We start from the raw sequence: 46,031 nt of genomic DNA, 5'->3' as shown, positions 1-46,031 counted from the left end.
GCGCTTCACTTCATTTGCCGTGATCAGCTTATGGCGGGACTTCCACCCGCAGGAATGCGCCCATGCTGGGCGCACACAAAAAAAGCCCCGCGATTGCGGGGCTTCTTCGTTGCGGCGACCGGTACGGCGGCGAACCGCCGCACACGATCAGGTACCGCCGCTCGGCGTGTTGGCCGCCGTCAGGCGCTCGCCGCCGCCGGCATCGAGCCAGTTGCGCAGGCGCGACGCGTCGGCGAAGCGCGAATACTTGCCGAACGAATCGAGCAGCACCATCACCATCGGCCGGCCGTGGATCGTCGCCTGCATCACGAGGCATTCGCCCGCTTCGTTGATGAAGCCCGTCTTCTGCAGGCCGATATCCCACGAACCGTTGCCGCGGATCAGCGCGTTGGTGCTGTTGTAGACCAGGTTGCGCTTGCCCGTGTACACCTCGTAGGTGCGATCGGTCGAGAACTGGCGGATCATCGGGTACTGGTACGCCGCATTGACCATCTTCACGAGGTCGCGTGCGCTCGACACGTTCGAGCTCGACAGGCCGGTCGAATTCTCGAAGTGCGTATCGGTCATGCCGAGCGACTTCGCCTTCGCGTTCATCGCCGCGATGAACGCCGGACGGCCGCCCGGGTAGTAACGCGACAGCGCGGCAGCCGCGCGGTTTTCCGACGCCATCAGCGCGATGTGCAGCATGTCCTCGCGCGACAGCACCGAGCCGACCGACAGGCGCGAGCCCGTGCCCTTCTCGTAGTCGCGGTCTTCGTCGGTGACTTCGAGCTGGTCGGTCATCGGCGCCTTCGAGTCGAGCACGACCATGGCCGTCATCAGCTTCGAGATCGACGCGATCGGCACGACCGCGTGCGAATTCTTGTCGAACAGCGGCTCGCCGGAATTCTGGTCGACGACGTACGCGACGCTCGAGCGCAGCGCGAGCGCATCGGGCGTGTCGTGCAGGCCGAATGCCTGGCCGACCGTCGGCCGGCGCGGCTGGAACGCGACCTTGCGCACCGCGCCGCGATGGCCGCCATGCAGGCTATTCGCTGCGAGCGTCACGCGCTTTCGCGACGCTTTCGCGCGCGGCGCATCGGCCTCGGCGACCTTCGCGGATTTGTCGGAGCTCGCCTTGGCCGACTTCTTCTTCGCGGACGAAGCAGGAGCGACGGCTTTTTTCTTGGCGGCTTGGGTCTTCGCAGTGGCGGCGAAGGCGTCGGCAGGCAGGACGGACGCGGTGGTCGCCAGCAACGCGACTGCGACCGACACAGCCGTGCCGAGCGTCATGCTCTGCAACAATCTGCGCGGTGAAAACGATTCGGCTTTCATTGGGGTCTGGACAAAGCGGGCGGGAGGTTTCCGCAAGTGTAGTTAAAGCTGAAAAAAAGAGCAATATTAGGCACTTACCGATCGTCTTTAAACCGGAATGTAAGAGTCGGCCCACCTCCGGCCAATCGACCCTTCCGCTCCCATCGAAAAAAACCATGGGATGCGCTGCCCGACAGCGCCCGTCTCCCGATTACCACGCGGTTAATTGAGATAACGTCACTTCGGAGGCGATTTAAAGCGGGGAAACTACGTATCCGGTGCTCGGCGTGCCAAGGGCGCCGGTCTCGACCGTGGCGGCGGCACGTCGCCACGGCACGCGCATCGAAACGGCGCGCTTTTCGACAGGAACAGAAGGATAACGTTCCATGGGCCTGTCAGGTTTACCTGCGCGTGATCATGGTGCGGCGCGCTTGCCCCATCGCCGTGCGCACCATGTGGGAACGCGCCTGAAACCGATTCCGAACGGACGCGATAACTCGTTGTTTTATCGATAATTTGTCGCGATTGTGCAACGCACAAAAAAGACTTGACATCCGTTTTCTCTGCCCTAAAATAGGCCTCATTGCTGCGTTGCACAAAGCACGCATCGCCGACGTTCCCCAGTGTAGTGCCCTTTATTCTGCGATCGACGCGATCGCTTTTCAGGAGCCTGACATGTCCTTGCTGACCCCCGAGCAAATCGCCGCCGCCCAAAAAGCCAACCTCGAAAGCCTGTTCGGTCTGACGACCAAGGCGTTCGAAGGCGTCGAGAAGCTGATCGAACTCAACCTGCAGGTCGTGAAGTCGACGCTGGCCGAGGGCCAGGAGAACGCACAGCGTCTGCTGTCGGTGAAGGACGCGCAGGAACTGATCGCGCTGCAAGCGAGCCTGTCGCAGCCGGTCGCGGAAAAGGTGCTGTCGTACGGCCGTCACCTGTACGAAATCGCATCGTCGACGCAAGCCGAGTTCGCGAAGGTCGCCGAAGCGCAATTCGAAGAGCAGAACAAGAAGGTCCAGGCGCTCGTCGACAACGTCGCGAAGAACGCCCCGGCCGGTTCGGAAACGGCTGTCGCCGCGCTGAAGTCGGCACTGAACGCCGCGAACACCACGTACGAAACGGTTCAGAAGGCCACGAAGCAAGCGGTCGAAATCGCTGAAACGAACTTCAACGCCGCTGCTGCCGTCGCAACGAAGGCTGCCACCGCCGCTGCCGCACGTCGTTCGAGCAAGCCGGCCGCGTAAGCGTCCCCTGCTCCTGAAAGAGCCGCGCCCAGCGCGGCTTTTTCGTTTCCGGCGCAAAAGCGCGCGCGGGTGCAATGGCCCGCCCCGATCGAGTCTGTCGCGCGCGGCGCAAAAGAAAAACGCCGCCGCCCGGTTTGCCCGGGCAGCGGCGTTTTTTCGTGGCGGCACCCGGGGCGCCGTGCCGATCGCGTTACTTCTTGCGCTGCGGCGGCAGGTCCGTGCAGACGCCTTCGTACAGCTCGGCGGCCATGCCGACCGATTCGCCAAGCGTCGGATGCGGATGGATCGTCTTGCCGATGTCTTCCGCGTCCGCGCCCATCTCGACGGCGAGGCACACTTCGCTGATCAGGTCGCCCGCATTCAGGCCGACGATGCCGCCGCCGATCACGCGATGGGTTTCCTCGTCGAAGATCAGCTTCGTGAAGCCTTCGTCGCGGCCGTTCGCGATCGCGCGGCCCGAAGCGGCCCACGGGAACACGGCCTTGCCGTACTTGATGCCCTCGGCCTTGCACTGGTCTTCGGTCTTGCCGGCCCACGCCACTTCCGGATCGGTGTAGGCCACCGACGGGATCTGCAGTGCGTCGAAGTACGCCTTTTCGCCATGCGCGGCTTCCGCGGCGACGTGGCCTTCGTGCACGGCCTTGTGCGCGAGCATCGGCTGGCCGACGATATCGCCGATCGCAAAGATGTGCGGCACGTTCGTGCGCATCTGCTTGTCGACTTCGATGAAGCCGCGATCCGTGACCGCGACGCCGGCCTTGTCGGCACCGATCTTCTTGCCGTTCGGGCTGCGGCCCACCGCGACGAGCACGAGATCGTAGCGCTGCGCTTCCGCCGGCGCCTTCTCGCCCTCGAACTTCACATAGATGCCGTCTTCCTTCGCTTCCGCGCCGACCGTCTTGGTCTTCAGCATCACGTTGCCGAAGCGCTTCGCGTTGTACTTTTCCCAGACCTTCACGAGATCGCGGTCGGCGCCCATCATCAGGCCGTCCATCATTTCGACGACGTCGATCTCGGCGCCGAGCGTCGAGTACACCGTGGCCATTTCGAGGCCGATGATGCCGCCGCCGATCACGAGCATGCGCTTGGGCAACTGACGCAGTTCGAGGGCGCCGGTCGAATCGACGACGCGCGGGTCTTCCGGCATGAACGGCAGCTTCACGGCCTGCGAGCCCGCGGCGATGATCGCCTGCTTGAACTTGACGACCTTCTTGCCGTTGTCGCCCTGCACTTCCATGTGGAACGGATCGACGAACGCGCCGACGCCCGTCACCACTTCGACCTTGCGTGCCTTCGCCATGCCGGCGAGACCCGTCGTCAGCTTCTTGACGACGCCGCCCTTGAAGTCGCGCAGCTTGTCGAGATCGACCTGCGGCTTGCCGAACGTGATGCCGTGCGACGCGAGCGCCGCGGCTTCCTCGACGACGAGCGACGTATGCAGCAGCGCCTTCGACGGAATGCAGCCGACGTTCAGGCACACGCCGCCGAGCGTCGAGTAGCGTTCGACCAGCACCGTCTTCATGCCGAGATCGGCAGCGCGGAACGCGGCCGAGTAACCGCCGGGGCCGGCGCCGAGCACGAGCATGTCGCACTCGATGTCGGCGCCGCCGCTGTAGCTGCCGGCTTGCGGCGCGGGTGCCGGAGCGGCTGCGGCGGGCGCCGGTGCAGCCGCTGCGGGCTTCGGCGCTTCGGGCGCTTTCGCGGGTGCGGCTGCGCCTGCCGATGCTTCGACGATGGCGATGACGGTGCCTTGCGAGACTTTCTCGCCGGCCTTGACCTTGACTTCCTTGACGGTGCCGGCGACGTCGCTGGGCACTTCCATGGAGGCTTTATCGGATTCGAGCGTGATGAGCGTTTGCTCTTTTTCGATCACGTCGCCGGGCTTCACGTTGACTTCGATGACATCGACGCCGCTGAAATCGCCGATATCCGGAACCTTGACTTCGATGAGACTCATGACTGTCCCCTTCTTGATTAGCTGCAGAGAGAGAGGGAGGGACTGGCGGAAAGACGGAACCTGACTACATGCGGCCTGACGAGAGAACGCAACGTTGGGCAGGACCGCCTTTGCCGTCCGCCCAAGGACGCGCCTTTCTTTTGGTTACTTTTCTTTGGAAGACAAAGAAAAGTGACCGCCGCCCCGCGCAGGGGCGACGCTAGCAGACCGTTGGCAAAACAGGTTCAACGACAAGGGCGTGAAGAATCGACACAAAACCACGCCCCCGCGAGCCCCTCATCTCATCAAAGAATGATGCGACGGAAATCCCCGAGCAACGCCCCGAGATACGCATTGAACCGCGCGGCTTCGGCGCCATCGATCACGCGATGGTCATACGACAGCGACAGCGGCAGCATGAGCCGCGGCACGAACTGCTTGCCGTCCCACACCGGCTTCATCTGGCCGCGCGACAACCCGAGGATCGCCACTTCCGGCGCGTTGATGATCGGTGTGAAGTTCGTCCCGCCGATCCCGCCGAGCGACGAGATCGAGAAGCAGCCGCCCTGCATCTGGTCCGGCTTCAGCTTGCCTTCGCGCGCGGCCTTCGACAGGTCGCTCATTTCCTTCGCGATGTCGACGAGGCCCTTCTTGTCCGCATCGCGGATCACCGGCACGACGAGACCGTTCGGCGTATCGGCCGCGAAACCGATATGGAAGTACTGCTTGAACACGAGGTTGTCGCCGTCGAGGCTCGCGTTGAAGGTCGGGAATTTCTTCAACGCGGCGACGACCGCCTTGATCACGAACGCGAGCATCGTGAATTTCACGCCCGCCTTTTCGTGTTCCTTGTTCAGCTGGACACGCAGCGCTTCGAGCTCGGTGATGTCCGCTTCGTCGTTGTTCGTGACGTGCGGGATCATCACCCAGTTGCGATGCAGGTTCGCGCCCGAGATCTTCTTGATGCGCGACAGCGGCTTCGCCTCGAACGGGCCGAACTTCGCGAAGTCGACCTTCGGCCACGGCAGCAGGTTCAGTTCGCCGCTGCCTGCCGGCGCGGCTGCCGCGGCCGGTGCCGCGCGCTGGCCCGTCATCACGCCCTTCACGAAGCCCGTGACGTCTTCCTTCGTAATGCGGCCCTTCGGACCCGAACCCTGCACGCGCGAAACGTCGACGCCGAGTTCACGCGCGAACTTGCGGACCGACGGCGATGCGTGGCTGGCGCGGTATTCGCCCGACGGCGCGGCGGCCGATGCCGCGGCGGCCGGTGCCGCGGCAGCCGGCGCAGCCTTCGCGGGCGCCGGTGCAGCGGCGGGCGCCGGCGCGGCCGCGGCCGGAGCCGGTGCGCTGGCCTGCGGTGCAGCGGCAGCCGGTGCGCCGGCGGCTTCGAGCAGCACGATCAGCGTGCCTTCCGACACCGAATCGCCCACCTTCACCTTGATGTCCTTCACGACACCGGCAGCCGGGCTCGGCACGTCCATCGTCGCCTTGTCCGACTCGAGCGTGACGAGCGACTGTTCCTTCTCGACCGTGTCGCCGACCTTCACGCCGATTTCGATCACCGGCACGTCCTTGTAATCGCCGATATCCGGCACCTTCACTTCGAGCGTACCGCCGGATGCGGCCGGTGCGGCAGCGGGCGCCGCGGCCGGTGCCGGCGCCGGCGCTGCTGCCGGAGCCGAAGCCGGCGCAGCCGCGCCGTTCGCCTGGGCGGCTGCGCCGCCTTCGAGCAGGACGATCAGCGAGCCTTCCGACACGGAATCTCCGACCTTGACCTTGATTTCCTTCACGACGCCGCCTACCGGGCTCGGCACGTCCATCGTCGCCTTGTCCGACTCGAGCGTGACGAGCGACTGCTCCGGCTCGACCGTATCGCCGACCTTCACGCCGATCTCGATGACCGGCACGTCCTTGTAATCGCCGATATCCGGCACCTTCACTTCGATCGCTTGACTCATCTGTTTCTGTCTCCATGGCCGCGCGCGCTCCTCGCGGGAGCGACGCGCGGCATCACACGGCGTGTGCGTTAAACGGTCATCGGGTTGGGCTTGGACGGATCGAGGTTGTACTTGGCGATCGCGTCCGCGACCACCTTGCGCTCGATCGTGCCTTCGTCGGCCAGCGCGTTGAGCGCGGCGACAGTGACCCAGTGACGGTCGACCTCGAAGAAGTGACGCAGTTTCTCGCGGGTGTCCGAACGGCCGAAGCCGTCGGTGCCCAGCACGACGAAGCGACGATCGATCTGGCCGCGGATCTGGTCGACCAGCGCACGGACGTAGTCGGTCGATGCGATGACCGGGCCCTGTGTGTCCTTCAGGCACTTCTGCACGTGCGACAGGCGACGCTCCTCGGTCGGATGGAGCAGGTTCCAGCGCTCGACGTCGTGGCCTTCGCGCGCGAGTTCGGTGAAGCTCGGCACGCTCCACAGGTCGGCGGCGACGCCCCAGTCGTTCTTCAGCAGGTCGGCAGCGGCGATCACTTCGTTGAAGATCGTGCCCGCGCCGAGCAGTTGGACGCGCGGCGCCTTCTTGTCGGCGTCGGCCTTCTTGAACGCGTACATGCCCTTGATGATGTCGGCCGCCACGTGCTCGCCCTGCGGAATCGCCGGGTGCTCGTAGTTCTCGTTCATCACCGTGATGTAGTAGTACACGTCTTCCTGGTCCTGCACCATGCGGCGCAGGCCGTCCTGGATGATCACCGCGAGTTCGTAGCCGAACGTCGGGTCGTAGCTCACGCAGTTCGGCACCGATGCCGCCCACAGCAGCGAGTGACCGTCTTCGTGCTGCAGGCCTTCGCCGTTCAGCGTCGTACGGCCCGCCGTGCCGCCCAGCAGGAAACCGCGCGAACGCATGTCGCCCGCGGCCCAGGCGAGGTCGCCGATCCGCTGGAAGCCGAACATCGAGTAGAAGATGTAGAACGGCACCATGATCTCGCCGTGCGTCGAATACGACGTCGCCGCCGCGATCCAGTCGCACATGCCGCCCGCTTCGTTGATGCCCTCCTGCAGGATCTGGCCGGTCTGCGATTCCTTGTAGAACATCAGCTGGTCGGAATCTTCCGGCACGTACTTCTGCCCTTCCTGGTTCCAGATACCGATCTGGCGGAACAGGCCTTCCATGCCGAACGTACGCGATTCGTCCGGGACGATCGGCACGACGCGCTTGCCGAGCGCCTTGTCCTTCAGCAGGATGTTCAGGATCCGCACGAACGCCATCGTCGTCGAGATCTCGCGGCCTTCGCCCGTACCCTTCAACAGCGGCTCGAACGCGTCGAGCGCCGGCACCGGCAGCGACGTCGCCTTCTCGCGGCGGTGCGGCAGGTAGCCGCCGAGGTCCATGCGCTTCTGGCGCATGTATTCGAGTTCCTTCGAGCCTTCCTCGAATTTCAGGTACGGCACGTCGGCGATCTGCTCGTCGGTGATCGGCAGGCGGAACTGGTCACGGAACTTCTTCAGTTGCTCGACCGGCAGCTTCTTCTGCTGGTGCGTGATGTTCATCGCCTGGCCCGACTCGCCCATCCCGTAGCCCTTGATGGTCTTCGCGAGGATGACGGTCGGCGCGCCCTTCGTGTTCGTGGCTTCGTGGAACGCCGCGTAGATCTTGTGCGGATCGTGGCCGCCGCGGTTCAGCGCCCAGATGTCGTCGTCCGACCAGTCGGCGACGAGCGCCTTCAGTTCAGGCGTGTTGAAGAAGTGCTCGCGAACGTACGCGCCCGACTCCGACTTGTACGTCTGGTATTCGCCGTCGACGCATTCCATCATCCGGCGCATCAGCGCGCCCGTCTTGTCGCGCGCGAACAGCGCATCCCAGCGGCTGCCCCAGATGACCTTGATCACGTTCCAGCCGGCGCCGCGGAATTCCGATTCGAGTTCCTGGATGATCTTGCCGTTGCCGCGCACCGGGCCGTCGAGACGCTGCAGGTTGCAGTTGATCACGAACACGAGGTTGTCGAGCTTCTCGCGGCTCGCCATGCCGATCGCGCCGAGCGATTCCGGTTCGTCCGTCTCGCCGTCGCCAAGGAACGCCCAGACCTTGCGGCCTTCCGTCTTCGCGATGCCGCGCGACTCCAGGTACTTCATGAAGCGCGCCTGGTAGATCGCCATGATCGGGCCGAGACCCATCGACACGGTCGGGAACTGCCAGAAGTCCGGCATCAGCCACGGGTGCGGATACGACGAAATGCCCTTGCCGTCGACTTCCTGGCGGAAGTTGTCGAGCTGCTCTTCCGACAGGCGGCCGAGCAGGAACGCGCGCGAGTATACGCCCGGCGACGAGTGGCCCTGCACGAACACGAGATCGCCGCCGTGCTGGTCGGACGCCGCGTGCCAGAAGTGGTTGTAGCCGACGTCATAGAGCGTCGCGGCCGACGCGAACGACGCGATGTGGCCGCCGACGTTCGTGTCCTTGCCTGCGCGCAGCACCATCGCCAGCGCGTTCCAGCGCGTGTACGAACGGATGCGGTGCTCGATGTCCTGATCGCCCGGAATCTTCGCCTGGGCTTCGAGCGGAATCGTGTTGATGTACGGGGTATTGGCGGAGAACGGCAGGTGCTCGCCGTGCATGCGGGCGAATTCGATCTGCTTTTCGATCAGGTAATGCGCACGGCCGGTGCCCACGGAGGAGATCACGCCATCGAGCGACTCGAGCCACTCGACGGTTTCTTGCGGGTCGTCGTCACGTTCGGCGGCGACATACTTCATCACTTCGTTCGGTACAGCGGACATTCTCGTCTCCTGGGTCCTGGAATGTGAGGATCGCTCTCGTGCAGACGACGCGACGCGACCGGCTGCGGGCAAGCTCCGACGGATTGTAATGAGCGCGGACGGGCCTGCGCAACAAAATTTTCGAATTATGAGATCTTTTCTCGTCATGCGAAATATTGCTGCGCTGCACCCATATTTCGGGGCTCCGCGGCCCGTCTCGTCGGAACAAAACCGTTTCCGTTCAACATATCCGGTACAGGTTTTCCATGTATTGCGCTGCGCTACAATCCTGCCATGTTGACCGATCGGCTTTTCGCACGCTCGGCGCGACCGCCGGGCCCGCCGGCGGAGTCGCAGCCGTCCCGTTGGCACCACGGACCGTGGTGGTCCAACTCCTATTTGCTGACGCCGCTGCTGTCGATTCTGGTGTTCCTCGTCGTGATGAGCCTCATCCTGTGGAGCCTCAACCGGCGCGAACAGCAGCAGCAGGAAGACACCCTGTTTCGTAACGTCGCGTGGGCCCAGCAGCAGATCCGCCTGTCGATGACGGGCGCGCAGGAACAGCTGCAGGCGCTGTCGCGCGACCTCGCATCCGGCCGCCTCGACCAGAACGCGTTCCAGATGGCCGTCGCGGACGTGATGCAGACGCATCCGGAAATCCTCTACCTGAACTGGTACACGGCGCCCGGCGTGCAGCGCTGGCCGACCGTGCATCCGCCGCTGCTCGGCCAGCGGCTCGCGAAGCCCGGCGACGCGCAGATGCAGGACGCCGTGCGCGGCGCGTACGACGAGGCGCGCAACACGCGCCGCCAGGCCTATTCGCCGCTGATCTACGACGACTTCGGCAACGGCTTCATCACGTTGCAGACACCGGTGATGCGCGGCGACCGCGAATATCTCGGCTCGATCGCCGCGGTGTTCTCGGTCGAGGGCATCCTGAAGCACGACATCCCGCAGGAACTGTCGTCGAAGTACAAGATCTCGATCACCGACTCGAACAACCGCGAACTGTCGTCCACGTCGACACGCCCGCGCCTGCCGCGCGACTCGCACTACGATCTCCCGCTCGACCCGCCCGGCCAGGGGCTGACGGTGCGCGTGTACGCGTTCCCGCAGCTCACGAACCTGACCAACAACACGCTCGTGTGGCTGGTCGCCGGCCTGTCGTGCTTCGTGCTGTGGAGCCTCTGGAGCCTGTGGAAGCACACGCGCCAGCGCTTCGAGGCGCAGCAGGCGCTGTACGCGGAAGCATTCTTCCGCCGCGCGATGGAGAACTCGGTGCTGATCGGCATGCGCGTGCTCGACATGCACGGCCGTATCACGCACGTGAACCCCGCGTTCTGCCGGATGACGGGCTGGGACGAAACCGATCTCGTCGGCAAGGTTGCGCCGTTCCCGTACTGGCCGCGCGACGCCTACCCGGAAATGCAGCGCCAACTCGACATGACGCTGCGCGGCAAGGCGCCGAGTTCGGGCTTCGAGCTGCGCGTGCGCCGCAAGAACGGCACGCTGTTCCATGCGCGCCTGTACGTATCGCCGCTGATCGACAGTTCGGGCCGCCAGACCGGCTGGATGTCGTCGATGACGGACATCACCGAGCCGAAGCGTGCGCGAGAAGAGCTGGCCGCCGCGCACGAACGCTTCACGACGGTGCTCGAAAGCCTCGACGCCGCGGTGTCGGTGCTCGCCGCCGACGAAGCCGAGCTGCTGTTCGCGAACCGCTACTACCGCCACCTGTTCGGCATTCGCCCGGACGGCCACCTCGAATTGTCCGGCGGCGGCTTCGACCGCGCGCAGGCGTCGTCCGACTCGATCGACATGGTCGACGCGTTCGCGGGCCTGCCGGCCGCCGCGCTGACCAGCAGCACGGCCGATGCGCAGGAGGTGTACGTCGAGAGCATCCAGAAGTGGTTCGAAGTGCGTCGCCAGTACATCCAGTGGGTGGACGGCCACCTCGCGCAGATGCAGATCGCGACCGACATCACGACCCGCAAGAAGGCGCAGGAACTCGCGCACCAGCAGGAAGAAAAGCTGCAGTTCACGAGCCGATTGATGACGATGGGTGAAATGGCGTCGTCCATTGCTCATGAATTGAATCAGCCGCTCGCCGCGATCAACAACTACTGCTCGGGCACGCTCGCGCTCGTGAAGAGTGGCCGCGGCACGCCCGAGACGCTGCAGCCCGCGCTGGAAAAGACCGCGCAGCAGGCGCTGCGCGCGGGGATGATCGTCAAGCGGATCCGCGAATTCGTGAAGCGCAGCGAGCCGAAGCGCCAGCCGGCGCGGGTCGCGGACATCGTCGCCGACGCGGTCGGGCTCGCCGAAATCGAGGCCAGAAAGCGCAGGATCCGGATCGTCACGGAAATCCTCGCAAGAATGCCTATTATTTATGTCGACCCCGTGCTGATCGAACAGGTGCTGATGAACCTGATGAAGAACGCAGCCGAGGCGATGGCCGACGTGAAGCCGGCGTCGGCGGACGGCGTGATCCGCGTCGTCGCCGACATCGATGCGGGCTTCGTCGACATCCGCGTGATCGACCAGGGCCCGGGCGTCGACGAAGCGACGGCCGAGCGCCTGTTCGAACCGTTTTACAGCACCAAGTCCGATGGCATGGGCATGGGGCTGAACATCTGCCGTTCGATCATCGAATCGCATCGGGGGCGTCTGTGGGTGGTCAACAACGTCGAGCCGGACGGCCGCATTTCCGGCGCGACGTTCCACTGCAGCCTGCCCATTGGGGAACCCGCTGATCTCGGCCAAGGGGGGCGCGAGGCATCGGCATCACATACCGTTACGGGAGAACTATGAATAGCCCTGTCACCACCACTCAGGAAACCGTCTTTGTCGTCGACGACGACGAGGCCGTACGGGACTCGCTGCGCTGGCTGCTGGAGGCGAACGGCTATCGCGTTCAATGCTTCTCGAGCGCCGAGCAGTTCCTCGATGCGTACCAGCCGGCGCAGCAGGCCGGCCAGATCGCGTGCCTGATCCTCGACGTGCGGATGTCGGGCATGAGCGGCCTCGAATTGCAGGAACGCCTGATCGCCGACAACGCCGCGCTGCCGATCATCTTCGTCACCGGTCACGGCGACGTGCCGATGGCCGTGTCGACGATGAAAAAGGGCGCGATGGACTTTATCGAGAAACCGTTCGACGAAGCCGAGCTGCGCAAGCTCGTCGAGCGGATGCTCGACAAGGCCCGAAGCGAAAGCAAGAGCGTCCAGGAGCAGCGTGCCGCGAGCGAACGCCTGTCGAAGCTGACCGCGCGCGAGCAGCAGGTGCTCGAGCGGATCATCGCGGGCCGCCTGAACAAGCAGATCGCCGACGACCTCGGCATCAGCATCAAGACGGTCGAGGCGCACCGCGCGAACATCATGGAAAAGCTCAACGTCAACACGGTGGCCGACCTGCTGCGCCTCGCGCTATCGAAGAAACAGGCCTGAGCGCGTTCCCCGGCCGCGGCGGCGCCGCCCGCCCGGCCCGCAACCGGTGTTTGCCGCCCCGCGCGATGCGGCCCACTCGCGCGGCGGCGGCCGTTCCTCCCGGCGCATGCGCGCCGCGGCCATGACGCTTCCCGTTGATTCGCTGTCGGACGGCAGCAGGCGAACGGTATAATTACGTGCTTTGCTACGGCGCTTCGGGCGCCGTACGCCCGCATTCCAACTTCCCGGCAGAACCCACCACCATGACAGCCCTCCTCATCGACGGCAACGCCCTTTCGAAGACCCTGCGCGCTCAGGCCGCCGAACGCGCCGCCGCGCTGACCGCCCGCGGCCACCAGCCCGGTCTCGCGGTGATCCTCGTCGGCGCCAACCCGGCGAGCGAAGTCTACGTGCGCAACAAGATCAAGGCATGCGAGGACAACGGCTTCTTCTCGCTGAAGGATGCGTACCCGGCCACGCTGTCGGAAGCCGACCTGCTCGCGCGCATCGACGAGCTGAACCGTGACCCGAAGATCCACGGCATCCTGGTCCAGCTGCCGCTGCCCGCGCATATCGACAGCCACAAGGTGATCGAGGCGATCGCGCCGGAGAAGGACGTCGACGGCTTTCACGTCGCGAACGCCGGTGCGCTGATGACCGGCAAGCCGCTGTTCCGCCCGTGCACGCCGTACGGCGTGATGAAGATGTTCGAAGCGCACGGCATTGCGCTGCAAGGCGCGAACGCGGTCGTGATCGGCCGCTCGAACATCGTCGGCAAGCCGATGGCGATGATGCTGCTCGACGCCGGCGCGACCGTGACGATCTGCCACAGCAAGACGCGCGACCTCGCCGCGCATACGCGCCAGGCCGACATCGTGGTCGCCGCGGTCGGCAAGCGCAACATCCTGACCGCCGACATGGTGAAGCCGGGCGCGACGGTGATCGACGTCGGCATGAACCGCGACGACGCGGGCAAGCTGTGCGGCGACGTCGATTTCGCGGGCGTGAAGGAAGTCGCCGGCTACATCACGCCGGTGCCGGGCGGCGTCGGCCCGATGACCATCACGATGCTGCTGATCAACACGCTCGAATCCGCCGAACGCGCCGCTGCCGCCGCAGCCTGACGCTCCACTCGCCCAGCCGGCGCGCGATTCCGTGCGCCGGCGCCTCGCCAGCCGCAGTCGCGCGGCTGCCTCGCGCCAGCCGGCATGCCCGACGCCGCGCATCCGACCCTGCGTCAATCGCGTCGTTAGAAACTAACGATTGGAAAGCGCGCGATGCGCCCCAATAATGTCGGTATCGGGCGCGCTCGCGCCCAGCCGCCGTTACCCTTTTCATCCCGGTTCATCCGGCAACAGACAGGGAGTCTTATGTCCGCCAGCGCCAATACCAATCCGCTCCTCGACTTCTCCGGCCTGCCCCGTTTCGGCGAGATCCGCCCGGAGCACGTGACGCCCGCGCTCGACACGCTGCTCGACGCCGCCAGCCGCGCGGTCGAAGCGGCGAGCGCGAGCGAGACGCCGTCGACCTGGGCAGCCGTCGTCGAGACGGTCGAGCAGGCCACGGAGCCGCTCGGCCGCGCATGGGGCATCGTCGGCCACCTGAACGCGGTCGCCGACACGCCCGAACTGCGGGCTGCCTACGGTGAAAACCTGCCGCGCGTGACCGAGTTCTGGTCGAGCGTCGGCCAGAATCTCGCGCTGTACGAAAAGTACAAGGCGATCGCCGCGAGCGCCGAGTACGCGACGCTGTCCGCCGAGCGCAAGAAGATCCTCGACAATGCGCTGCGCGACTTCCGCCTGTCGGGCGCCGAGCTGCCCGAGGACCAGAAGCCCCGCTTCGCGGAACTGCAGGAACAGCAGGCCGCGCTGTCGAAGGCATTCTCCGATCACGTGCTCGACGCGACCAACGCGTACGCATACTTCGCGAAGGACGAAGCCGAGCTGGCCGGCCTGCCCGGCGACGCGATCGAGGCCGCCCGCGAAGCCGCACAGAAGGACGGCAAGGAAGGCTGGAAATTCACGCTGCACTTCCCGTCGTATTTCCCGGTGCTGCAGTACGCCGACGATCGCGCGCTGCGCGAGACGCTCTACCGCGCCTATGCGACCCGCGCGTCGGAACTCGGGCCGCAGTACGGCGACGGCAAGGCCGAATGGGACAACACGGCGATCGTCGCCGACGCGCTGAAGCTGCGCCGCGAAGAGGCGCAGATGCTCGGCTATCGCAACTTCGCCGAAGTTTCGCTTGCGCCGAAGATGGCCGAATCGCCGCAGCAGGTGATCGCGTTCCTCGAGGATCTCGCGGCGCGCGCACGTCCGCACGCGGAGAAAGACTGGGACGAGCTGCGCACGTTCGCCGCGAAGGAACTCGGCCTCGCCGAACTCGCGCCTTGGGACGTCGCGTACGCGGCCGAAAAGCTCCGCCAGCAGCGCTATGCGTTCTCGGAAAACGAGGTCAAGCAGTACTTCCCGGAACCGGCCGCGCTGAAGGGCCTGTTCACCGTCACCGAAACGCTGTTCGGCGTACGGATCAAGCCGGACGACGCGCCGGTATGGCACAAGGACGTGCGCTTCTTCCGCGTCGAGAATCGCGACGGCTCGCTCGTCGCGCAGTTCTATCTCGACCTGTACGCGCGCGAAGGCAAGCGCGGCGGCGCGTGGATGGACGACGCCCGTTCGCGCGCGAAGCGCGGCAGCGACGTGCAGACGCCCGTCGCGTACCTGACCTGCAACTTCTCCGCGCCGGTCGGCGGCAAGCCCGCGTGCTTCACGCACGACGAAGTCATCACGCTGTTCCATGAATTCGGCCACGGGCTGCACCACATGCTCACGCGCGTCGACGAACTCGGCGTGTCGGGCATCAACGGCGTCGAGTGGGATGCGGTCGAACTGCCGTCGCAGTTCATGGAGAACTTCTGCTGGGAATGGGACGTGCTGTCGTCGATGTCGTCGCACGTCGATACGGGCGCCGCGCTGCCGCGCGAGCTGTTCGACAAGATGATCGCCGCGAAGAACTTCCAGAGCGGGCTCGGCACGCTGCGCCAGATCGTGTTCTCGATGTTCGACATGCTGCTGCACGTCGATTTCGATCCGGCCGGCGCGACCGGCGTGACCGCGTTCGCGCGCGAGATCAACGAGCGCTACCACGTGATCCCGCAGGCCGCGTTCTCGCGCTGGCCCAACACGTTCAGCCACATCTTCGCGGGCGGCTACGCGGCCGGCTACTACAGCTACAAGTGGGCCGAAGTGCTGTCGGCCGATGCGTACGCGGCGTTCGAGGAAGCGGCCGCCGCCAGCGGCAGCGTGCTCGACGCGGCAACCGGCACGCGCTATCGCCGCGAAATCCTCGAGGTCGGCGGCAGCCGTCCTGCGATGGAGTCGTTCAAGGCGTTCCGCGGCCGCGAGCCGCAGATCGACGCGCTGCTGCGCCACAACGGGATGGCCGCGCCCGCGCACTGAGCGCGCCGCCCGGCCGCGCCGGCAGCATCGACAGGCACCGCTTCGGCGGTGCCTTTTTTCATTGCGTGGGCGAGGTGTCGTCGAACAGCAGGAATTGCCCGTGGCGCTCGGCCGTGTCCTCGTCGATACGCACGCCGACGCCGAGCAGCCGCACCGGCTGCGCGCGCCGCAACAACCCCTTCGCGAGCAGCGTGACGGCCGTCTCGGCATTCGTCGCGTCGGCCACGCACTCGACCGTCGTGCGCTGGAAATCGGCGAAGCGAATCTTCACGTACAGCTTGCGGATCGAGCGCGCGGCGCCCGCGCGATCGATCCGCGCGTCGAGTTGCACGACGAGGCGACGGATTTCGTCCGCGCATTGCTCGAGCGTCGTCAGGTCGGTCACGTAGGTCGTCTCGACGCTGACCGACTTGCGCTCCTGATCGGCCTGCACGGGCCGCTCGTCGATCCCGCGCGACAGTTCGTACAGCCGCCGCCCGAACGCGCCGAACTCGCGGTGCAGGTCGATCAACGACCAGTCGCGCAACTGCGCGCAAGTCTGGATGCCGAGCCGGTCGAGCCGCGTGGCCGTCACCTTGCCGACGCCGTGCAGTTTGCGCACCGGCAGCGCCGCGACGAACGCGTCGATCTCGTGCGGCCGCACGACGAACAGCCCGTCGGGCTTGTTCCAGTCGGATGCGATCTTCGCGATGAACTTGTTCGGCGCGACGCCCGCCGATACGGTCACGCCGACCGTGTCGCGCACGCGCTCGCGGATCTCGCGCGCAATCAGCGTCGCACTGCCCTGGCAACGTTCCGACCCGCTGACGTCGAGGTACGCCTCGTCGAGCGACAGCGGCTCGACGTCCGGCGTGTAGTCGCGATAGATCGCCATGATCTGCCGCGATGCCGCACGGTACTTGTCCATCGCGGACGGCAGGATCAGCAGGTCCGGGCACTTGCGCATCGCCAGTGCCGACGACATCGCCGAATGCACGCCGTAGCGCCGCGCCTCGTAGTTGCACGTCGCGATCACGCCGCGCTGGTCGGGCCGGCCGCCGACCGCGAGCGGCCGGTTGCGCAGCGACGGGTCGTCGCGCATCTCGACCGACGCGTAGAAGCAGTCGCAATCGCAGTGAATGATCTTGCGCGCGCGCGGCAGCGTGTCGCCCGGCGGCGCGTGCGGATCGGCTGGCGAAATGATGGTCGGGTTCACGGTGCCGATACTGTACAAAAACACAGTGCCGGTTTCAACTGCTGCGTACGTCCACGGCCGGCAGCGCCGTACCGGCCCGATTTGCGCGGATCGTACCGGCCGGGCTCCGGCAGCGGCGCCTATACTCGTCTGCCGCGACACACGAAACGCAAAGGTGACGGATGAAGACGATCGGACTGATCGGCGGCATGAGCTGGGAATCGTCGGCCGAGTACTACCGGATGATCAACCGGCACTCGAAGGCATTGCACGGCGGGCATCACAACGCGAAAAGCGTGCTGGTCACGGTCGACTTCGCCGAAATCGAAGCGCTGCAGCGCACGCACGACTGGGCCGCGCTCGGCGAACGAATGGCCGATGCCGCGCGGCAGCTCGAAGCGGCCGGTGCCGATCTCGTCGTCCTCACGACCAATACGATGCATCGCGTGCACGACGCGATCGAAGCCGCGGTGAAGCTGCCGTTCCTGCACATCGTCGATCCGACCGGTGCCGCGCTGCGCGACGCGGGCGTCGAGCGCGTCGCCCTGCTCGGCACGCGCTACACGATGGAGTTGCCGTTCTACGCGGAGCGGCTGCGCGGGAAGTTCGGGCTCGACGTGCTGGTGCCGGACGAACGCGGGCGCGACGACGTGCACCGGATCATCTACGACGAGCTGTGCCACGGCGTCGTCGCGGCGCCATCGCGCGCGACGTATGTGTCGATCATCGACGGACTGGCCACGCGCGGCGCACAGGCCGTGATCCTCGGCTGCACGGAAATCACGCTGCTGATCGGCGCGGACGATTCGCCGCTGCCGGTATTCGATACGACCGCGCTGCATGCGAAGGCGGCCGTCGAGTGGGCGGCGCGCTGAACGACGCGCGCCGTCGCGTATCGACATCGCCGCCGGGTGGCATCGCCGCATTGTTCCGCGCGTCGGGATTCACTCTCCCGGGGCGCACGTCGCCGCCCGCCCGACTCCGTGCTCTCGCCCATCCCCCGGGCCCGGCAGGGGCGCCCCGCAAACCACGCGACGCGGTTCACGCGGGCGCGCCGACACAACGGGTTATTCATTGGTAATAAAGTGACCGCAAATTGGTACGCGAGCAGCGGCGCCGCAATCGACGCTGCTCGTCGCGGTCTCTTTTCCACCAACGGGAAACAGGAACATGAACAGACTCAGCACCGTGTTCGGCGCACTGCTCGCCGTGTCGGCCACGCTCAACGCGCACGCCGACCCCAACATCACCGCATCGGCGGCCACCACGCCCAGTGACGGCTTCGATCGCATGACGTGGAACCTCACGCCCGAAGTCGTGCCGACCCAGGTCAACGCGAGTTACTACTGGGCCAACCAGTTATCGTCGCAACATGGCGGGCACGCGATCTACACCGGCATCCAGCCACGCACCCTCAGCACCAACGTGGTGATCTTCAGCGCGTTCGGCACCGGCACGGCGCCGCTGTCGGCGAATTGCCGCGGCGGCGCCGACGGCGGCTCCGGAACGTCGTGCTCGATCGCGTATCCGTGGAAAACGGGCCACGCCTATCGGCTGCAGATCACCGTGACGCAGGCCAATCGCAGCGACGGGCGCTCGACCGTCGACGGTTTCATCACGGACGTCGCAACCGGCGCCACGACGCCGACCGGCAGCATTGCGGTGCCCGCCGACTGGGGCGGCCTGTCGAATTCGGCTTACCTGTTCGACGAGTACTTTCCGTTCAACGCCGCGCCGAAGGACCCGCTGCAGCGGCCATGCGTGCCGTATGCGCGCTACATGACGTCGCTGCCGCATTTCTATCTGAAGGATGTGGACTATCCGACGACCGAGCGGTCGATGCGGCTGAATACGGGCAAGGACAAGTGCGCGGTGCTGTCGGGCACGCCGAACGCAAGAGCCACGCTGGTCAACACGACGACCTATCTGATCGAGAACGGCTTCCTGCCCGGGAGCCCTGGCGCGCCGAAATAACGGGCGGGCGCGGAAAACAAAAAACCCGGCACGGAGCCGGGTTCTTGTCGACGAAGTGCGCATCGGTCAATTGCGCTGCACATCGTCTGGTGTGCTTGGTTGCGGGGACAGGATTTGAACCTGTGACCTTCGGGTTATGAGCCCGACGAGCTGCCAGACTGCTCCACCCCGCGTCAGAGAAATAAATTATAGGGTGAGGAAGTACTCACGTCAATACTTTTGTCACAATTTCTGCATCCATCGCCCGGGCGCCGATGCGGGATACGTACTCGACGCTGCATGACGCGCGCGTTCGCACCCCATGCTCGCGGTAAGATGGCGGCCTTCGCATTCACGCGGCACACCCCCTCCCGTTCATGAAAATCGCCACCTGGAACGTCAATTCGCTCAATGTCCGCAAACAGCATGTGCTCGACTGGCTCGTGCAAAGCGGAGCCGACGTGCTGTGCCTGCAGGAACTGAAGCTGCCGGACGAGAAATTCCCGCGCGCCGATCTCGAGGCAGCCGGCTACCGTAGCTGGTTCACGGGCCAGAAGACCTACAACGGCGTCGCGATCCTCGTGCGCGACACGCTCGCCGTCGACGAATCGGACGTCGTGCGCAACATCCCGGGCTTCGACGATCCGCAGCAGCGCGTGATCGCCGCGACGGTCGACGGCGTGCGCATCGTGTCCGCCTACTTCCCGAACGGCCAGGCGCTCGACTCCGACAAGTTCGTCTACAAGATGCAGTGGCTCGACGCGCTGCAGGCGTGGCTGCGCACCGAGCTGCAGCGCTACCCGAAGCTCGCGCTGCTCGGCGACTACAACATCGCACCGGAAGACCGCGACGTGCACGATCCCGCGAAATGGGAAGGCCAGAACCTCGTGTCGCCGCAGGAGCGCGCACACTTCGCGCAGCTGATCGAACTCGGCTTCGTCGATGCGTTCCGCCGCTTCGAGCAGCCCGAGAAAACCTTCACGTGGTGGGACTACCGGATGATGGCGTTCCGCCGCAACGCGGGGCTGCGCATCGACCACATCCTGCTGTCGCCGGCGCTCGCGGCGACCTGCGCATCGTGCGAAGTCGATCGCACGCCGCGCACGTGGGAACAGCCGTCCGATCACACGCCCGTCGTCGCGATCGTCGGCTGATCGCGCAAGCGCCGCGCGATCAGCGCCGCGCGGGCGCCGGCCCGAGATGGGCCCACAGGAAGCCGAATTCGGCTGCGTCGGCTTCCGCGCGCTCGAGATCGTCGGCGCTGCCGTGGCCGCCGTCGGTGTTCTCCCAGTACCACACCCGCTCGTGACCGAGCGCCTGCATACGCGCGGCCATCTTGCGCGCATGCGCGGGATGCACGCGATCGTCGCGGGTCGACGTCGTCAGCAACAACGGCGGATACACGACGCCTTCGCGCACGCGGTGATACGGCGAATACGCGGCCAGCGCCGCGCCTTCGCGCGGATCGTCGGGGTCGCCGTATTCGTCGAGCCAGGCGGCGCCCGCGTGCAGCTTCGGATAGCGCTGCATGTCGAGCAGCGGTACGCGGCACAGCACCGCGCCGAACAGCTCGGGCCGCTGCATCATGCACGCGGCGACCAGCAGCCCGCCGTTGCTGCCGCCCTCGATCCCGAGTTGCGCGGCGGTCGTCACGCCGGTCGCGGCCAGATCCTCGGCGACCGCGATGAAATCGTCGAACGAACGCTGCCGGTGTTCGCGCTGCGCGTCGACGTGCCAACGCGGCCCGAATTCGCCGCCGCCGCGAATGTGCGCGAACGCCATCACGCCGCCGCGTTCGAGCCAGCCGATGCCGAATGCATCGCTGTAGCCCGGCAGATTCGGGATCGCAAAGCCACCATAGCCGGACAGCAGGCACGGCCGCGCGACGCGCGCCCCGCCTTCCGGCACGTCAAGCGCATCGCGCGGCCCGATCAGCGTGTACGGCACCGCCGTGCCGTCGCGCGAACGCGCGCTCGCGCGGCGTACGACGAGCCCGGCCGCGTCGAACTGCACCGGCGGCCGGTCGAGCAGCACGCGGCGCGACGGCGCATCGTCAGCGCGATCGGCAAGATCGGCCAGCCAGCATTCGGGCGGATCGAGATACGTGTCGACATCGACGTACACCTCGTCGTTCAGCGTCGATTCGACGGGCTCGATATCGATCTGTGCATCGCCCGGCCAGTCGAACGGCCGCGCATCCCACGTCCACGCACCGTCGTCGGCCTGCCGCGGCTGCCACAGCATCGTGCAGTTGTGCACGTCGTCGAGCCAGCTCGCGATCAGCGTCGTGCGCGTGTGCGTCCACGTACAGGCGGACGTCGTCGGCCGCGGCGCGAACAGCGTCGTGAATTCGCGCGCGCCGGCGAGGAACGCCTGCTCGCGGATCGCGAGCAGCGAGCCGCCCGCGTGGCGCACGCCGTCGCAATCCCAGTCGAGGCGCGGCTCCAGCACGAGCCAGCCTTCCCAGAACCCGACCTCGACGTGCGTCGGCACGTCGTAGCGCACCCATTCGCCGGCGTCGGTCAGCCGGTATGCGTGCGCGTCGAAGAAATCGACGCTGCGCCACGCGACGTGACGGCGGTCGATCGGGTCGTACCATGCGCCCGCACTGATGTCGTCCGGCTCGCCGCGGAACACGACGGGCGCGTCGGCGAGCGGCGTGCCGCGCACCCAGCGCCGCACTTCATACGGATAACCGGCCGCGGTCGCATGTGCTTCGCCGCGATCCCAGCTCACGTAGACGGTGTCGCGATCGATCCAGCCGACCGTGTGATGGCCCGGCGCGTCGATCGTGAAGCCGCCGTCGACGAAACGGCGCTCGACGAGGTCGAATTCGCGCACGACGACCGCGTCGGCGCCGCCCGGCGACAGCGACAGCAGCACGCGATCGCCGTCCGGATACAGGATCGCCTCCTGCTCGAACACCCACGACTCGCCCTCTTCGGCGCCGAGCGCGTCGACGTCGAGCAGCGTTTCCCAGGCTGGCTGGCCGGCCCGCCAGTCGGCCCAGCGCGTGCGGCGCCACAGTCCCTTCGGATGGAGATCGTCCTGCCACAGGTCGTACGCCCAGTCGCGCCAGCGGGTCGGAATCACCGGGCGTTCGCGCGGCAGATACGCTTTCGCGAGACGCGCGGTCAGCGCCCGATACGCATCGTCGTCGCGCAGCGCGGCGTGCGTGCGCGCATTCTGCTCGTCGACCCACGTGCGAGCGCGCTTGCTGTCGAGCGCTTCGAGGAAACGGAACGGGTCGGCCCCGGCGGGCCAGCGGAAGGAATCGGACATGGTGGATCGGCGGAATGGCAAGCTGCGAGCAAACCGCGATTATGTCCGATCGCGGCATGCGCGGGCCCGCGCATGCCGCGAATCGTGCTCGGTCAGGGCTCCAGATGGAGTTCCTGGATCTTGCGCGTGATCGTGTTGCGGCCGATGCCGAGCCGCTCCGCGGCCTCGACCTTGCGGCCGCGCGTGAAGTCGAGCGCCTCGCGGATCACGGCCGCCTCGAAGCGACGCGCGAGCTCGTCCATCACGTCGGCAGAGTTCTCGCGCAACAACCGCGCGACTTCGGTGCGCAGCCCGTGCTCCCACATTGGGTAGCCGGCCGGCGCGCTGCCGTTCGCCGCACTCGCGACGGGCGCGGCGGCGGGCGGCGCTGCACCGATCGCGGCAGGCGCTGCCGCGTGGCCACCGCTGCCGTGTACGTCCGCGCCGTCGCCCGACGCGACGACCGGCGCCCCGGCCGGCACGAGGTCGGGCGGCAGGTCCTTGATCTCGACCGTCTGCGCGGGCGCCATCACGGTCAGCCAGTTCGCCAGATTCTCGAGCTGGCGCACATTGCCGGGAAACGGCAGCGACGTGAGATACGCGAGCGCATCGTCGGACACGCGCTTCGGCTCGACGCCGAGATCGCGTGCGCTCTTCTGCAGGAAGTGGCGCGTGAGCAGCGCGATGTCCTCGCTGCGTTCGCGCAGCGGCGGCAGGCGCAGCCGGATCACGTTGAGCCGGTGGTAAAGGTCCTCGCGGAACAGCCCCTGCCGCACGCGCGACTCGAGATTCTGGTGCGTCGCGGCGATCACGCGCACGTTCGCGCGCAGCGGGTTGTGCCCGCCGACCCGATAGAACTGCCCGTCCGACAGCACGCGCAACAGGCGCGTCTGCAGGTCGAACGGCATGTCGCCGATTTCGTCGAGGAACAGCGTGCCGTTCTCGGCCTGCTCGAAGCGGCCCTGCCGCGTCGTCTGCGCGCCGGTGAACGCGCCGCGCTCATGGCCGAACAGCTCGGATTCGAGCAGATCCTTCGGAATCGCCGCCGTGTTCAGCGCGATGAACGGCCCGTTCGCGCGCGGGCTGTGACGGTGCAGCGCCCGTGCGACGAGCTCCTTGCCGGTGCCCGACTCGCCGGTGATCAGCACGGTCGCGGCCGAATGCGACAGCCGGCCGATCGCACGGAACATGTCCTGCATCGCGGGCGCCTGGCCGAGCATCTCGGGCGCGTCGGCCACGCGCTCGTCCTGCGGCGCGCCGCCGCGCAGGCTTTCTTCCACCGCGCGGCGGATCAGCTCGACCGCCTTGTCGACGTCGAACGGCTTCGCGAGGTATTCGAACGCGCCGCCCTGGAACGCCGCGACGGCGCTGTCGAGATCGGAGAACGCCGTCATGATGATGACGGGCAGGCCCGGCAGCCGCTCGTGCATCGCCTGCAACAACTCGAGGCCCGAGCCGCCCGGCATCCGGATGTCGGACACCAGTACCTGCGGCGTCTCGTGGTCGAGCGCGGCCAGCGCGTCGCGCACGTTCGCGAAGCTCTTCGTCGCGAAGCTGTCCCGGGCGAGTGCCTTTTCAAGCACCCAGCGGATCGATTGGTCGTCGTCTACTATCCAGATCGGCTTCATAGGTCGGTCAGGTATGGGGAAATCCGGTGAATCGCACTGTCGCCGCTCAATGGTCGAGCGGCAGCAGAATCTGAAATTCGGTACGTCCGGGCCGGCTTTCGACCTCGATCATCCCGTCGTGCTGCTGCACGAACGTCTGCGCGAGCGTGAGGCCGAGGCCGCTGCCGTCGTCGCGTCCGGACACGAGCGGGTAGAAGATCCGGTCGCGGATCTCTTCCGGAATGCCGGGCCCGTTGTCGATCACGTGCAAGTCCAGTGCCAGCCGGTACAGGCGCTTGGCGATCGTCACCTTGCGCGCGATGCGCGTGCGCAGCTCGATCTTCGCGTCGCCCTGCGCGATCCGTTCGCGCAGCGCCTGCGCGGCGTTGCGCACGATGTTCAGCAGCGCCTGGATCAACTGCTCCTTGTCGCCGCGCAGGTCCGGCACGCTCACGTCGTAATCGCGCTCGATCGTGAGCCCGCGCGGGAATTCCGCGAGCATCACCGCGCGTACGCGTTCGCACACTTCATGAATGTTCACGTCGCCGACGATATGCGGATGCCGGTGCGGCTCCAGCAACCGGTCGACGAGCGTCTGCAGGCGGTCGGACTCCTTGATGATCACCTGCGTGTATTCGCGCAACTCGCCGCGCTCGCGCTCGCCCAGTTCGAATTCGAGCAGCTGGGCTGCGCCGCGAATGCCGCCGAGCGGGTTCTTGATCTCGTGCGCGAGGTTGCGGATCAGTTGCTTGTTGACCGCCGTCAGGTCGTGGATGCGCTCTTCCCGATCGGTGCGCGACTGCCGTTCGTTCTCGAACAGCTCGACGAGCACGAAATCGGGTGCGGTCTCGAGGAAGCCGACGATCGCGTGCACATGCAGCGGCTCACGGCCGGGCCGGTCGAGCACGGTATCGAGGTGCGTCGCGTGAAAGCGTTCCTGGCCGATCGCGGTGATCGTCGATGCAAGCTCGTTCGCGTTCGGGAAAATTTCGCCCCATGGCCGCTGCGCGAGCTGCCGCCGCGAGATGTCGAGCATCGCCTCCGCGGACGGGTTCGCGAACGCGATCCGCAGCGTCTTGCGGTCGAGCACGATCACGACCGTCGGCAGCGCTTCGAGCCCCGCCAGCAGACCCGAGCGCGAGAGCCGCTCGTCGTCCGTCAGTCGTTCGGGCTGGCCCGTTTTCGCCTTGATCAGATTCTTCAGAACCATCTGCGTGCTTGTCGCGCCTCACCGGGCAGAAAATGAAAATCGTCGGAACAAAAAAGGGACGGCCGGACGCCGTCCCCTTTCAGACTCCGCCGCTCCCGCCGCACACCGCGCGACGGGAACGAACCGGCATGACGGCGCCGAATCGAAGCGCCATCGCCGATTAGAGCGAGTAGTACATCTCGAACTCGATCGGGTGCGTCGTCATGCGGAACTTCGCCAGCTCCTGCTCCTTCAGCCCGAGGTACGCGTCGATCATGCCGTCCGTGAACACGCCGCCGCGCGTCAGGAACTCGCGATCCTTGTCGAGCGCCTCGAGTGCCTGGTCGAGACCCGCGCACACGGTCGGGATCTTTGCATCCTCTTCCGGCGGCAGGTCGTACAGGTTCTTGTCCGCTGCTTCGCCCGGATGGATCTTGTTCTGGATCCCGTCGAGGCCGGCCATCATCAGCGCCGAGAACAACAGGTACGGGTTCGCCATCGGGTCCGGGAAGCGCGTTTCGATACGGCGGCCCTTCGGGTTCGACACGTGCGGAATGCGGATCGATGCCGACCGGTTGCGTGCCGAGTACGCGAGCTTGACCGGCGCTTCGAAGTGCGGGACCAGACGCTTGTACGAGTTCGTCGTCGGGTTCGTGATCGCGTTCAGCGCGCGAGCGTGCTTGATGATGCCGCCGATGTAGAACAGCGCCAGTTCCGACAGGCCGGCATAGCCGTTGCCCGCGAACAGGTTCTGACCGTCCTTCCAGATCGACTGGTGAACGTGCATGCCCGAACCGTTGTCGCCGACGACCGGCTTCGGCATGAACGTCGCCGTCTTGCCGTACGAGTGTGCGACGTTATGGATGATGTACTTCGACCATTGCGTCCAGTCCGCGCGTTGCACGAGCGTCGAGAACTTCGTGCCGATTTCGTTCTGGCCCTGGCCCGCCACTTCGTGGTGGTGCACTTCGACCGGGATGCCGAGCTGTTCGAGCAGCAGGCACATTTCCGAGCGCATGTCCTGGAACGTGTCGACCGGCGCGACCGGGAAGTAGCCGCCCTTCGTGCCCGGACGGTGGCCCGTGTTGCCGCCTTCGAATTCCTTGCCTGCCGACCACGGCGCTTCTTCCGAGTTGATCTTCACGAAGCAGCCCGACATGTCCGTGTTCCACTGGACCGAGTCGAAAATGAAGAATTCCGGCTCCGGACCGAAGTAGGCCGTGTCGCCGATGCCCGTGCTCTTCAGGTAGGCTTCCGCGCGCTTCGCGAGCGAACGCGGGTCGCGCTCGTAGCCCTTGCCGTCGGCCGGCTCGACCACGTCGCAGGTCAGCACCAGCGTCGATTCTTCATAGAACGGGTCGATGAACGCAGCGCTCGGATCCGGCATGAGCAGCATGTCCGACGCCTCGATACCCTTCCAGCCCGCGATCGACGAACCGTCGAATGCATGACCGCTTTCGAACTTGTCTTCGTCAAACGCCGAAACCGGCACCGACACGTGCTGTTCCTTGCCGCGCGTATCCGTGAAGCGGAAATCGACGAACTTGACGTCCTCGTCCTTCACGAGCTGCATGACGTCGGCGACGGTTTTACTCATAACCTCTTCTCCTGATTGAACAATTCCGGCGGACTGGGAACCGCCTCGTTTATCGAGCTGACCGGGGTCTTGCTTTGGCGCAGCGCGCCCCGATTCGACCGAATTCTATATAGCACCTTCCGTGCCAACCATCGCAAAACCGACGCGGATCGCGCCGGCCCGCGCCGCAGCGGGGCTCGCCTGCGCAATTGCAGGGCCCGGGGCCGCACCGACGCCGACCGGATTGCACCCATACGGTGCAATCTCCGGGGTGCGGCGGCGCGACCGAGTTATTCTGGTGCATGCGCGCAATTCTGCACCTTTTTGGTGAACCCGTGGCCCGTGCATGCGCCGCAGGCCGCGCGGACGTCCGTACCGCCCCACCGCGCTAGAATGCTCGTTTGACCGATACGGAGACTCCCTGCCATGAGTACGCTGGACCAGCTTTACGCGAAGGCCGACGAACGCCGCGCACAAAGCGCGCTCAACTACGCCGGCGCGCTGCTGCCGGTCGAGGCATTCGAACTGCTGCAGCTCGACCCGTCTGCGCGCCTCGTCGACGTGCGCACGCGCGCCGAGCTCGACTGGATCGGCCGCCCGCTCGTCGGCGACGGCCAGTACCTGCACATCGAATGGACGCGCTACCCGGGCGGCGTGCCGAACGCCGAATTCGTCAACGAACTGAAGGCGGCCCTGCCGGCCGATACGCCGATCCTGTTCCTGTGCCGCAGCGCCGCGCGCTCGAAGCTCGCCGCGGTCGCGGCCGCGCAGGCCGGCTACACGAAGGCGTTCGACCTGCTCGAAGGCTTCGAGGGCGCGAAGGACGCCGAAGGCCACCGCAAGACCGTCGACGGCTGGTGCTTCCGCAAACTGCCGTGGATCGGCGCCTGACGGCGCGCCCGCCGGTTGCGACAGCCTCATCGTCGAGCCAGGGGATGACATGCCGATGACGGGCCGCGTTGCGCGGCCCGTTGCTTTTGGTACGGCAGGTACGGCAGCGTGGCAGGCCGCTCAGGCACGCGGCGCATCGGGCTCGACGACGTCGCCGCCGAGCAGGTGCACGCCTTCGCGCAGCTTCACGAACGCGGCCGCGACCGCTTCCGGCTCGCCCTTCACGCCGAGATCGATGTGACGGCGCGCGTAGATGCCGCCGCGCTCCGCGTCGCCGACGCTCGGCAGGCTGAACACGCGCACGCCCGGGAAATCGCGCTCGATCTTCTCCATCAGCGGCGTGAGCGTCGATTCCGGCAGCTCGAACACGTACAGCGAGCGCTCGGCATGCGGCGTCGCGTGATGCAGATGCGCATACTGCGTATCGAGCACCCATTCGATCATCGGCCACGCCATCACCGGGAAGCCCGGCACGAAATGGAGATGGCCGACCGAGAAGCCGGGAATCCGGTTGTAGCCGTTCGGGATGATCGTCGCGCCGGCCGGGAACACGCCCATGTTGAAACGGTGCTGGTTCTCCGGCGACTCGAAATCGACCGGTGCGGCCGGATCGGCGTGCATCTCGCGGATCCGCTCCGTAATCAGCGCCTTCGCTTCCGGATGCAGTTCGAGCGGCACGCCGAGCGCGGCCGCCGCGCACTGGCGCGTGTGGTCGTCCGGCGTCGCGCCGATCCCGCCCGTCGAGAACACGATGTCGCCCGACGCGATCGCGCGCGCGAGCGTCGCCGTGATGCGCGCCGGATCGTCGCCGACGTATTCGGCCCAGTCGAGCGCGAGACCGCGCGCGCCGAGCAGCTCGATGACCTTCGCCAGATGCTTGTCCTGTCGGCGGCCCGACAGGATTTCGTCGCCGATGATGATGATGCCGATGCTCATGCCTGCCCCATGTCGATTGCGGTGGCGCGCGCACTCGCGCGCAAGTCTTCCAGCGCGCGCAGGCAGTAGTGCCCGAACCACAGCGCCGAGAAGACGAGGATGAAAGCGTAAACCCAGATCATGGCGGCCGCGACGAACGGGAACAGCACCATCATCCAGACCGACGACACCCACACGAAGGTCGGCACGGTGCCGAGCAGCCCGGTCGCGACGCCGATGCCGATCAGCGGCCAGCGGTGCCGGCGCACGAGCGCGCGACGCTCGTCGCGGCTCGCGTGCAGCGCGAGCGCATCGTAGGTCATCACGCGATACGTGAGCCAGCCCCAGATCACCGGCGGCAGCAGCGCGAAGAACGGCGGAATCAGCCACAGCGGGATCGTGACGACGAGCAGCACGACGCCGACGAGCGCCGCGCCGAGCGAATTGAACACGCTGCCGAGGAAGGTGCCGCCCCGCTTCGGCTCGAGCGCCGCGAACTGCCGGTTCGACAGGTGCTTGATCACGACCGGCATCGAGATCGTCGCGATCAGCAGCAGCACGGTCAGCACGATCAGCGGAATGGCGAGCGACACGACCACGAACGGCGCGACGACCGCATGCAGCTGCGACATGCCGATCGCATCGAACGCGCGATACAGCGCGGCCGTCAGCACGAAGCCGTCGAGTGCACCGCGCGCGAGGTCCAGCAATGTCTGCCACGAGAACCACAGCACGGCGCCCCACAGCAGCGCCGACACAACGAACGGCATCAGGGTGAGCCACAGCATGCGCGGATGCAGCGCGCTGACGAGCGCCCGGACGAAGGAACGCAGCAAATCGTTCATGCGAGCCTATGGAGTCTGGATTGACGGAGAAAAACGGGGAAAGGATAAACCACGCGGCCCGCATGCGCCAAAGCGCATGCGGGCCGCGTGCAAGCGTCGTTCGACGGGAAAGCGGACGGATCGGGATCAGGCCGACGCCGCGCCGCGCTTCGCGGGGAACAGGCGCCGGAAGATCCGCACGAACGCGAGGCCGTGCTGCGACCAGAAGCCGTCGCCATAGGACACGCCCTCGATCTGCTCGCGGATGCCGGTCGGCTCGACCGTGCGGTTCCACGACGCGGTGCCGAACATCATGTCCCACCACGGAAACAGCACGCCGAAGTTGCAGCCGTACTTGGTGCCTTCGTGGCCGTAACCGACCGCATGGTGCCGGCGGTGGAAGATCGGGCTGACGAGCAGGCGCTCGCCGATGCGGCCGTACGACAGCCGCGCATTCGTATGCTGGATGCTCTGCAGGAAGTTGGTGACCGCGGTCAGCACGACGAACTGCGACGGCGTCACGCCGATCACGAGCGCGATCGCCGCGAAAAAGCACGACTGGAGCACGTCGTCGAGCAGGTGGTTGCGGTCGTCGCACCACAGCGACATCTGCCGCTGGCTGTGATGGACCGCGTGCAGCTCCCACCAGATGCCGAACTTGTGCTGCCAGCGGTGATACCAGTAGCCGGCGAAGTCGAGCACGACGAGATAGATCGCGAACGCGACGATCGGCTGCGAAGTCACGCCCGGCCACAGATAGTCGAGGTTGACGTTCGCGACGCCATGCAGGCGCAGCCACGCCCGGAAGCTGTCGAACACCGGCTGCAGCGCGAAGAAGAAGAACAGCGTGTAGATGCCGAGCTTCGAGATCGCCGTGTAGATCACGTCGACCCGCACCGCGCGTCGGTTCGTCCAGCGCTCGACCGGCAGCAGCGCCTCGAGCGGGCGCAGCAGCGCGAACATCAGCACCATCTGCAGCGCGCCGATGATCACCCAGTACAGCGCGTCGTAGGTGTCCTCGTCATAGTCCATCAGGTTGAACTTGAAGAGGAGCGGCTGCACGACATCGACGTACAGCCAGGTCTGGATGTCCGACACGAACGCATCGATCAGGTGCAGCATCGTTCGCCTCCGCCCGTCACGCGCCGTTTGCCGCCTTCCACGGCGCGCGGTCGTAGAAGTAGATGCCGTGCGGCGAGCGGCCGACGGCAATCGTCTGCACCAGCTTGCGCGAGGCCAGATCGATGATCCCGACCTTCTTCGCGAAACGGAACGTCACCCACAGCGTCTTCTTGTCGGCGGACAGCTCCATGTCGTCGGGGCCCGGCAGCAGGCCGGTGATGTCGCCGACGTTGGTGAGCGTGTTCTCGTCGATGATGCTGATCGTGTTCGCGACGCGGTTCGTCACCGCGACGTGCGTGCCGTCGGCGAGCGAGCGGAAGTTGTGCGCGCCCTTGCCCGTGTAGATCTGCTTGACGACCTTCTGGTTGCGCCAGTCGACGACCGCGACGTAATCCGCGCCGGTCATCCCGACCAGCAGGAATTTGTCGTCCGGCGTGAGCCACAGGCCGGCCGGCACCTTGCCGACCTTCATCTTCCATTTGACCGTCTGCGTCGGCAGGTCGATCGCCGCGATCTCGCCGGACACCTGCAGCGACACGAGCAGCGTCTTGCTGTCCTTCGTGAACGCGAGGTGGCTCGGCATCACCGCGAGCGGCACGCGCTTCACGAGGTGCAGGTCGCGGCCGTCGTAGCCGTAGATGTCGACGCGGTCGAGCCGCAGGCCGGCCGCCGCGAACCACTTGCGGTCGGGCGAGAAGCCGAGCTGGTAAGGATCGTCGATCCCTTCGACGGTGCGCTGCAGCTTGCCCGTCTTCGGATCGAGGAACATCAGGCTGTTCGAGACCGAATTCGCGACGATCAGCGACGCGTTGTCGGGCGTCGCCATCAGATGGTGCGGTTCCTTGCCGGTCGGCATCGTGGAAACGACTTCGCGGGTCTGCTGGTCGATCAGGGAAAGCGTCGCTTCGGCCGAATTGAGGACGATCACGTTATTCGCGTGTGCGGCAGGCGCCAGCACGGCGGCGGCCAGCGCAAGCGTGCGGCCGAAGGAAAGGAAAGTGCGCATGAAGACTCACGTCGTGGAACAGCTGTCATTGTAGAACGTTCGGCGGGCCCCTCCGGTTGACCCATGCCGGTATTGCGCCACTTCGACGCACGCCCCGCCTGCCGGACGAACCGCCGCGGCAGGCGGCTGCGGTGCGGGCCCCGGGCGGCCGCCGAGGCGGCCCGGCAAACCGATGTTGCGCTAGCGCTGCATCGACTCCCAGACCTTGTGCAGACGCTTGACAGAGACCGGCATCGGCGTGCGCAGTTCCTGCGCGAACAGCGAAATCCGCAATTCCTCGAGCAGCCAGCGGAATTCCGCGAGCCGCGCATCGGCGACGCCGCCGCGCTGCGACACCGCGCGCTGGTACTGCTGGGCGAGCGGCAGCAGCTCGGCCGACTGCTTCGCGTCGCGCGCCGGGTCGGCCTTCAGCTTGTCGATCCGCAGCGCGATGCCCTTCAGGTAGCGCGGGAAATGCGCAAGCTGCGCGTAAGGCGTGTCGATCACGAAGCGTTTGCCGACCAGCGCGGCCAATTGCTGCTGCAGGTCCGCATGGGCCTGCGCGAACGGCTTCGCCTGCGCGAGCTTCTTCACGAGGCCCGCGTATTCGGCCAGGATCTGCCCGACGAGCCGCGCGATTTCCTGCGCGAGCAGGTTCAGGCGGCTGCGGCCCTCGTCGCGGCGCGCGTGGAAGCTCGCGTCGTCGTCGGGCAGCGGGTCCTGCAGGCACGCGCGATCGAGCGCCGTGTCGATCAGCTGGTCGCGCAACTCGTCCTGCGTGCCGAGCGACATGTACTGCATCGCCATCTCGCGCAGGCCCGGCAGGTTCTTTTCCAGGAACTTGATCGGCTCCTTCAACTGCAGCGCGAAGAGCCGCCGCAAGCCGGCCCGGTGGATGCGCGCGGCCTCCTCCGGCGAATCGAACACCTCGACGTCGCAATGCGTGCCACGGTCGACGAGCGCCGGATAGCCGTACAGCGTCTGGCCGCGCCGGCGGATTTCCAGCAGCTCGGGCAGCTTGCCGAAATTCCACGTCGTCAGGTTCTCGTACAGCGCCGTCGCGCCGGTTTCCGCCGCGGCGGCCGTCTGCGGCGCCGCGCCCTTGCCGGCCTTCGCGCCGCGGGCAGGCACCCCGGCCGCGACACCCGACGCGGGCGCGTGGCCGAGCGCCTGAGCGGCGTCGGCGTCGCCGCCGGTCGCGAGCGTCGACGCCGCCGCGATCTTCTGGAACTGCTGCTGCGCCTGCGCGCCCAGCTCCTGGCGAAGCTGCGCGAGATTGCGCCCCATCGCGAGCTGGCGGCCGTGCTCGTCGATCACCTTGAAATTCATGAACAGGTGCGCGGGCAGCGTCTCGAGCTTGAAGTCGGCCGTTTTCATCGCGACCTGCGTCTCGCCGCGCACGTCGGCGATCAGCGCCTCGACGAGCCCGCCCGCACCGAAGCGCTCGCGGCCCATCCGCTCGACGAAGCCGGCCGCGTACTCGGGCAGCGGCACGCAGTGCCGGCGCAGCTTCTGCGGCAGCGACTTCAGCAGCAGTTGCACCTTTTCCTTCAGCATCCCCGGCACGAGCCACTCGCAGCGGCGCGCGTCGACCTGGTTCAGCGCGAAGAGCGGCACCGCGAGCGTCACGCCGTCGCGCGGCGTGCCGGGTTCGAAGTGGTACGTGAACGCCATCTCGACGCCGGCCATCGTTGCGCGCTTCGGGAACAGGTCGGTCGTCACGCCCGCCGCCTCGTGGCGCATCAGGTCGTCGCGCGACAGGTACAGCAGCCGCTGCTTGTCCTCCGCCTGGCCGCCCTTCTTCACCTCGTCGCGATACCAGCGCTCGAACGCGGCGCCCGTGTGGATGCCCTCCGGAATCGCCTGGTCGTAGTACGCGTAGATCAGCTCGTCGTCGACCAGCACGTCCTGCCGGCGCGACTTGTGCTCGAGCTGCTCGATGTCGGCGAGCAGCTTGCGGTTGTGCGCGAAGAACGGCAGTTTCGTGTCGAACTCGCCTTCGACCAGCGCGCCACGGATGAACAGCTCGCGGGCGCGCGCCGGGTCCTGCTTGCCGAACGCGACGCGCCGTCGATGGTAGATCGGTAGCCCGTACAACGTCGCGCGCTCGAACGCGCTGACCTGCGCCGGCCGCTTTTCCCAGTGCGGTTCCGACAGCGATTTCTTCAGCAGGTGCGCGCCGATCTTCTCGACCCATTCGGGCTCGATCTTCGCGAGGCAGCGCGCGTACAGCCGGCTCGTCTCGACGAGCTCGGCCGCCATCACCCAGCGGCCGGCCTTCTTCGCGAGCGCGGAGCCCGGCCACAGGTAGAACTTGATGCCGCGCGCGCCGAGGTAATGCGGATCGTCGTCGGCCTTCATCCCGAGGTTGCCGAGCAGCCCCGTCAACAGGGCCAGATGGATCTGCTCGTAGGTGGCCTCGACTTCGTTGAGCCGCCAACCGTGCTCGCGCACGACCGTCAGCAACTGCGAATGGACGTCGCGCCATTCGCGCAGCCGCAGATGCGACAGGAAGTTCTGCCGGCACGCGTCGACGAGCTGGCGATTCGACTTCTTGTGCGCGACGGCCTCCTCGAACCACGCCCAGATCTTCAGCCACTGCAGGAATTCGGAGCGCTCGTCGGCGAACCGGCGGTGCGCCTGGTCGGCCTGCTCCTGCGCTTCGATCGGACGATCGCGCGGGTCCTGCACGGACAGCGCGCTCGCGATGATCAGCACCTCGCGCAACGACTGCTGGTCGCGCGCGGCGAGAATCATCCGGCCGACGCGCGGATCGAGCGGCAGCCGCGCGAGCTCGCGGCCGAGCGGCGTCAGCGCGTTGTCGTCGTCGACCGCGCCGAGCTCGTTGAGCAACTGGTAACCGTCCGCGATCGCGCGGCCGGGCGGCGGCTCGAGGAACGGGAACGATTCGATCGCGCTCAGGTGCAGCGACTTCATCCGCAGGATCACCGACGCGAGCGACGAGCGCAGGATTTCCGGGTCGGTGAAGCGCGCACGCGCCTGGTAGTCGCTTTCCTCGTACAAACGGATGCAGACGCCGTCGGCCACCCGGCCGCAGCGGCCCGCGCGCTGGTTCGCGGCGGCCTGCGAGATCGACTCGACCTGCAACTGCTCGACCTTGTTCCGGTACGAATAGCGCTTCACGCGCGCGAGGCCGGTGTCGACCACGTAGCGGATGCCCGGCACCGTCAGCGAGGTTTCGGCCACGTTGGTCGCAAGCACGATCCGGCGTGCGTTCGACGCCTTGAACACCTTGTCCTGGTCGGCCGCCGAGAGCCGCGCGAACAGCGGCAGGATCTCGGTGTGCGGCGGATGGTGCTTGCGCAGCGCCTCGGCCGCCTCGCGGATCTCGCGCTCGCCGGGCAGGAACACCAGCACGTCGCCGGGGCCTTCGCGGCACAGCTCGTCGACCGCGTCGACGATCGCGTCCATCAGGTCGCGTTCGGCTTCGCGCGCGGTCTTCACGCGATCGCGGCCGCCCGTACCCTCGGCGTTCTTCACCGCCGGGCGATCCTCGGCCACCGGGCGGTAGCGCATCTCGACCGGATACAGCCGCCCGCTCACCTCGATCACGGGCGCCGGGCGTGCGTCGGTGCCGAAATGGCGCGCGAAGCGATCGGCGTCGATCGTCGCGGACGTGACGATCAGCTTCAGGTCCGGCCGCCTCGGCAGGATTTCCTTCAGATAGCCGAGCAGGAAGTCGATGTTCAGGCTGCGCTCGTGCGCCTCGTCGATGATCAACGTGTCGTACGCCTTCAGCAACGGGTCGGTCTGCGTCTCGGCGAGCAGGATGCCGTCGGTCATCAGCTTGACGGACGCGCCCGGCGCGAGATTGTCGGTGAAGCGCACCTTGTAGCCGACCACCTCGCCGAACGGCGTGCCCAGTTCCTCGGCGATCCGGCGGCCGGTCGACGATGCGGCCAGGCGCCGCGGCTGCGTATGGCCGATCAGGCCCGTGCCGCCGGCGCCAAGGCCGCGGCCGAGATCGAGACAGATCTTCGGCAATTGCGTGGTCTTGCCCGAGCCGGTTTCGCCGCAGACGATGACGACCTGATGACCGGCGATCGCACGCGCGATTTCGTCGCGCTTGCCCGACACGGGCAGGCTTTCCGGGTACGTGATCGGCGGAACGGGATTCGGCGGGACGGCGGCGCGCGGCGCACGCTCGCGGCGCGGGGCCCGCTCGCCCGTCGGCTGCGGCGCACCCTTCGCGGCCGACTGGCGCGCGTCGCCGCGCCGTTCGTCATTGCGCGGCCCGCGCGGCGCGTGTGCCGGCGTGCCCGCCGGCTTGTCCTGCTGCTGGCGCGGCGGCTGGCCCGGCTGCTCGCGCGCGTCGGCCGCACCATCCGGGTGCTTCGCCGACGGCGTATTGGCCCGCGTCGGCGCGGGACTTTTAGAAACATTCGACATGGGGGCGCATTATAATCCCGGCCATGAATTCCCAAACCGACCTCCCTCCCGCCCAGACCGGCGCCGCGACGCCGCCGGCCGCCGACGATTCGGCCGCCAGCCACGCGCAGTTCGTCGACTGGATGCGCTCCGTCGCGCCCTATATCCACAAGTTCCGCAACAGCACGTTCGTCGTGGGGTTCGGCGGCGAGGTGGTGCAGCAGGGGCTGCTGAATGCGCTCGTGTCCGACATCGCGCTCTTGCAGGCGATGGGCATCCAGATCGTGCTGGTGCACGGCTCGCGCCCGCAGGTCGAGGAGCAGTTGAGCCTGCACGGTGTCGAATCCGAGTTTTCGCACGGCCTGCGCATCACCGATGCGCGCGCGCTCGAATCCGCGAAGGAAGCAGCCGGCGAAGTGCGTCTCGACATCGAGGCCGCGATCAGCCAGGGTCTGCCGAACTCGCCGATGGCGCACGCGCACATCAGCGTCGTGTCGGGCAACTTCGTGACCGCGCGGCCGGTGGGAATTCTCGACGGGGTCGATTTCGCGCACACGGGCATCGTGCGCAAGATCGACGCCGAATCGATCCGTCATTCGCTCGCGAGCCGCAAGCTCGTGCTGCTGTCGCCGCTCGGCTTCTCGCCGACCGGCGAGGCGTTCAACCTGTCGATGGAGGACGTCGCGTCGGCGGCCGCGATCGCGCTGCGCGCCGACAAGATCATCTTCCTGACCGAAGGGCCCGGCATCGTCGACGACGAAGGCGAGCTGGTGCGCGAAATGTCGCTCGACGCGGCCGCCGAACTGCTCGATTCCGGCAACATCCAGGGCGACGACGCGTTCTTCCTGAAGCATTCGATCCGCGCATGCCGCGGCGGCGTGACCCGCGCCCACCTGATCCCGCAGTCGCTCGACGGCAGCATGCTGCTCGAACTGTTCCTGCACGACGGCGTCGGCACGATGATCTCGTACGAGAACCTCGAAAGCCTGCGCGAGGCGACCCCGGACGACGTCGGCGGCATCCTGTCGCTGATCGAGCCGCTCGAGTCGGACGGCACGCTGGTGCGGCGCGGCCGCCACCAGATCGAACGCGACATCGACCACTTCTCGGTGATCGAGCACGACGGCGTGCTGTTCGGCTGCGCGGCGCTGTACCCGTACCAACAGGAAAAGATCGGCGAAATGGCGTGCCTGACGGTCGCACCCGAAGCGCAGGGCTCGGGCGACGGCGAACGCCTGCTCAAGCGCATCGAGCAGCGCGCCCGCGCGCGCGGCCTCACGCACATCTTCGTGCTCACGACGCGCACCGAGCACTGGTTCCTCAAGCGCGGCTTCGTCAAGGTCAGCGTCGACGACCTGCCGGAAGACCGTCGCAAACTCTATAACTGGCAGCGCAAGTCGCTCGTGCTGATGAAGCAGCTCTGAGCACCGGCACGACTGCCCTTCCCCCCAGACACCGATTACAGGAGAAGTACACGATGGCTCGAATGATCCAATGCGCGAAGCTCGGCAAGGAAGCCGAAGGCCTCGATTTCCCGCCGCTGCCGGGCGAACTCGGCAAGCGCATTTACGAGAGCGTCTCGAAGGAAGCGTGGCAAGGCTGGCTCAAGCAGCAAACGATGCTGATCAACGAAAACCGCCTGAACATGGCCGACCCGCGCGCGCGCCAGTACCTGATGAAGCAGACGGAGAAGTACTTCTTCGGCGAGGGCGCGGACCAGGCGTCCGGCTACGTGCCGCCGACGGAAGGCTGAGCGCAGCGAATCGCGCAGGCGGCGCGCTAACGTCGTCGCGCGAATAGCGCAAACGGCACCGTGTGATCGCACGGTGCCGTTTGCTTTTGGGGCAGCCCAATCGACGCAACCCCGCCGACGCGCGCGCGACGGCGCCCGGACGAGCCGGCGTGCCCCGCCTCATCCCGCCGGTTTCAACGTGCCGCGGTCGTCAGGCGGCGCGCCCGCGCCGGCCGGCTGATCCGCACCCGCGCCTTCCGTGCCCCATTCCGCCGCATCGCTGCGTTCGGCCGTCGACAGCTCGTCCGCGCGATACCCGGTGCGATTGAGCAGCGCGAGCATGCACGCGAGCGACACGAGCGCGTACAGCCCCGACGCGATCGCGACGCCGACGATGCTGCCGGTCGCGTTCAGGATCGCCTGCGCGAGCACCGGCGTGCCGCCGCCGACGACCAGCGCGCTCAACTGATACGCGAGCGACAGGCCCGTATAGCGGATGTTGGCGGGGAACACGCGCGCGAGCACGCCGCCGACCGCGCCGTAGAACATCGCCGACGGAATCGTCGAAATGCACATGCCCGCGACGGCGCCCCAGTACGAACGCGTCGCGAGCGCATGGAACATCATGGGCATCAGCACGATTTCCGGAATCAGGATCCAGCACATCGCGCGCCGCATGTCGACCTTCGACACGAACCACGCGCCGACCGGCTGCATCAGGAATTGCACGACGAGCGAGATCGACAGGATGCCGAGGAACGTGCCCTGCGCGTAACCGAGCGTCTTCGTCGCCCACGACAGCGCGAACGTGCTGCGGAAATACGTGACGTTGATTACCGGCAGCGTGCCGGCCGCGAGCAGCACGACGACCCAGTGGTCGCGCACGACGTCGCGCAGCGGCAGCTTCACCGTGCGCTTGCGCGCGAGCACGCGCTGCATGTCGACCGACTCCTCGAGCTTCAGCCGGATCACCATGCCGATGATCACGAGCACGGCCGACAGCAGGAACGGAATGCGCCAGCCCCACATCAGGAACGACGGCGTCGGCAGCGCGCTCAGCGCGAAGAACGCGGCCGTGGCCAGCAGGTTGCCGGTGGGCGAGCCCTGCTGGGCGAACGCCGCGTACAGGATGCTGCGATGCTTCGGCGCATTCTCGCTTGCGATCAGCACCGCGCCGCCCCACTCGCCGCCGACCGCGATGCCCTGCAGCACGCGCAGCACGACGAGGCCCGCCGGCGCCCATACGCCGATCGACGCATAGCCGGGCAGCAGGCCGATGCCGGTCGTCGCGAGCCCCATCATCACCAGTGTGATCACCAGCGCGGTCTTGCGGCCGACGCGATCGCCGAGATGGCCGAACACGATCCCGCCGAGCGGCCGCGCGGCGAACCCGGCCCAGAACGTGACGAACGCGAGCAGCGTCGCGACGCCGGAATCCATCGTGCTCGAAAAGAACACCTTGCCGAATACGAGCGCCGCAGCGGTGCCGTAGATATAGAAGTCGTACCACTCGATCGTGGTGCCGACGAACGCCGCGAGGGCGGCGCGGCCTGGCCGCGGCTGCGCGGCGGGCGGGGATTGCGGACGGCTCATCGATGTCTCCATGTCGGTGATCGGGGTGCGACTGTCGCGCACCTTTCCGGATGGCCGGCCTTCGCCGGCCGGCGGGGTTACGCTACGTTGCGATCGGTCGATTCCGGGCGACGTTCGTCTGCGGCGCCCGTCGGTCCGTCAGGTCTGGCCGGGCGCGACACGCAGCACACCGGCATCGAGCAGTTGCTGCTGAAGTGCGCGATCGACGCCGAGCCGGTCGAGCACCGCACGCGTATCGCGACCGAGCGCGGGAGGCGCCGACCGGTAGGTGGCCGGCGTGCGCGACAGCTTCACCGGCGACGCGGTGCCGCGATACGCGCCGATCTCGACGAACAGGTTGCGGTGCAGCGCATGCGGATCGTGCGCGACGTCGGCCACCGTGCGTACCGGCCCGCACGGCACGCCGGCCGCCATCAGGTCGCGCGCGAGCGGCTCGCACGCGTGCACGGCGAGCCGCACTTCCAGCTCGACCTTCAACTGCGCCCGGTGCGCGCAGCGGCTGCGGTTGTCGACGAAGCGCGGATCGCTGGCGAGCGCCGGCGCGCCGAGATGCGCGACGAGCCGCGCAAACTGCCGGTCGTTGCCGACCGCGAGGAAGATCGGCACGGTGGCCGTGCGGTAGCTGTCGTACGGCGCGATGTTCGGATGCGCATTGCCGCTGCGCTCCGGCACACGGCCCGAACCGAAGAAATTCGGCAGATGCGGATGCAGCAGCGACACGCCGCAGTCGTACAACGCCACGTCGATCGACTGTCCGCGCCCGCTCTTCTCGCGCTCCGCGAGCGCCAGCAGGATGCCGGCGAGCGCGTTGAGCCCCGTGACCATGTCGACGATCGGCAAACCGATGCGCGTCGCGCCGCCATCGCGTTCGCCGTTCACGCTCATCAGCCCGGCCATCGCCTGGATCACCGCGTCGTAGCCCGGCAGGCCGCCGAGCGGGCCGTCGTCGCCGAAGCCCGTCACCGCGCAGTGGATCAGGCGCGGGAAGCGCGGTTGCAGGTCGCGTGCGTAGTCCATGCCCCAGCGCGCGAGCGTGCCCGGCTTGAAATTCTCGACGAGCACGTCGGCCTCTTCGAGCAGGCGCCACAGGATCGCCCGCCCTTCGTCGTGCGACAGGTCGAGCGCGAGCCCTTCCTTGTTGCGGTTCACGCCCATGAAATACCAGGCCGTGTCGCCGAGGAACGGCGGGCCCCAGGCGCGCGTCTCGTCGCCGGCGGGCGGCTCGATCTTGACCACCGTCGCGCCGTGATCGGCGAGCGCCTGCGTGCAGTACGGGCCGCCGAGCACACGGCTCAGGTCGACGACCTTCAGGCCGTCCAGTGCGCCACGCGTCGTGCTCATCGCTCGACCTCCGGCAGCAGGTCGAGCGCCGTGTCGAGCGTGACCGGCAGGCCGCGCAGCAGCGCGTGGGACGCGGCCGATTCGTCGTCGCGCGGAGCCGGCGCGAGCGGATCGACCGGCAGCAGCTTGTGCCGCACGATCAGGTGCGCCAGCGCGAGACGCCTGAAATCCGGCGCGAGCCGTGCGCCCTCGCAGGCCATCAGCACGGCCGCGCTCGCGTAATACAGCGCGGACGCGGCCTGCCGCACGCGCGCATCGTCGCCTTCCTCGCCGACCCGCACGAGCGCATCGCACGCCCGCGCGAGAATGCGCCGCAACGCCGTGCGGCTCGCGTCGGGCAGCGGCGCCGCGCCCAGACGATCGCCGAGGAACGTGCGCAGCGCGTCGAGCGCATGTTCGCGCTGTGCGGCGCGCGCGACGTCGAGCGCGACGATGTTGCTCGTGCCTTCCCAGATCGAACCGAGGTGCGCGTCGCGCACGAGCCGTGCATCGCTCCACTCCTCGATATAGCCGGTGCCGCCGCGTACTTCCATCGCATCGCCCGTCACGCGGCGCGCGTCGCGGCACGCGCGGAACTTGATCAACGGCGTCAGGATCCGCACGCAGCGCGCAGCCTGCTCGTCGCCCGCGTCGGCCTGCGGCAGCAACAGTGCGATCTGCATGAACATCGCGCGCGCGGCCTCGGCCGGCAGCAGCATCTTCATCAGCTGGCGCCGCATCAGCGGCATCTCGATCAGCTTGCGGCCGAACGCCTCGCGATGCGCGGCGACGTGCAACGCTTCGTTCAGCGCGCGCCGCATCAACCCGGCCGCGCGCACGCCGTTCGACAGTCGCGACATGTTGATCATGTCGGCCATCTGGTGAAAGCCGCGGCCGATCTCGCCGATCAGGTACGCCTGCGCGCCTTCGAGCGCGATCTCGCCGCTCGCCATCGAACGGCTGCCGAGCTTGTCCTTCAGGCGCACGATCCGGTAGCGGTTGCGCGTGCCGTCCGGCAGCGTCTTCGGCAGCAGGAACAGTGCGAGGCCCTTGATGCCGTCCGGTGCGCCGTCGGGCCGCGCGAGCACCATCGCGAGATCGGCGTCGGCATTCGAGCAGAACCACTTGTCGCCGGTCAGGCGCCAGATGGTGCCGCCGTGCGCGTCGGTTTCGCAGGTCGCGCGCGTCGCGATACGGCCGACGTCGGAGCCGGCCGCCTGCTCGGTCATGAACATTGCGCCCTGGTACAGCGTGTCGAAGTCGCGCGACGCGAGCCTCGGCAGGTAGCGCGCGACGAGCGCGGGGTCGCCGAAGCGGCGCAGCGTGCGCGTCAGCGAATCGGTCATGCTGACCGGGCAGCACAGCCCGAATTCCGCCTGCACGAACAGGAACGTCAGCGCGTACTTGACGAGCGGCGGCACGGTTTCGGATCCGTGACTCAGCGACGCGAGCCCGAGCTCCGCATACGCGACCCGTTCGAGCGCGACGTACGCCGGATCCTTGTCGATCCGCTGCACGGCCTCGCCGCGCCGGTTGCGGTGCTCGAGCACGGGCGGATGCTTGTCCGCGCGCGCCGCCCATTCGTCGAGTTCGCCCGATACGCGCTCGCCGAGCGCGCGCAGCCGCGGCTCGAGTTCCGCATAGTGCGCATCGCCGAGATGCAGCTTCAGCAACGCGCCGAGATCGGGGTCGACGGTGAAGAAATTGATGCCCCGGCTGTCGGGGATATTGGATGCGCCGGTGTCCGGCGTGCGAGCGGTGTCGTTCATGCGTGCGTCTCCTGGGTTGCCTGCACGTCGGCCGCGACCGACGCCGCAGCGCCCGGCCGGCCCGGTGCAAGGCCTTTGCAGAGCGTAGGCGCGCGGTCGATAAGCGTCCAATACACGATTTATCCGGTACGATAGATATCGCTTATCGATGCCGATGCCGGGAGGAGACACCGTGGAACTGAGGCAGTTGCGCTACTTCGTGGCGGTCGCCGAGGAACTGCATTTCGGGCGCGCGGCGAAGCGCCTGTTCATCTCGCAGCCGGCGCTGAGTTTCGACATCCGCAAGTTCGAGGACGCGCTCGGCGTGCAGCTTTTTTCCCGCACCAACAAGACCGTCGCGCTGACCAACGCGGGCGCGGTGCTGCTCGGCGAGGCGCGCCGGCTGCTGCTGCAGGCGGCCGAGGCCGAGCGCCTGACGGTGCGCTCCGCGTCGGGGCTCGCCGGCCGGCTGCGAATCGGCTTCGTCCATTCGATGCTGTATCGCGGGCTGCCCGACGCGGTGCGGCGCTTCGAGGCCGACTATCCGGGCGTCGAGATCGTGCTGAGCGAGATGAACACGCACGCGCAGGTGCAGGCGATCCAGCGCGGCCAGATCGATCTCGGCTATGCGCACTGGGGCCACTGCCCGCCCGAGGTCGAATCGGCGCCCGTCTATGCGGAGCCGTTCGTGTGCTGCCTGCCGGTCGCGCATCCGCTCGCGCGGCGCCGGCAGGTCGCGCTCGCCGCGCTGGCCACCGAACCGTTCATCCTGTTTCCGCGCGACGCGGCGCCGCACTATCACGACCTGATCATCGCGCAGTGCGTGAACGCGGGATTCAGTCCGCTGATCCGGCACGAGGCGCGGCTGTGGCAGACGATCCTGTCGATGGTCGAATTCGGGATGGGCATCGCGCTCGTGCCGCGCGTGCTGCAGCAGGTCAAGAGCGACCGGCTCGCGTTCCGGCCGCTGAAGGATGCGTCGCTCGAATCGCACACGCTGGAGTTGAAGCGCAGCGGCACCCCCGAACCGGTCGCGCTGCGCTTCGCCGACTACGTGCGCGCGTCGATCGACGCGCTGCCCGCGCTCGTGGGCTGAACGCGCGGCTCGCGAACGGGTGCCGGCGGCCGTTTTAAAAAAATTTGCAGAAAGGACTTTACGAACCCAAAAAGCTCTGACATAATTTCAGCTTCTTTGGGCGGTTAGCTCAGCGGTAGAGCACTGCCTTCACACGGCAGGGGTCACTGGTTCGATCCCAGTACCGCCCACCAAAGAATTCAACGACTTACGGCCAATGCGGCTGTCTCATACGTCAAATGTACGGACAGCCATACGGAAATTGTACCGTGAGTCTCTCAGGCCAGCGCGGCCGCAGCTAGACCTCCCCTCGTTTCACCCGTCCTTCTAGACCGGTTAGCCACTTCCCGCACCTACCGACGCATCGCGCCGATAAGCCGGGTCGCGGCGGCAATCAATCCCGGTTCGCCTCGATGATCTGCTGTAGAGCATTGGCATCGTCCGTAGGCTCTTCCGTGCCGCGAAATACGCAGACCTCGGTGTGCCCGTCTCGGAACACGTCCACCTCTACTCGCATCCCAACCACAGTGACCGAAACCAACACCGTATCCGGTCGATTTCGGCTCAAGGTGTAGTGAATCTTCGCAGAGTCGAGTTGGTCGAGCAGATCGAACAATGTGTTTGTTGTCATGTCGGGTGCCTATTTCTTGAAACGGTTATCGTTGAGCAACTTGAGCGCCTTGCGCGCTTCTTTGACGCCATCGCTCGCATCGCCCTGAATCTCCTTGAGCGTCGAGTTCAGATACTGTCCGGGGAACTCACGCAACACCGATCCCTTGCATTCCGCATTGATGATGTCGCAGGCCATCATATCGCCCCGGTCAATACCCGCAACTTGAACCGCGTCACCTAGGGCATCGGCCGAAAAGTCGAAAGGTGACGCATCGCCGAGCGGAGAGGAATCAGCAAATCCCGCCCCTCCCGCTAAATCCGCCACTCCACCAGCACCACCGCCCGCGCCTACAACGCTTTCCAGATAGCTCATAAGGTCGCCCGCAGACACATCGCTAGGCGTCGCCCAACTCGGCAGCGGCTTGTCTGCCGGCAAAGAGGCCACGGACGGGACACTGGCGAGCCTATTGGCGCGAGGGAATGGCGGGGTTGAGGGTTGACCACCGGCCGCACCGCCACCACCGCCACCGCCGATAGCCTGTCGGTCGATCTCGACCGTTACGCGGCCTCCTTCTATGGCGGCTCTCAGCGCATCGAGCGGGACGCCCGAGAACGCATCTAGACCAAGTTGCCGCAGGTATGTCAGCGCGTTCGCGGAAAGGCCAGTGTACTTCGGCCAGTGCAACATCAATTCGGAAACATCGCTGCGTTGGCTGGCCGACAAGTTCGCGCCGATCGAACCTGCAGAACGGGTCAGCGTGGCGCGCTTCCCAGAACCCAGATCAATAGTCACTGAAGCCATGAATCCTGTTCTCCGTATCGGCTTCGCACGGCAAGACGTTGCTCTCTCAACGCCGGCCATGTACTTTGAAGCCCATACTTTAGCAGGTGCGCTCTCAGCGACAGCGCGACTCGCTCCGGTCAGTGCGCCTTGCGCTTGTCGATTTCCGCCGCGCCACCCGGCCCGAAAGCGATCACCCGTTGCAGGTCTTTTATCGCCCTCAGACGTGTCGCACCGGGCTGACTTGTGTCTTCCGAAATCTCGCGAAGTGCTTCCAGCATGCTGTCCACCGGGTTGCTGCCTCTTCGAAGGTTTCGACATGTCCCAACGATTGATACTGCTGGGGACCGGTGGACTCGTCGCGCTGGCGAGCGATCCATGTGCCCTCGCCCTCAGAAAGCCGCCTATAGCCCACGGCCAGACCTTTGCGCAGAACGCACCAATACGGCTCGCGACGGACGGCCAGACGCGCCCTTGCGGCGGTGTTTACGATAGAGATTTGCTTGCTCATGACTACGGATTCCGTACGGAAAGAGCACGCAAAACTGAGGCAATCCAGCACTGAGGCAATCCAGCAGCTTTACGTGCTCGGTAGAATTCGTAAGTCATTGATTCTTTGTGTTTTGCGTACCGCTCTTCGGTCACCCACGAGCTTTCACACGGCAGGGGTCACTGGTTCGATCCCAGTACCGCCCACCAAAGAATTCAAGGGCCTGCGTCTCACGACGCAGGCCCTTTTCGTTTTGGCGGCGCGCGTGCCCTGCGCGATGCGGGCGCCGCGTCAGTCGACGCCGCGCCCGCACGCAGCGCCGGCTTACCGTACCTGCCCCACCCGCTCCGCCGTCGCGTCGAACGCGCGCTTCGCCTTGTCGACGATCTCGTCGACCTCCGCCTCGCGAATCACGAGCGGCGGCGACAACAGCATCCGGTCGCCGGTCGCGCGCATGATCAGGTTGCCGTTGAAGCAGAAGTCACGGCAGATCGTGCCGATATCGACGTCTGCGCCGAAGCGCTCGCGCCGGTGCCCGTCGCGCGCCAGTTGAACGCCGGCAACCAGCCCCGCCCCCGCAATCTCGCCGACGATCGGATGATCGCCCAGCGCGTCGCGCAGCCGCCGCTGGAAATACGGGCCGATGTCGGTCTTCACGCGTTCGACGATGCCTTCGTCGCGCAGCAGCTTCAGGTTCGCGACCGCGACGGCCGCCGCCACCGGATGGCCCGAGTACGT

33 protein-coding genes and 2 tRNA genes are annotated in these 46,031 nt (G+C 66.7%); 13 read left to right on the top strand and 22 right to left on the bottom strand.

The annotated features are described in order from the left end of the window. Nucleotides 1–147 precede the first annotated feature (147 nt). On the bottom strand, nt 148–1,314 hold the full coding sequence (gene pbpG / locus WS89_RS00165; RefSeq protein WP_059505750.1) for a D-alanyl-D-alanine endopeptidase: 1,167 nt from the start codon (nt 1,312–1,314) through the stop codon (nt 148–150). 654 nt (nt 1,315–1,968) lie between these two features. Between pbpG and WS89_RS00160 the strand changes: the two genes are divergently transcribed. Further along, on the top strand, nt 1,969–2,535 hold the full coding sequence (locus WS89_RS00160; RefSeq protein ID WP_006481973.1) for a phasin family protein: 567 nt from the start codon (nt 1,969–1,971) through the stop codon (nt 2,533–2,535). A 190-nt stretch (nt 2,536–2,725) separates the two neighbouring features. Here the strand turns inward: WS89_RS00160 and lpdA are convergent, their stop codons facing one another. The 3 genes from lpdA to aceE all read right to left on the bottom strand — a co-directional run bounded on the left by lpdA (nt 2,726) and on the right by aceE (nt 9,194). Beyond that, nucleotides 2,726–4,492, bottom strand: coding sequence for a dihydrolipoyl dehydrogenase (lpdA, locus tag WS89_RS00155; RefSeq protein ID WP_059505748.1), 1,767 nt, complete (start codon nt 4,490–4,492; stop codon nt 2,726–2,728). Between the two features lie 284 nt (nt 4,493–4,776). Continuing rightward, entirely contained in the window at nt 4,777–6,429 is a 1,653-nt protein-coding gene (aceF, locus tag WS89_RS00150; RefSeq protein WP_059789078.1) for a dihydrolipoyllysine-residue acetyltransferase, read from the bottom strand. A gap of 68 nt (nt 6,430–6,497) precedes the next feature. Continuing rightward, nucleotides 6,498–9,194 (bottom strand): pyruvate dehydrogenase (acetyl-transferring), homodimeric type, encoded by a 2,697-nt coding sequence (aceE, locus tag WS89_RS00145; RefSeq protein ID WP_059505745.1) that lies wholly within the window; start codon nt 9,192–9,194, stop codon nt 6,498–6,500. Between the two features lie 273 nt (nt 9,195–9,467). Here aceE and fixL point away from each other — a divergent pair, with 273 nt between their 5' ends. The 4 genes from fixL to WS89_RS00125 all read left to right on the top strand — a co-directional run bounded on the left by fixL (nt 9,468) and on the right by WS89_RS00125 (nt 16,056). After that, entirely contained in the window at nt 9,468–11,984 is a 2,517-nt protein-coding gene (gene fixL, locus WS89_RS00140) for an oxygen sensor histidine kinase FixL (protein WP_059505743.1), read from the top strand. Then, the gene (gene fixJ, locus WS89_RS00135; protein WP_006493245.1) at nt 11,981–12,619 is read left to right on the top strand and encodes an oxygen response regulator transcription factor FixJ; all 639 of its coding nucleotides are present in this window, start codon (nt 11,981–11,983) and stop codon (nt 12,617–12,619) included. Before fixL ends, fixJ begins: the two co-directional genes overlap by 4 nt. A 242-nt stretch (nt 12,620–12,861) precedes the next feature. Next, nucleotides 12,862–13,722 (top strand): bifunctional methylenetetrahydrofolate dehydrogenase/methenyltetrahydrofolate cyclohydrolase FolD, encoded by an 861-nt coding sequence (gene folD, locus WS89_RS00130; protein ID WP_059789077.1) that lies wholly within the window; start codon nt 12,862–12,864, stop codon nt 13,720–13,722. Nucleotides 13,723–13,968: 246 nt separating this feature from the next. Further along, the gene (locus WS89_RS00125; RefSeq protein ID WP_059789076.1) at nt 13,969–16,056 is read left to right on the top strand and encodes a M3 family metallopeptidase; all 2,088 of its coding nucleotides are present in this window, start codon (nt 13,969–13,971) and stop codon (nt 16,054–16,056) included. A 58-nt stretch (nt 16,057–16,114) separates the two neighbouring features. Here the strand turns inward: WS89_RS00125 and dinB are convergent, their stop codons facing one another. Next, nucleotides 16,115–17,275: a DNA polymerase IV gene (gene dinB / locus WS89_RS00120; RefSeq protein ID WP_059789075.1), complete on the bottom strand. Its 1,161-nt coding sequence runs from the start codon at nt 17,273–17,275 to the stop codon at nt 16,115–16,117. A gap of 137 nt (nt 17,276–17,412) precedes the next feature. Between dinB and WS89_RS00115 the strand changes: the two genes are divergently transcribed. Beyond that, entirely contained in the window at nt 17,413–18,105 is a 693-nt protein-coding gene (locus WS89_RS00115) for an aspartate/glutamate racemase family protein (RefSeq protein WP_059789074.1), read from the top strand. A gap of 295 nt (nt 18,106–18,400) precedes the next feature. Next, nucleotides 18,401–19,204, top strand: a complete 804-nt coding sequence (locus WS89_RS00110) for a DUF3472 domain-containing protein (protein ID WP_059789073.1) — start codon at nt 18,401–18,403, stop codon at nt 19,202–19,204. A 96-nt stretch (nt 19,205–19,300) separates the two neighbouring features. Here the strand turns inward: WS89_RS00110 and WS89_RS00105 are convergent. Further along, nucleotides 19,301–19,377: transfer RNA gene (locus tag WS89_RS00105), tRNA-Met, on the bottom strand. A gap of 183 nt (nt 19,378–19,560) precedes the next feature. On the opposite strand from WS89_RS00105, the gene xth reads away from it, so the two are divergent. Continuing rightward, on the top strand, nt 19,561–20,337 hold the full coding sequence (gene xth, locus WS89_RS00100) for an exodeoxyribonuclease III (protein ID WP_059789072.1): 777 nt from the start codon (nt 19,561–19,563) through the stop codon (nt 20,335–20,337). Nucleotides 20,338–20,356: 19 nt separating this feature from the next. On the opposite strand, the gene WS89_RS00095 is transcribed toward xth, so the two are convergent. The 4 genes from WS89_RS00095 to glnA form a co-directional block, all read right to left on the bottom strand. After that, a complete protein-coding gene (locus WS89_RS00095; RefSeq protein WP_059789071.1) occupies nt 20,357–22,465 on the bottom strand; it encodes a prolyl oligopeptidase family serine peptidase in 2,109 nt (702 codons plus the stop codon). A gap of 92 nt (nt 22,466–22,557) precedes the next feature. Then, nucleotides 22,558–24,072, bottom strand: a complete 1,515-nt coding sequence (gene ntrC / locus WS89_RS00090) for a nitrogen regulation protein NR(I) (protein ID WP_059789070.1) — start codon at nt 24,070–24,072, stop codon at nt 22,558–22,560. 46 nt (nt 24,073–24,118) lie between these two features. After that, nucleotides 24,119–25,261, bottom strand: coding sequence for a nitrogen regulation protein NR(II) (glnL, locus tag WS89_RS00085; protein WP_059505728.1), 1,143 nt, complete (start codon nt 25,259–25,261; stop codon nt 24,119–24,121). Nucleotides 25,262–25,421: 160 nt separating this feature from the next. Further along, complete coding sequence (gene glnA, locus WS89_RS00080) at nt 25,422–26,837, bottom strand: type I glutamate--ammonia ligase (RefSeq protein WP_034207771.1); 1,416 nt, start codon at nt 26,835–26,837, stop codon at nt 25,422–25,424. Nucleotides 26,838–27,242: 405 nt separating this feature from the next. On the opposite strand from glnA, the gene WS89_RS00075 reads away from it, so the two are divergent. Next, on the top strand, nt 27,243–27,707 hold the full coding sequence (locus WS89_RS00075; protein ID WP_059505726.1) for a rhodanese-like domain-containing protein: 465 nt from the start codon (nt 27,243–27,245) through the stop codon (nt 27,705–27,707). 120 nt (nt 27,708–27,827) lie between these two features. On the opposite strand, the gene WS89_RS00070 is transcribed toward WS89_RS00075, so the two are convergent. From WS89_RS00070 to hrpA, 5 genes are all read right to left on the bottom strand, one after another. Then, complete coding sequence (locus WS89_RS00070; protein ID WP_059789069.1) at nt 27,828–28,643, bottom strand: competence/damage-inducible protein A; 816 nt, start codon at nt 28,641–28,643, stop codon at nt 27,828–27,830. Continuing rightward, nucleotides 28,640–29,467 (bottom strand): EI24 domain-containing protein, encoded by an 828-nt coding sequence (locus WS89_RS00065; protein ID WP_059505722.1) that lies wholly within the window; start codon nt 29,465–29,467, stop codon nt 28,640–28,642. The genes WS89_RS00070 and WS89_RS00065 overlap by 4 nt, the downstream gene beginning before the upstream one ends. A 126-nt stretch (nt 29,468–29,593) precedes the next feature. Continuing rightward, nucleotides 29,594–30,568, bottom strand: coding sequence for a sterol desaturase family protein (locus WS89_RS00060; RefSeq protein WP_059789068.1), 975 nt, complete (start codon nt 30,566–30,568; stop codon nt 29,594–29,596). 16 nt (nt 30,569–30,584) lie between these two features. Then, nucleotides 30,585–31,574, bottom strand: a complete 990-nt coding sequence (locus WS89_RS00055; RefSeq protein ID WP_059505718.1) for a YVTN family beta-propeller repeat protein — start codon at nt 31,572–31,574, stop codon at nt 30,585–30,587. A gap of 180 nt (nt 31,575–31,754) precedes the next feature. Continuing rightward, nucleotides 31,755–35,963 (bottom strand): ATP-dependent RNA helicase HrpA, encoded by a 4,209-nt coding sequence (gene hrpA, locus WS89_RS00050; protein WP_059789067.1) that lies wholly within the window; start codon nt 35,961–35,963, stop codon nt 31,755–31,757. Between the two features lie 23 nt (nt 35,964–35,986). On the opposite strand from hrpA, the gene argA reads away from it, so the two are divergent. Then, a complete protein-coding gene (argA, locus tag WS89_RS00045; protein ID WP_006485509.1) occupies nt 35,987–37,366 on the top strand; it encodes an amino-acid N-acetyltransferase in 1,380 nt (459 codons plus the stop codon). Between the two features lie 53 nt (nt 37,367–37,419). Then, nucleotides 37,420–37,695 (top strand): oxidative damage protection protein, encoded by a 276-nt coding sequence (locus WS89_RS00040; RefSeq protein WP_009692666.1) that lies wholly within the window; start codon nt 37,420–37,422, stop codon nt 37,693–37,695. Nucleotides 37,696–37,854: 159 nt separating this feature from the next. On the opposite strand, the gene WS89_RS00035 is transcribed toward WS89_RS00040, so the two are convergent. The 3 genes from WS89_RS00035 to WS89_RS00025 all read right to left on the bottom strand — a co-directional run bounded on the left by WS89_RS00035 (nt 37,855) and on the right by WS89_RS00025 (nt 42,356). Further along, entirely contained in the window at nt 37,855–39,267 is a 1,413-nt protein-coding gene (locus WS89_RS00035; protein ID WP_059789079.1) for an MFS transporter, read from the bottom strand. 138 nt (nt 39,268–39,405) lie between these two features. Beyond that, complete coding sequence (locus tag WS89_RS00030) at nt 39,406–40,608, bottom strand: CaiB/BaiF CoA transferase family protein (protein WP_059789065.1); 1,203 nt, start codon at nt 40,606–40,608, stop codon at nt 39,406–39,408. Then, nucleotides 40,605–42,356: an acyl-CoA dehydrogenase family protein gene (locus WS89_RS00025; protein ID WP_059789064.1), complete on the bottom strand. Its 1,752-nt coding sequence runs from the start codon at nt 42,354–42,356 to the stop codon at nt 40,605–40,607. Before WS89_RS00025 ends, WS89_RS00030 begins: the two co-directional genes overlap by 4 nt. Nucleotides 42,357–42,528: 172 nt before the next feature. On the opposite strand from WS89_RS00025, the gene WS89_RS00020 reads away from it, so the two are divergent. Together WS89_RS00020 and WS89_RS00015 are read left to right on the top strand one after the other, a co-directional pair. Continuing rightward, the gene (locus WS89_RS00020) at nt 42,529–43,431 is read left to right on the top strand and encodes a LysR family transcriptional regulator (protein ID WP_059789061.1); all 903 of its coding nucleotides are present in this window, start codon (nt 42,529–42,531) and stop codon (nt 43,429–43,431) included. Between the two features lie 98 nt (nt 43,432–43,529). Beyond that, a tRNA-Val gene (locus WS89_RS00015) sits at nt 43,530–43,604 on the top strand. Nucleotides 43,605–43,804: 200 nt separating this feature from the next. Here WS89_RS00015 and WS89_RS00010 read toward each other — a convergent pair. The 4 genes from WS89_RS00010 to WS89_RS00005 all read right to left on the bottom strand — a co-directional run. Beyond that, a complete protein-coding gene (locus WS89_RS00010) occupies nt 43,805–44,041 on the bottom strand; it encodes a hypothetical protein (protein WP_059505707.1) in 237 nt (78 codons plus the stop codon). A 9-nt stretch (nt 44,042–44,050) separates the two neighbouring features. After that, nucleotides 44,051–44,824, bottom strand: a complete 774-nt coding sequence (locus WS89_RS31480) for a hypothetical protein (RefSeq protein WP_179949824.1) — start codon at nt 44,822–44,824, stop codon at nt 44,051–44,053. A gap of 119 nt (nt 44,825–44,943) precedes the next feature. Further along, nucleotides 44,944–45,084, bottom strand: a complete 141-nt coding sequence (locus WS89_RS33490; protein WP_156440471.1) for a hypothetical protein — start codon at nt 45,082–45,084, stop codon at nt 44,944–44,946. Nucleotides 45,085–45,617: 533 nt separating this feature from the next. After that, the coding region (locus WS89_RS00005) for an aminotransferase class III-fold pyridoxal phosphate-dependent enzyme (protein ID WP_156440470.1) at nt 45,618–46,031 on the bottom strand (414 nt) is incomplete at its 5' end.

Source organism: Burkholderia sp. MSMB1072, assembly GCF_001524725.1.
GTDB lineage: Bacteria > Pseudomonadota > Gammaproteobacteria > Burkholderiales > Burkholderiaceae > Burkholderia.
The sequence above is the reverse complement of the archived record's forward strand: the minus strand, read 5'-3'. Positions and strand labels throughout refer to the sequence as shown.

Coding starts and splice junctions, on each gene's coding strand:
- pbpG (WP_059505750.1), bottom strand. CDS start 1,314: ATGAAAGCCGAATCGTTTTCACCGCGCAGATTGTTGCAGAGCATGACG.
- glnL (WP_059505728.1), bottom strand. CDS start 25,261: ATGGTTCTGAAGAATCTGATCAAGGCGAAAACGGGCCAGCCCGAACGA.
- ntrC (WP_059789070.1), bottom strand. CDS start 24,072: ATGAAGCCGATCTGGATAGTAGACGACGACCAATCGATCCGCTGGGTG.
- WS89_RS00070 (WP_059789069.1), bottom strand. CDS start 28,643: ATGAGCATCGGCATCATCATCATCGGCGACGAAATCCTGTCGGGCCGC.
- fixL (WP_059505743.1), top strand. CDS start 9,468: ATGTTGACCGATCGGCTTTTCGCACGCTCGGCGCGACCGCCGGGCCCG.
- WS89_RS00025 (WP_059789064.1), bottom strand. CDS start 42,356: ATGAACGACACCGCTCGCACGCCGGACACCGGCGCATCCAATATCCCC.
- WS89_RS00160 (WP_006481973.1), top strand. CDS start 1,969: ATGTCCTTGCTGACCCCCGAGCAAATCGCCGCCGCCCAAAAAGCCAAC.
- WS89_RS00060 (WP_059789068.1), bottom strand. CDS start 30,568: ATGCTGCACCTGATCGATGCGTTCGTGTCGGACATCCAGACCTGGCTG.
- hrpA (WP_059789067.1), bottom strand. CDS start 35,963: ATGTCGAATGTTTCTAAAAGTCCCGCGCCGACGCGGGCCAATACGCCG.
- lpdA (WP_059505748.1), bottom strand. CDS start 4,492: ATGAGTCTCATCGAAGTCAAGGTTCCGGATATCGGCGATTTCAGCGGC.
- WS89_RS00030 (WP_059789065.1), bottom strand. CDS start 40,608: ATGAGCACGACGCGTGGCGCACTGGACGGCCTGAAGGTCGTCGACCTG.
- WS89_RS00095 (WP_059789071.1), bottom strand. CDS start 22,465: ATGTCCGATTCCTTCCGCTGGCCCGCCGGGGCCGACCCGTTCCGTTTC.
- aceE (WP_059505745.1), bottom strand. CDS start 9,194: ATGTCCGCTGTACCGAACGAAGTGATGAAGTATGTCGCCGCCGAACGT.
- WS89_RS00055 (WP_059505718.1), bottom strand. CDS start 31,574: ATGCGCACTTTCCTTTCCTTCGGCCGCACGCTTGCGCTGGCCGCCGCC.
- WS89_RS00115 (WP_059789074.1), top strand. CDS start 17,413: ATGAAGACGATCGGACTGATCGGCGGCATGAGCTGGGAATCGTCGGCC.
- WS89_RS00040 (WP_009692666.1), top strand. CDS start 37,420: ATGGCTCGAATGATCCAATGCGCGAAGCTCGGCAAGGAAGCCGAAGGC.
- WS89_RS00125 (WP_059789076.1), top strand. CDS start 13,969: ATGTCCGCCAGCGCCAATACCAATCCGCTCCTCGACTTCTCCGGCCTG.
- xth (WP_059789072.1), top strand. CDS start 19,561: ATGAAAATCGCCACCTGGAACGTCAATTCGCTCAATGTCCGCAAACAG.
- folD (WP_059789077.1), top strand. CDS start 12,862: ATGACAGCCCTCCTCATCGACGGCAACGCCCTTTCGAAGACCCTGCGC.
- argA (WP_006485509.1), top strand. CDS start 35,987: ATGAATTCCCAAACCGACCTCCCTCCCGCCCAGACCGGCGCCGCGACG.
- WS89_RS00065 (WP_059505722.1), bottom strand. CDS start 29,467: ATGAACGATTTGCTGCGTTCCTTCGTCCGGGCGCTCGTCAGCGCGCTG.
- glnA (WP_034207771.1), bottom strand. CDS start 26,837: ATGAGTAAAACCGTCGCCGACGTCATGCAGCTCGTGAAGGACGAGGAC.
- WS89_RS00010 (WP_059505707.1), bottom strand. CDS start 44,041: ATGACAACAAACACATTGTTCGATCTGCTCGACCAACTCGACTCTGCG.
- WS89_RS33490 (WP_156440471.1), bottom strand. CDS start 45,084: ATGCTGGAAGCACTTCGCGAGATTTCGGAAGACACAAGTCAGCCCGGT.
- WS89_RS00110 (WP_059789073.1), top strand. CDS start 18,401: ATGAACAGACTCAGCACCGTGTTCGGCGCACTGCTCGCCGTGTCGGCC.
- fixJ (WP_006493245.1), top strand. CDS start 11,981: ATGAATAGCCCTGTCACCACCACTCAGGAAACCGTCTTTGTCGTCGAC.
- aceF (WP_059789078.1), bottom strand. CDS start 6,429: ATGAGTCAAGCGATCGAAGTGAAGGTGCCGGATATCGGCGATTACAAG.
- WS89_RS00075 (WP_059505726.1), top strand. CDS start 27,243: ATGAGTACGCTGGACCAGCTTTACGCGAAGGCCGACGAACGCCGCGCA.
- WS89_RS00035 (WP_059789079.1), bottom strand. CDS start 39,267: ATGAGCCGTCCGCAATCCCCGCCCGCCGCGCAGCCGCGGCCAGGCCGC.
- WS89_RS31480 (WP_179949824.1), bottom strand. CDS start 44,824: ATGGCTTCAGTGACTATTGATCTGGGTTCTGGGAAGCGCGCCACGCTG.